This window comes from Sphingomonas benefaciens (assembly GCF_052907485.1).
In genome coordinates this window covers 1-56483 of sequence record NZ_JBREIC010000007.1, presented here as the reverse complement: position 1 = coordinate 56483, position 56483 = coordinate 1, and the positions used below count along the sequence as shown (strand labels likewise).

53 protein-coding genes (1 of these 53 running past the window's edge) are annotated in these 56483 nt (G+C 63.1%); 18 read left to right on the top strand and 35 right to left on the bottom strand.

Features of this window, described 5'->3' with window-relative positions:
* The 5 genes from ACU5AX_RS18385 to ACU5AX_RS18365 form a co-directional block, all read left to right on the top strand.
* Positions 1–1366 carry the 3' portion of a TonB-dependent receptor gene (locus ACU5AX_RS18385; RefSeq protein WP_446692012.1) on the top strand. 1355 nt of this gene lie to the left of the window's left edge, so the window shows 1366 of its 2721 coding nt (coding positions 1356–2721); its start codon lies beyond the left edge, outside the window; it ends in the stop codon at positions 1364–1366.
* On the top strand, positions 1363–2472 hold the full coding sequence (locus ACU5AX_RS18380) for a hypothetical protein (protein WP_446692011.1): 1110 nt from the start codon (positions 1363–1365) through the stop codon (positions 2470–2472). The genes ACU5AX_RS18385 and ACU5AX_RS18380 overlap by 4 nt, the downstream gene beginning before the upstream one ends.
* A 139-nt stretch (positions 2473–2611) precedes the next feature.
* Positions 2612–3805, top strand: coding sequence for a glycerophosphodiester phosphodiesterase family protein (locus ACU5AX_RS18375; protein WP_446692010.1), 1194 nt, complete (start codon positions 2612–2614; stop codon positions 3803–3805).
* A gap of 54 nt (positions 3806–3859) precedes the next feature.
* Positions 3860–4237, top strand: a complete 378-nt coding sequence (locus ACU5AX_RS18370; RefSeq protein WP_446692009.1) for a hypothetical protein — start codon at positions 3860–3862, stop codon at positions 4235–4237.
* Positions 4238–4377: 140 nt separating this feature from the next.
* On the top strand, positions 4378–4806 hold the full coding sequence (locus ACU5AX_RS18365; RefSeq protein ID WP_446692008.1) for an OsmC family protein: 429 nt from the start codon (positions 4378–4380) through the stop codon (positions 4804–4806).
* A gap of 102 nt (positions 4807–4908) precedes the next feature.
* On the opposite strand, the gene ACU5AX_RS18360 is transcribed toward ACU5AX_RS18365, so the two are convergent.
* From ACU5AX_RS18360 to ACU5AX_RS18340, 5 genes are read right to left on the bottom strand one after another with little or no spacing between them, the layout of a single operon-like run.
* Entirely contained in the window at positions 4909–6240 is a 1332-nt protein-coding gene (locus ACU5AX_RS18360) for a sensor histidine kinase (RefSeq protein ID WP_446692105.1), read from the bottom strand.
* 2 nt (positions 6241–6242) lie between these two features.
* Entirely contained in the window at positions 6243–6920 is a 678-nt protein-coding gene (locus ACU5AX_RS18355) for a response regulator transcription factor (protein WP_125994304.1), read from the bottom strand.
* Positions 6921–6927: 7 nt separating this feature from the next.
* Complete coding sequence (locus ACU5AX_RS18350) at positions 6928–8304, bottom strand: efflux transporter outer membrane subunit (protein WP_446692007.1); 1377 nt, start codon at positions 8302–8304, stop codon at positions 6928–6930.
* Positions 8301–11423, bottom strand: a complete 3123-nt coding sequence (locus ACU5AX_RS18345; protein WP_446692006.1) for an efflux RND transporter permease subunit — start codon at positions 11421–11423, stop codon at positions 8301–8303. Before ACU5AX_RS18345 ends, ACU5AX_RS18350 begins: the two co-directional genes overlap by 4 nt.
* Complete coding sequence (locus tag ACU5AX_RS18340; RefSeq protein WP_446692005.1) at positions 11423–12400, bottom strand: efflux RND transporter periplasmic adaptor subunit; 978 nt, start codon at positions 12398–12400, stop codon at positions 11423–11425. The genes ACU5AX_RS18345 and ACU5AX_RS18340 overlap by 1 nt, the downstream gene beginning before the upstream one ends.
* A 143-nt stretch (positions 12401–12543) precedes the next feature.
* Here ACU5AX_RS18340 and ACU5AX_RS18335 point away from each other — a divergent pair, with 143 nt between their 5' ends.
* Positions 12544–13320, top strand: a complete 777-nt coding sequence (locus tag ACU5AX_RS18335; RefSeq protein WP_446692004.1) for a COG4705 family protein — start codon at positions 12544–12546, stop codon at positions 13318–13320.
* A 554-nt stretch (positions 13321–13874) separates the two neighbouring features.
* Here ACU5AX_RS18335 and ACU5AX_RS18330 read toward each other — a convergent pair.
* Complete coding sequence (locus ACU5AX_RS18330) at positions 13875–15953, bottom strand: TonB-dependent receptor plug domain-containing protein (RefSeq protein ID WP_446692003.1); 2079 nt, start codon at positions 15951–15953, stop codon at positions 13875–13877.
* Between the two features lie 91 nt (positions 15954–16044).
* Between ACU5AX_RS18330 and ACU5AX_RS18325 the strand changes: the two genes are divergently transcribed.
* Both ACU5AX_RS18325 and ACU5AX_RS18320 read left to right on the top strand, forming a co-directional pair.
* On the top strand, positions 16045–16539 hold the full coding sequence (locus tag ACU5AX_RS18325) for a homogentisate 1,2-dioxygenase (RefSeq protein WP_446692002.1): 495 nt from the start codon (positions 16045–16047) through the stop codon (positions 16537–16539).
* Positions 16536–17498, top strand: coding sequence for a cytochrome-c peroxidase (locus tag ACU5AX_RS18320; protein ID WP_446692001.1), 963 nt, complete (start codon positions 16536–16538; stop codon positions 17496–17498). The genes ACU5AX_RS18325 and ACU5AX_RS18320 overlap by 4 nt, the downstream gene beginning before the upstream one ends.
* 27 nt (positions 17499–17525) lie before the next feature.
* On the opposite strand, the gene ACU5AX_RS18315 is transcribed toward ACU5AX_RS18320, so the two are convergent.
* The 3 genes from ACU5AX_RS18315 to ACU5AX_RS18305 form a co-directional block, all read right to left on the bottom strand.
* Positions 17526–19943 (bottom strand): TonB-dependent receptor, encoded by a 2418-nt coding sequence (locus tag ACU5AX_RS18315; protein WP_446692000.1) that lies wholly within the window; start codon positions 19941–19943, stop codon positions 17526–17528.
* 101 nt (positions 19944–20044) lie between these two features.
* Positions 20045–20416 carry a winged helix-turn-helix domain-containing protein gene (locus ACU5AX_RS18310; protein WP_446691999.1) on the bottom strand — a complete coding sequence of 124 codons (372 nt, stop codon included), beginning with the start codon at positions 20414–20416 and terminating at the stop codon, positions 20045–20047.
* Between the two features lies 1 nt (position 20417).
* Entirely contained in the window at positions 20418–20624 is a 207-nt protein-coding gene (locus tag ACU5AX_RS18305) for a TOBE domain-containing protein (RefSeq protein WP_446691998.1), read from the bottom strand.
* 206 nt (positions 20625–20830) lie between these two features.
* Here ACU5AX_RS18305 and ACU5AX_RS18300 point away from each other — a divergent pair, with 206 nt between their 5' ends.
* Positions 20831–21934 carry an NAD(P)-dependent alcohol dehydrogenase gene (locus ACU5AX_RS18300; protein ID WP_446691997.1) on the top strand — a complete coding sequence of 368 codons (1104 nt, stop codon included), beginning with the start codon at positions 20831–20833 and terminating at the stop codon, positions 21932–21934.
* A gap of 92 nt (positions 21935–22026) precedes the next feature.
* Here ACU5AX_RS18300 and ACU5AX_RS18295 read toward each other — a convergent pair whose 3' ends face one another.
* From ACU5AX_RS18295 to modA, 6 genes are all read right to left on the bottom strand, one after another.
* Positions 22027–22920: an SDR family oxidoreductase gene (locus ACU5AX_RS18295; RefSeq protein WP_446692104.1), complete on the bottom strand. Its 894-nt coding sequence runs from the start codon at positions 22918–22920 to the stop codon at positions 22027–22029.
* A 28-nt stretch (positions 22921–22948) separates the two neighbouring features.
* Positions 22949–24769 carry a glycoside hydrolase family 15 protein gene (locus tag ACU5AX_RS18290; protein ID WP_446691996.1) on the bottom strand — a complete coding sequence of 607 codons (1821 nt, stop codon included), beginning with the start codon at positions 24767–24769 and terminating at the stop codon, positions 22949–22951.
* Positions 24770–24774: 5 nt separating this feature from the next.
* Positions 24775–25776 carry an SDR family oxidoreductase gene (locus ACU5AX_RS18285; protein WP_446691995.1) on the bottom strand — a complete coding sequence of 334 codons (1002 nt, stop codon included), beginning with the start codon at positions 25774–25776 and terminating at the stop codon, positions 24775–24777.
* A 731-nt stretch (positions 25777–26507) separates the two neighbouring features.
* The gene (locus ACU5AX_RS18280; RefSeq protein WP_446691994.1) at positions 26508–27221 is read right to left on the bottom strand and encodes an ABC transporter ATP-binding protein; all 714 of its coding nucleotides are present in this window, start codon (positions 27219–27221) and stop codon (positions 26508–26510) included.
* A complete protein-coding gene (modB, locus tag ACU5AX_RS18275; protein ID WP_446691993.1) occupies positions 27214–27879 on the bottom strand; it encodes a molybdate ABC transporter permease subunit in 666 nt (221 codons plus the stop codon). Before modB ends, ACU5AX_RS18280 begins: the two co-directional genes overlap by 8 nt.
* A gap of 9 nt (positions 27880–27888) precedes the next feature.
* Positions 27889–28677, bottom strand: a complete 789-nt coding sequence (modA, locus tag ACU5AX_RS18270) for a molybdate ABC transporter substrate-binding protein (RefSeq protein ID WP_446691992.1) — start codon at positions 28675–28677, stop codon at positions 27889–27891.
* A 435-nt stretch (positions 28678–29112) separates the two neighbouring features.
* On the opposite strand from modA, the gene ACU5AX_RS18265 reads away from it, so the two are divergent.
* Genes ACU5AX_RS18265 through ACU5AX_RS18255 form a run of 3 tightly spaced genes read left to right on the top strand, consistent with a single transcriptional unit; the run spans position 29113 to position 30607 of the window.
* Positions 29113–29292 carry a hypothetical protein gene (locus tag ACU5AX_RS18265; RefSeq protein WP_043061464.1) on the top strand — a complete coding sequence of 60 codons (180 nt, stop codon included), beginning with the start codon at positions 29113–29115 and terminating at the stop codon, positions 29290–29292.
* Positions 29293–29304: 12 nt separating this feature from the next.
* Positions 29305–30114, top strand: a complete 810-nt coding sequence (locus ACU5AX_RS18260) for a hypothetical protein (protein ID WP_446691991.1) — start codon at positions 29305–29307, stop codon at positions 30112–30114.
* Positions 30107–30607, top strand: coding sequence for a hypothetical protein (locus ACU5AX_RS18255; protein ID WP_446691990.1), 501 nt, complete (start codon positions 30107–30109; stop codon positions 30605–30607). Before ACU5AX_RS18260 ends, ACU5AX_RS18255 begins: the two co-directional genes overlap by 8 nt.
* Before the next feature lie 49 nt (positions 30608–30656).
* On the opposite strand, the gene ACU5AX_RS18250 is transcribed toward ACU5AX_RS18255, so the two are convergent.
* From ACU5AX_RS18250 to ACU5AX_RS18240, 3 genes are all read right to left on the bottom strand, one after another.
* A complete protein-coding gene (locus ACU5AX_RS18250; RefSeq protein ID WP_446691989.1) occupies positions 30657–32672 on the bottom strand; it encodes a hypothetical protein in 2016 nt (671 codons plus the stop codon).
* Positions 32673–32742: 70 nt separating this feature from the next.
* On the bottom strand, positions 32743–33789 hold the full coding sequence (locus ACU5AX_RS18245; protein ID WP_082898426.1) for a site-specific integrase: 1047 nt from the start codon (positions 33787–33789) through the stop codon (positions 32743–32745).
* Positions 33786–35039, bottom strand: a complete 1254-nt coding sequence (locus ACU5AX_RS18240) for a hypothetical protein (protein ID WP_446691988.1) — start codon at positions 35037–35039, stop codon at positions 33786–33788. The genes ACU5AX_RS18245 and ACU5AX_RS18240 overlap by 4 nt, the downstream gene beginning before the upstream one ends.
* A gap of 179 nt (positions 35040–35218) precedes the next feature.
* On the opposite strand from ACU5AX_RS18240, the gene ACU5AX_RS18235 reads away from it, so the two are divergent.
* From ACU5AX_RS18235 to ACU5AX_RS18225, 3 genes are read left to right on the top strand one after another with little or no spacing between them, the layout of a single operon-like run.
* Positions 35219–35461: an AbrB/MazE/SpoVT family DNA-binding domain-containing protein gene (locus ACU5AX_RS18235; protein ID WP_446691987.1), complete on the top strand. Its 243-nt coding sequence runs from the start codon at positions 35219–35221 to the stop codon at positions 35459–35461.
* Positions 35458–35847 (top strand): type II toxin-antitoxin system VapC family toxin, encoded by a 390-nt coding sequence (locus ACU5AX_RS18230; protein ID WP_446691986.1) that lies wholly within the window; start codon positions 35458–35460, stop codon positions 35845–35847. Before ACU5AX_RS18235 ends, ACU5AX_RS18230 begins: the two co-directional genes overlap by 4 nt.
* A 1-nt stretch (position 35848) precedes the next feature.
* A complete protein-coding gene (locus ACU5AX_RS18225; RefSeq protein ID WP_446691985.1) occupies positions 35849–36646 on the top strand; it encodes a TIGR02391 family protein in 798 nt (265 codons plus the stop codon).
* A 17-nt stretch (positions 36647–36663) separates the two neighbouring features.
* Here the strand turns inward: ACU5AX_RS18225 and ACU5AX_RS18220 are convergent, their stop codons facing one another.
* The 3 genes from ACU5AX_RS18220 to ACU5AX_RS18210 form a co-directional block, all read right to left on the bottom strand.
* The gene (locus ACU5AX_RS18220) at positions 36664–37554 is read right to left on the bottom strand and encodes a HEPN domain-containing protein (protein ID WP_446691984.1); all 891 of its coding nucleotides are present in this window, start codon (positions 37552–37554) and stop codon (positions 36664–36666) included.
* Between the two features lie 88 nt (positions 37555–37642).
* On the bottom strand, positions 37643–38485 hold the full coding sequence (locus ACU5AX_RS18215; protein ID WP_446691983.1) for a GNAT family protein: 843 nt from the start codon (positions 38483–38485) through the stop codon (positions 37643–37645).
* A gap of 2 nt (positions 38486–38487) precedes the next feature.
* Positions 38488–39987: a caspase family protein gene (locus tag ACU5AX_RS18210; protein ID WP_446691982.1), complete on the bottom strand. Its 1500-nt coding sequence runs from the start codon at positions 39985–39987 to the stop codon at positions 38488–38490.
* Between the two features lie 339 nt (positions 39988–40326).
* Between ACU5AX_RS18210 and ACU5AX_RS18205 the strand changes: the two genes are divergently transcribed.
* Together ACU5AX_RS18205 and ACU5AX_RS18200 are read left to right on the top strand one after the other, a co-directional pair.
* Complete coding sequence (locus ACU5AX_RS18205; RefSeq protein ID WP_446691981.1) at positions 40327–40992, top strand: recombinase family protein; 666 nt, start codon at positions 40327–40329, stop codon at positions 40990–40992.
* A 229-nt stretch (positions 40993–41221) separates the two neighbouring features.
* Positions 41222–41662, top strand: coding sequence for a hypothetical protein (locus ACU5AX_RS18200; RefSeq protein ID WP_446691980.1), 441 nt, complete (start codon positions 41222–41224; stop codon positions 41660–41662).
* A gap of 30 nt (positions 41663–41692) precedes the next feature.
* On the opposite strand, the gene ACU5AX_RS18195 is transcribed toward ACU5AX_RS18200, so the two are convergent.
* The 11 genes from ACU5AX_RS18195 to ACU5AX_RS18145 all read right to left on the bottom strand — a co-directional run bounded on the left by ACU5AX_RS18195 (position 41693) and on the right by ACU5AX_RS18145 (position 53116).
* The gene (locus ACU5AX_RS18195; RefSeq protein WP_446691979.1) at positions 41693–42007 is read right to left on the bottom strand and encodes a ribbon-helix-helix domain-containing protein; all 315 of its coding nucleotides are present in this window, start codon (positions 42005–42007) and stop codon (positions 41693–41695) included.
* Positions 42004–42672, bottom strand: a complete 669-nt coding sequence (gene parA, locus ACU5AX_RS18190; RefSeq protein WP_446691978.1) for a ParA family partition ATPase — start codon at positions 42670–42672, stop codon at positions 42004–42006. The genes ACU5AX_RS18195 and parA overlap by 4 nt, the downstream gene beginning before the upstream one ends.
* A gap of 1381 nt (positions 42673–44053) precedes the next feature.
* Positions 44054–44353 carry a hypothetical protein gene (locus ACU5AX_RS18185; protein ID WP_446691977.1) on the bottom strand — a complete coding sequence of 100 codons (300 nt, stop codon included), beginning with the start codon at positions 44351–44353 and terminating at the stop codon, positions 44054–44056.
* 82 nt (positions 44354–44435) lie between these two features.
* Positions 44436–45236, bottom strand: coding sequence for a CsgG/HfaB family protein (locus tag ACU5AX_RS18180; protein ID WP_446691976.1), 801 nt, complete (start codon positions 45234–45236; stop codon positions 44436–44438).
* Positions 45237–45330: 94 nt separating this feature from the next.
* Positions 45331–45996: a hypothetical protein gene (locus ACU5AX_RS18175; protein ID WP_446691975.1), complete on the bottom strand. Its 666-nt coding sequence runs from the start codon at positions 45994–45996 to the stop codon at positions 45331–45333.
* Positions 45983–46324 carry a hypothetical protein gene (locus tag ACU5AX_RS18170; RefSeq protein ID WP_446691974.1) on the bottom strand — a complete coding sequence of 114 codons (342 nt, stop codon included), beginning with the start codon at positions 46322–46324 and terminating at the stop codon, positions 45983–45985. Before ACU5AX_RS18170 ends, ACU5AX_RS18175 begins: the two co-directional genes overlap by 14 nt.
* A 2-nt stretch (positions 46325–46326) precedes the next feature.
* Complete coding sequence (locus tag ACU5AX_RS18165) at positions 46327–46833, bottom strand: DUF2726 domain-containing protein (protein WP_446691973.1); 507 nt, start codon at positions 46831–46833, stop codon at positions 46327–46329.
* On the bottom strand, positions 46833–47237 hold the full coding sequence (locus ACU5AX_RS18160) for a hypothetical protein (RefSeq protein ID WP_446691972.1): 405 nt from the start codon (positions 47235–47237) through the stop codon (positions 46833–46835). Before ACU5AX_RS18160 ends, ACU5AX_RS18165 begins: the two co-directional genes overlap by 1 nt.
* A gap of 8 nt (positions 47238–47245) precedes the next feature.
* Entirely contained in the window at positions 47246–50506 is a 3261-nt protein-coding gene (mobF, locus tag ACU5AX_RS18155; RefSeq protein ID WP_446691971.1) for a MobF family relaxase, read from the bottom strand.
* Positions 50507–50508: 2 nt separating this feature from the next.
* Positions 50509–52839: a type IV secretion system DNA-binding domain-containing protein gene (locus ACU5AX_RS18150; protein ID WP_446691970.1), complete on the bottom strand. Its 2331-nt coding sequence runs from the start codon at positions 52837–52839 to the stop codon at positions 50509–50511.
* Entirely contained in the window at positions 52826–53116 is a 291-nt protein-coding gene (locus ACU5AX_RS18145; RefSeq protein WP_446691969.1) for a CopG family ribbon-helix-helix protein, read from the bottom strand. The genes ACU5AX_RS18150 and ACU5AX_RS18145 overlap by 14 nt, the downstream gene beginning before the upstream one ends.
* Before the next feature lie 529 nt (positions 53117–53645).
* Between ACU5AX_RS18145 and ACU5AX_RS18140 the strand changes: the two genes are divergently transcribed.
* Entirely contained in the window at positions 53646–53870 is a 225-nt protein-coding gene (locus ACU5AX_RS18140; protein ID WP_446691968.1) for a hypothetical protein, read from the top strand.
* A gap of 178 nt (positions 53871–54048) precedes the next feature.
* On the opposite strand, the gene ACU5AX_RS18135 is transcribed toward ACU5AX_RS18140, so the two are convergent.
* From ACU5AX_RS18135 to ACU5AX_RS18125, 3 genes are all read right to left on the bottom strand, one after another.
* Entirely contained in the window at positions 54049–54630 is a 582-nt protein-coding gene (locus ACU5AX_RS18135) for a hypothetical protein (protein ID WP_446691967.1), read from the bottom strand.
* Between the two features lie 322 nt (positions 54631–54952).
* Positions 54953–55207 carry a hypothetical protein gene (locus ACU5AX_RS18130; RefSeq protein ID WP_310103555.1) on the bottom strand — a complete coding sequence of 85 codons (255 nt, stop codon included), beginning with the start codon at positions 55205–55207 and terminating at the stop codon, positions 54953–54955.
* A 336-nt stretch (positions 55208–55543) separates the two neighbouring features.
* The gene (locus ACU5AX_RS18125) at positions 55544–55897 is read right to left on the bottom strand and encodes a hypothetical protein (protein WP_446691966.1); all 354 of its coding nucleotides are present in this window, start codon (positions 55895–55897) and stop codon (positions 55544–55546) included.
* Positions 55898–56483 lie beyond the last annotated feature (586 nt).

The window sequence follows — 56483 nt, the reverse complement described above, 5'->3', positions numbered from 1 at the left end:
GACGACCGACTTCGTCAAGGTGAACCTCGGCTACAATGCCGGTGCGGACGATCGCGGCCTCGGTGTCAACGTGGGCGCCGCGGTGACGCGGACCGACCTGTCCTACGATCAGCGCTATCTCGAATATGTCCCCGGCAGCGCGGCGAACCAGGCGGCGTTCGGCACGCTGAGCGGCATCCTCTATCCGCAGAGGCCCGCTACCTACGAGACGCCGGGCGCGCCCTATCTGCTGGTGAACCGCGACGCCGCCTGGCAACGGTTCGACGCCGGCCGGTCGCTGTTCATCGCGACCGACCAGCGCGCCAATAATTTCGCCGACGATTTCCACGATCTGGAAACGGTGAAGGCGGGCTATGTCCAGGGCGTGTTCCGCGCCGAGCGCTTCGACGTGCAGGCCGGCGTCCGCTACGACGATACCGGCCTGATCGTCGATACCAACCAGGCGCCGACCGCGAAGGGCGCGACGGCCTATGAACCCGTCCGGCGCAACACAGGCTATCACTTCTGGTTGCCGTCCGCGCTCGCGACCCTCGAACTCGGCGACGGCATGCGACTGCGCGCGGGCGTGTCGAAGACGATCGGCCGGCCCGATTACGGCCAGTATGCCGCCCGCACCACCTTCGGCGTCGGCACCGACGGCACGCTCACCGTCAGCACCGGCAATCCGAACCTCAAGCCGCGCGAGGCATGGAATTACGATCTGTCCTACGAATGGTATCTGGGCGGTGCGGGGCTGATTTCGGTCGCGGGCTTCGCCAAGGACATCCGCAACGAGATCTTCACGTCGACCCAGCAGGGACCGGCCACCGTTTTCCAGGGTACGACCTATCAGACGGTCTTCGTCAGCACGCCGCGCAACGCGGCGCGCGCGCGGGTCAAGGGGCTGGAGCTCAGCTACACGCTCGACAGGATCGCCTTCGTGCCCGGGCTTGGCATCAACGCCAACTTCACGCTGCTCGACGGCTCGTTCAATCAGCCGGTGAGCGCGGCGGGCGTAGCCTCCGGCCTCCCCGCGGTACGGCGCAGCAGCGGGCTGATTCAGCAGCCCGACTATATCGCCAATCTCACCACCTTCTACGTGACCGGCCCGATCGAACTACGCGCCTCCTACAACCGGATCGGTCGTGCGGTGCAGTCGGTCGATGGCGACACCCCGACGCGCGACCTGTATCAGGAACCCCGCCAGCAGCTCGACGTGCAGGCGCGCGCCACGCTGCGGCCCGGCGTCGAACTGGTTGGCCAGGTCCAGAATCTGACCAAGGAAGCGTTCATTGTCCGTCAGGGCATCGACCGCGGCCTCGTCAATTACTTCTTTCCGGTCGGGCGCACCTTCTGGCTCGGCCTGTCGTGGAAGCCGAAGCTGTGAGGGCGACGGGACTGGCCGCGGCGGTGCTCGTGATGCTCGGCGTCGCCTCGCCCGTTGCGGCGCAGAGAACCGGCGACCAGGTGCGCGTGGTGCTTAAATTCGTCAAGCACGGCGCCGGCGCGGGGGTGCGGTTCGATCCCGCGACCTGCGCCACCTGCTCGCCGGTCACGGATGCGAACTGGAATGCCGACAATGATCGCGAGACGGTCGTCGCGCTGTCGATCCCGCGGATGCGCACGCTCGAACTCGGCTTCGACCGGGGTGCCGCCAATGTCCGCCGCGTGATCCTGGAGGGCGGCGACGTCCCGTTCCGGCGGGAGGGCGAGCGACTCGTTGTTGCCCTCCCGCCGGTGGCGACCGAGGCGATCACCGCTGCGGAGGTCGCGACGCACATCGTCGAGCCGGGGATGGTGCTGCGCTTCGAGCATGCCGACCCTGCGCGCCGCGCCGGTGTCTATGCGCAGGGTCCGTTCCCTGCCGTGCCACGCGCCGCTGCCAATGCGCTCGAATTCGCGCAGCGCGAGGTGGTTCGCGAACTGGGCCTGGGTGAATGGGTGGAGCGTGAACACCTCGGCCGTATCCAGATCATGGGCTTCGACACCAACGCGCCGCACGACCACCGCGATGCCCCACCGCACATGCACATGCATCTGCGGTGGCCTGACAACACCGGAACGCAGATCGGCCATTATTACATCGGGGACGATGGCCTGCTGAGCCACAATGTCGTCGGGGTGAAGGGGTTGGGCGCACCGCAGCAGCGGTTCGACCGCGGTCAGTCGTTCACGACGATCGCACCCGACGGACGGGCGATCTACACCCATCGCATCACGCCGGAGGGGTGGCTGGAACTCGGCCGCGCCGGTGCGGCGCCGTGCCTGATCCGGCCGCTGGGCAATGGCGGCTTCGCGGCGGGCGCGAGCGTCGCCTGTCCAGGCGTCGCACCACGACGGATCACGGTGGCGGACGACCTCGCTGCGGGCATGCTGACCGTCGATACCGACGCGGTGCATGAGGTCTTCCGCTACGATCGCGACACTGGCGCTCTGCTGTCACCGTCCTCGGCACCCGTCCCGCCGCCCTCGGTCTTCATCAACGACGGCTGATCCGTTCCAGGCATTGCGCCGGCGCTCGCAATATTTTCACTCCACTTAGCGCCAGACGTGGGTGGACCGCAGGCACATGGCGGTGCCGTGCCGACATGCGGACCCTCCGACACCATCAGACCCATGAAAGGACTTATGCATGATGAGATTGCGAAGTTTCGTCGTCGCGCTGGCGGCGTTCGCGTCCGCCGTGGTGCCGACCGCGGTATCCGCCTCGGAGGTGATCGCCCATCGCGGGGTCTACCACGACACCGACACCAACCAGACGCTCGCGGAGAATTCCTTTTATGCCGTGGTTCGCGCGCATGATCTCGGGATGCGCGGAGTCGAACTCGACCTGCGGCTGAGCAGCGACAATACCGTGCTAGTCACGCACGACATGATCTCCAATCGCGCGACCGTTGCAGACAATGCCAATGGCGGGATGAATGCGGTTGATGTTGCGTTGGGTCTGCAATCGGCGCCATCGGCAATCCATTTCTCGGCGCACAACTACAATTTCTGGACCAACGTCGAGCTCAAAAACTATGGCCGCAACGCACGCCTGATTCACAATTCTACCGTTACCGGAGACGTGTCGCACCTGCAGAATCTCGACTCGCTCATCTACAATCTCAAGTCATTTCGTGCACAGGTTCTGAACGATCCCAACTTCATGATCGTCCTCGACGTTCAGGATCCGACGATCTTCAAGCTGGCGGCTGGGATCATCAAGAAGAACAATCTTGGTCATCTGTTCTATCTGAAATTCTTCGCGAGCAAGGCGTTGTACAACACGACGCAGTTTTCATACAACGGCGCCGACACATGCTACGTCTATGCGAAAGCCAATAATCTCACCGGCCTCAACATCATCCCGCAGATCAACGATGGCGAACTCGACATCGACGAGGACGATGACGCCGGCATCAATGCCTTTCAGACGCGGCTGACGCCCGACCAGTATCTGCAATGCTGGGCGGATGCGCAGGCGCAGCATGCCGATGCGGCGAAAATGCCGATCGTCAGCGCCAGCGTGCCGGCCGACAAGCCCGGCGCGAGGGCCGCGGCCGGTGATGCGATCAGCTGGGCGCACGCCCATGGTCGAAAGACGATGACCATCGTTCCCAACCCCGATGCCGGACGGCTGGTCAACGGCGTGTGCAAACTCTACTCGTTCCAGTCGACCAATGTCGCGGCGGCGCCGTTCAACATGGCAGCTAGGCAGGCGAAGGCCGATTTTGCCGCGAACTCGCTGACCAGACCGGACTATATCGTCTGGGACGTGATGGGCGACTATCTACACCGCAAGTATCACACCGACTTCAACACCTACACCGCCAACCTCTGCTGAACCCGGGGCCGGACGCGGGGGCCCCGCGTCCGGCCCGAAAGGACGATCCGTGCCATGGACATCGCTGTCGATCGACGTCGCTTCCTGATCGCAGGCGCAGCCACCGCCACCGCCGTGGCGGTCGGAAGCGCCTGGCTCTGGTGGGATTCCACGGATGCGACGCGACCGCCTGCGGACGATGCGGTCAAGGTCGTTCCCGGGGCGGATCGCTCACCCATCGTGGCACCATCACCCACAGCACCACAATCAGCGCCATCCGATGCCTCGGACGCGCCCGATCGCGACACCGAAGCACGATTGAGCCGGTTGATGGAAGACGATGCCGCAAAGAGCCAGCTACGCATGCGCGAACGGCAAGAGCGACTTTCCGAGGTGCCAGCACCCACGCCAGCACCGCCGGAAGATGCAGCGCCAGGTACATGGGCACCGTGATGCGCATACACCTGTCGCTCCCACCTTACTGGAAAGCGATCCTTATGAGAACGCGCCGGCCCTCTCGACCAATGTTCCCAGCCGAAAGCCCTGCTATTGCTCCGGCAAGGGCGATTACGTTCGACAAGGGGTGAAGCGAGTTGGCTAAGGAACACGAATATACCTGCCGCATCGGCTGGACCGGCAATCGTGGGGACGGCACCCGAACCTATCGTGGCTACGATCGCACCTGGGACGTGGTGACGCCCGGTAAGCCAACCATCCATTGTTCAAACGATCCCCTTCTGGGTGGCGATCCGACCCTGCCAAATCCGGAAGACCTTCTTCTGGCCTCGTTGTCGAGCTGTCATATGCTCTGGTATCTACACCTCGCCAGCACCGCCAAGATCGTGGTCCATCGCTACACCGATGATCCGCTTGGCGTAGGTGAGGTCCACGCTGATGGGTTAGGTACTGACATTCGACAAGCAGAGGCGATCCACCATGAGGTTCACCGTTACTGCTTCATTGCCCGCTCGGTGAACTCTCCGGTCACATACGCACCGACGTTCGAGATCGCGGTGGGCTGACGCTGCCTTTCCCGAAATTCGATGATAAAATGGGAAAGTCCGGTCGTTCCCAAAACTCGGTTCTGAAGGGGTTTCGAGAAACCTTGAGAGTCGGGATCATCCTTATCGATCGCTCGCGAGCCGAATGATGACGCCGAACCCGCCTCCGCTTTCCGACAGAAACGCATTGCCGCCATGCCCGACAGCGATCGCACGGACCAGCGCGAGGCCAAGCCCGTGCCCATCGGTGGTGCGCGACGTTTCCGCGCGGGCGAAGCGCTGGAACAGGCGCTCCGCGTCGGCGTGAGAAACGCCTGGTCCGTCGTCCTTCAGCGTCACCTCGATCGCATCTCGCGTCGTTCGGGCGGACAGCGTTGCCGTTGTGCCGGCCGGGGTATGGCGCAGCGTGTTCTCCAGCAGATTCGATAGCGCCTGCGCGAGCAGGCGACGGTCGCCTTCGATGCGAAGACCGGGAGCGACATCGGTCGCGAGGTGATGACCGGTGGCTTCGAAGTCGGGGCGGTACGTCTCCGCCATATCGTCAAGCAGCGCCGACAGGTCGATCGCGGCGAACGCGCGGCGTTCCGCCAGTCCTTCCACCTCGGCGATACGGAGCAATGCGGCGAAGATCTCCAACAGGTCGTCGGCTTGCCGGCGGGCGGCATCGATCGCCTCCGCATCGCCGGCCGCTGCGCGATCGAGCTGATTGCACAGGCGGGTGAGCGGCGTGCGCAGGTCGTGCGCAACGTCGGTCGAGACCTGCCGTAGATTGTCCATCAGCGCCGCCATGCGGTCGAGCATCCGGTTGAGCGTCGCGGCAAGGCGATCGAACTCGCTGTCGGACCTGTCGCGCGGCACTCGCTGCGTCAGGTCGCCAGCGATGATTGCCTGCGCCGTGGCATCGATCCGTGACAGGCGGCGTCGCGTCAGCCATCCGACCAGTACCGCCGCGCCAATCCCCAGCGCCAGCACCGCGCCCAGCGCTCCGGCAAACAGCGCCGCCAGCGTGCTGTCGATCGCGTTCAGGTCGCGACGATCGGCGACGACGACGAGAAGCCCACCGGCCAAGGGCGTGGCGAGGGCCTGGCCGACGCCGGTGGTATCGCCGCGGCGAAAGCCGAAATGCTCCTGGTAGCCGGGTTCGGGCGGCGCGAGCGGGGCGATGGTGGCGGCGACCGTACGCCCGTTGCGGTCGACCAGCAGATAGTCGAGACTGGCTTCGTTCCGCGCATCCTCGCGCAGGCGGATGGCTTCGGCCACCCCCGCCATTCCCGCTTCGCTCGCCTCCGCAGCGAGCGCGCGCGTTTCCACTGCGACGCGGTGGTCGAGCTGTTCCTCCAGCGCCTCGTGCGTCACCTCATAGGCGACCGCGCCGATCGCGAGCGTCGCCGCGGCGAAGGCCAGCGCGACCAGCACGACGATGCCGAAGGTGGATCGCCACAGGCGGCGGATCATCGTCACGCGTCCCGGATCATGTAGCCCGCCCCGCGCACCGTCTCGATCGCGTCCACGTCGAACCCGGCGTTGAGCTTGGAGCGCAGCCGGCTCAGATGCGTCTCGACGATGTTGGTCCTGGGATCGAAGTCGAAGTCCCAGACGCGTTCGAGCAGCATGGTCCGCGTCATCACCCGGCGGGGGTTGCGCATCAGCTCGGCCAGCAGCGCGAACTCGCGCGGTTGCAGGGTCACACGCCGTCCGGCCCGTTCCACCGTGCGACGATGCAGGTCGAGCACGATGTCGCCGACCCGGAGCAGGTGCGCGTCGCCGCCGCGCGGTGCCGGCCGGCGCGCCAGCGCATTGAGGCGTGCGGCCAGCTCGGAAAAGGCGAACGGCTTGACGAGATAATCGTCGGCGCCGCCCTCTAGTCCCTCCACGCGATCCGCGATCCCGCCCACCGCGGTCAGCATCAGGACCGGCGTCGCGTCGCCGGCCGCCCTCAGCGCCCTGACCAAGGCGAGGCCGTCGAGGCCTGGCAGCATCCGGTCGACCACGATCGCGTCGAACCCGCCCCCGGTCGCCTGGAACAGGCCATCCCGGCCATCGGCGCTGACCGCAACCTGGTGCCCGGCCTGGCCCAGCCCCTGCGCCACGAAGGCGCGGGTGTCGGCATCATCCTCGACGATCAATATCCGCATCGCCCGGTTATCGCTTGCCGGCGTCGGTTCGCCAACCGCCGCCCAGCGCACGGAACAGCGCCACCTCATTCTGCGACACCGCCAGATCGGACTGGACCTGTTGCAGCGTCGCCGACGCGGTGGCGCGCTGCGCATCGACCTGAAGCAGGCCGGGCGCGTCGCCGAGGCGGACCCGCGCACCGGCCCGCCGCGCGTATGCCTGCGCCTCACGCGAGGCGGTCGCCAGATCGAGGTTGCGGCGCGTCTCAGCATCATAGGCCGCCAGCGCCGTCTCTACCTCGCGCAGAGCACGGAGCACGGCCACGTCCCATCCGGCGAGCGCCGCGCGCTCGGTCGCGCGGGCTTGCTCCAGGCGAGCGCGGGCGGGCGCCTGATTGGGGAACGCCCAGCTGACGAGCGGCGATGCGACGGCCTTAATCCCGCCCGACAGCAATCCGATCGCTCCCCCCAGATTGACGCGCGGGTAGAGGTCCGCCCGCGCCACCCCGATTCGCGCCGCAGCTGCGGCAAGGCGTCGCTCCGCCCCGCGGACGTCAGGGCGCCGGAGCAACAGCGCGGTACCGTCGCCGATCGGTGCGGCAGTCTTAAGGCGCGGCGCGGCGGTGCAGGTGAAGGCATAAGCACGCGCTTCCGCTGGGGGGCGTCCCTGCAGCGTCGCGAGCCGATACAGCGCGTTCGCCCGCTGCGCCTCGAACGGCGCGATGGCCGCGCGAGTGGCAGCGGCAATGGTCGCGACCTGTGATACTTCCAGCGGCGACACTTCGCCCGCCCGAAACTGTTCGCGCACGAGCGCGACCGACCGGTCCTGTGCCGCCGCGACTTCGCGCGCGGTCGCGATGGCGCGGGTCGATCCGCACAGGTCGACATAGGCCAGCACCGTGTCGGCCACCACGGCAACGCGCAAGCCGTCGACGACGGCGGCCTGCGCTTCGGCATCCGCGCCCGCCGCGGTCGCGGCCGATCGCAGCCGGCCGAACAGATCGAGATCCCAGCTCGCCGTCGCGGCAATATCATAGTCCGTCGTCGGCACGTTGCCCGACGCGCTCGGTTGCGAGGCGGGGTTGTCGACCCCCAGCGCGCTTTCGATCGTCGTCTGGGGCAGCCGCACCGCCCGTGCCTGCCGCAAAGCGGCGCGCGCACCGTCCAAATTGGCGTAGGCCACGCGCAGATCGGCATTGGCGGCCAGCGCCGATCGCACCAGTCCGTCGAGGACGGGATCGTCGTAGAGCTGCCACCAGTCATCCGGCACCGGCGCGATCGACGCGACGGGAAGCCGGGCGAATTCGCCCGTCGCGCTAGGCGGGGCGATCGTCGGCGGAGGTGCGGGCACGCTCATGCACGCGGAGGCGAGCAGCGCAACGGCGGGAAGAAGGCGACGGATCATGCCAGCGCCTCCTTGCCTGCGGTGGCAGGCGGCACGGTGCGGTCCTCGCCATAGCGGGCATAGAGCGCGGGCAGCAGCAGCAGGTTGAGCGCGGTCGACGAGATAAGGCCGCCGAGGATCACGATCGCCATCGGATGCTCGATCTCGTGCCCTGGCGCGTTGCCCGCGACGATCAGCGGCACCAGTGCCAGTCCCGCGCAGGCGGCGGTCATCAGGATCGGCACCAGTCGCTCTTCCGCGCCACGCAGCACCAGCTCGCGCCCGAACGTCATGCCCTCGTGCCGTTCGAGATGCCGGTAGTGCGACAAGAGCATGATGCCGTTGCGCGCGGCGATGCCGATGACGGTGACGAAGCCGACCAGCGAGCCAAGCGACAGCACCCCGCCGGTGACGGCGACGGCGACCACCCCGCCTACCAGCGCGAACGGCAGGCTGACACCGACCAGCGCGGTGATCCGGCGCGAGCGGAACTCCATCCACACCAGCAGCAGGATGCCGACGAGGCACAGCGCACCGATGCTCCAGAGGCGGCTGCGCGACTCCTTCAATGCGGCATACTCGCCCAGTACCTGCGGATGGTAGCCGGTCGCGAAGGGCACCTTCGCAACCGCGGCATCAACCGCCTGCGCGACCGTGCCCAAGTCCGCGCCAGCGACGTTCAGCGTCACGTCGAGCCGGCGCTGGCCGTTCTCGCGCTTCACTTCGTTAGGTGCGGGCGCGATCTCGATATCGGCGATGTCGCCGAGCCGCACCGGCGCCCCGGCGGCCGCATTGCCGGGAGCGGGCACCTGGATCATCAGGTCGCGCAAGGCGTGGACGCTGTTACGCACGGCGGGCTCGCCCCAGATTGCCACGTCGAAGGCACGCTGGTCGCGGTAGATTTCACCGACCTTGGCCTGCGCGACGAGCACCTGCGCCTGCCGGCGGACCTCGCCCGCGGTCAGGCCGAACCGCGCCAGTTCGCCCGCGCGCGGCCGGATGCGGATTTGCGGCACCAGCACTTGGGATTCCAGCTTCAGGTCGGACACGCCCGGGATGCCGCCGATCGCCTCGCGGACACGGGCACCGGCCGCGCGCAGCTCCGCCTGATCCGGGCCGTAGATGCGCACGACGATCGTCGCGCCCGCGCCGGTCAGCACCTCCTTGATCCGCTCGCGCAAATAGGTGAGCACGTCGCGATAGAGGCCGGGATAGCCCTCGACCACCTCCTTGATGCGCTTCACCGACGCATCGTAATCGGCATTCTCGTCCAGGCTGATCCAGAGTTCGGTGAAGTTGGGGCCGACCACCTCGTCGGCCTGTTCGGCGCGACCGATATGCGCGCCGAAGTTGCGGACGCCGGGGATGCTGCGCAGCTCCTTCGACGCGCGGATCGTGATCCGGTCCATCGCCTCGATCGACGTCCCCGGCTTCTCGACGAAGTGCATCAGGAAATCGGTTTCGCGGAAGTCGGGCAGGAACTGGTCCTTGAAGGTCGCATAGCCGACACCCGCCAGCAGCAGCCCACCCGCGACGATCCCTACTGCCAGCGCTGGCCGTCCGACAACGCGCGGCAGAAAGCCGACATAGCGGCGCTTCAGTGCGGCCACGATGCGGGTGTCGCGCTCCTCGGTCAGCGGCGCATTCGGCAGGAGTAGCAGACACATGGCGGGCGTGACGGTCAGCGCGACCAGCAGCGACATGCCGATCGCCAGCACATAGGCAATGGCGAGTGGCTGGAAGAAGGTGCCGGCAACTCCGCCCAGGAAGAAGATGGGCACGAACACCAGCATCACGATCAGCGAGGCGAAGACGACCGCCGAGCGCACCTCCAGCGAGGCAGCCAGCACCACCGCGAAGGCCGGCTTGGGATCGGCCGCCTCGCGGTTCAGACGCAGCCGCCGTGCGATATTCTCCACGTCGATGATCGCATCGTCGACCACCTCGCCCAGCGCGATGACGAGCCCGGCAATAATCATCACGTTGATCGTCGCGCCCGACCACAGCAGCATCAGCCCCGCGCCGAGCAGCGACAGCGGGATCGCGACGAGGCTGATTGTTGCCTGCCGCCAGTCGCGGGTGAACAGGAACAGCACCGCCGCCACCAGCGCGCAGCCGATCATCAGCGCGCGGGTGAGATTGTCGATCGAACGCTCGATGAATGTCGCCGGGCGGAAGATGGTCGTGTCGACCTTGACGTTCTTGAGACCCGGCTTCAGCTCGGCGAACGCGGCCTCGACCGCGCGGGTCAGCTCCAGCGTATTGGCGGTCGGCTGCTTCTCGACGATCAGCATGATGCCTGGGCCGTCGTCGATGATGGCGTTGCCGATCGGCGCATTGAAGCCATCGACCACGCGGGCGACGTTGCCGATCCTGACCGGCGCTTCGCCTCCCTGCCTGACGACTGCCTGTGCCAGCTCGGCCGCGGTCTGGACGGTGCCCGTCTGCTGGACGGCGAGGCGCTGGTTGGGCGTGTCGACGAAGCCGCCACCCCCAACCAGCACCGCGTCCCCCGCTGCCGCGCGTACCTCCGCCAGCGTCACCCCGGCCGCGCGCAGCCGGTCGGGATCGACGAGCACCTGCAACTGCCGATCGCGCTGGCCCCAGACCGCGACGTTCGCGACGCCGGGAACGGCCATCAGCCGCGGGCGGATCGTCCAGCGCACCAGCTCGGACAATTGCATCTGGTCGAGCTTCGTCGACGATAGCCCGACCTTCATCGCGCGGCTCGTGGAGGACAAGGGCGGCATCAGGACCGGCTGCCGCGCCGCGAGCGGCAGCCGCGGCTGCACCTGCGCGATACGCTCGCCGACCATCTGCCGTGCGCGGATCACGTCGGACCCGCGCTCGAACAGGATCTGCACCGACGACAGGCCCAGCACCGACTTGGATCGCAGCGTCATCAGCCCGGGCACGCCGTTGACCGCAGTCTCGATCGGCACCGTGACCAGGCTCTCGACTTCCTCGGTCGACAGGCCCGGTGCCTCGGTCTGGATTTCCACCATCGGCGGTGCGAACTCGGGAAATACGTCGAGCGGCACGTCGCGCCCTGCGCGAACGCCGAGGATCACCAACAGCGCGGCGAGCGCGAGGACGAGGATGCGCTGCGCCAGCGCGAAATGGACGAGCCGGCCGAGCATCAGTGCGCCGCCCCGAACTCGGTGCCGAACAGCTCCGCCGCGCCATTGGTCACGACCTGCGCCCCAGTGGACAGTCCGCGCGCCAACAGCGCCCGTCCGCCGCTCTCCGATGCCACCTCCACACGCTGGCGGACGAAGGTGTCGGGCGCGGTCTTCTGATAGATCCACTCGCCGCCATGAATATCACGAAGGATCGCAGCAGACGGTACCGACAATCCCTCGGTCTGCCCGGCGAACGGCAGGTCCACCGCGACCCGCTGGCCGACGCGGAAGGCGCGGTCGCGATTGTCGACGGCGTAATAAAGGTCGACCGTGCCCGAGACGGTGTTGGCCGAAGGCGGCGCCTGAACCGGGTGGGCAGCGCGGGGAACGCCACCATCGCCGAGGGTGCGGACCGTCGCGCTGTCAGCACGGCGCATATCGCCCATGTCGCTGCCGAACACCGATGCGCGAACCCATAGGACGGGCTGCGAGCCGAGCGAAGCGACCGCCGGCCCGAGCAGCCGACGTTGCTGCCGGGCAGCGCCGAGCGCCGCCTGCGCCGCCGCCAGCGCAGCCGCAGCTTCATCGCGGGCACGCACACTGCCGGCTTCCTCGCGCACCAGGCTTTCCGCCCGGTCGAGCGCGATCCTCGCCAGCCTCGCCTGTGCCGTAGCGCGCGCCAGTTCGGCGTCGGCCGCCGCCTGCTGGCTGCCGATCTGCTGGAGGTTGGTTGTCGAATTGACCGGCACGCCATTGGCGCTGATCGGCGGCACGACGATCTCGCCGGCGACCTCGCGCGTGGCGGAGGCCGTTCCTCCGCCCACCCGCACCAGCGCGATGCCGAGACGCTGCTGAGCCTGGGATGTGAGGGTGAGTTTCAACAGTTCGCTCTCATGCGCGATCGTCTCCGCATGAGCGGGCGGCTCAGGCGGCTTCGTAGCCTTTTCGCCGCAGCCGGCGATCAGGATCGGGATCAGAAGAAGGGTCTGGCGCATCATAGCGGCCTAGCCGCCGGAGAGTGGGTGTCGCTGGAGCCGACTATACAATGTCCCAATGTTTGCCGTCATGCGTGAGTTTCGATGTGAATTGGTTCCTGGGACCTTATGCTCGCTCGAGTGGAGCCACGCGTATGGAGAGGATGAACGTGACGAAGGATCATCCCGTGCGGAAGGTCGCCGAAATCACCCTGGGCTTCTGGTTGGCCAAGGTGGTCGCCACCACGTTGGGTGAGGTCGCGGGCGACGCCATCGCGCAGACATTGAACTTGGGCTATGTTGCCGGTCTCGCCATCACGCTGGGCCTGCTTGTTGCCTTTCTCATCGCCCAGGTTCGCGCCGATCACTATCGTCCTCTCCTCTTCTGGGCGACGATCGTCGGCACGACGACAGCGGGGACGGAAATAGCCGACCTGTCGACGCACACCCTTGGGCTTGGCTATAACGCAACATCGGCCATCCTTTTCAGCGGCATGTTGCTGACCCTGGGCGTTTGGTATCTGAGGCGCGGCACCTGTGATGTGAGTGCGGTTGTCGACCGTGAGAGCGAGCTGTTCTTTTGGTTAGCCGTTCTGTTCTCGAATAGCCTTGGTACGGCGTTCGGAGATGGGCTCGTCTATGTATTCGGCCTCACGTACACTACTGGATCACTGGTTTGCATGGCAGTTATTGCTGCGGTGCTGCTCCTGCACTATGTCGCTCGGGTCAATGCGGCGGTCATTTTCTGGGCGGCATTCGTCTTTACCCGGCCATTTGGCGCTGATTTCGGCAACCTGCTGACGAAGGATGCGATCAAGGGCGGGCTCGGCCTCAACACTTTTGCAACGTCTCTGGTCTGCGTCGTGCTGCTCGCTGGCATCGTCGTGTTCTTCGAACGTCGACGACGCCGTGTGGACGCACGTCGAGGTGCCGTGGCCTGAATCGCTGAGCACACAGTTCCGAGTTAGTCTTCGAGCCGGTCCACCTTCCCGATTGGGAAGGGCAAGAGATTGGCGAGCGTCGACCGGTGAGCTTCCTTTCGTCTCAGGTACGGCGCTTTCCCAAAATCCGTTCCCAAAACCATTTTCCCGAAATTGCCCTACGGACATGGAGTTTTGGGAAAGGCAGGATGGCCACGATAGGTCTTCGCCGAGAGGTCCAGCTGACGATCCCCCCCCTGCCCGCCCCTCCCGCAGACTGCTTCCTTGGCTGACCCGATCCTGGTGCCTTTTGGGTATGCTCACAGGGCACCGAAAAACGCTGGTCCTTTTTCCGTGTGAGATAAGCTTCAGGAAACAGCGCGTAATTTCGGGCAAAGTCCTTTTAACATCTAGATATATCAAGGACCAACGAGCACCTACCCCAACAAGACCGCGCCTCTGAGGCGACCGTTACAGCGGCACTCCAGCCAGTGTGATCGCTCGGCCTCCGCTACCGTCGCTCTCGCAAACAATCGTCCGACCCCGGGCTGACAAACGTCGACCGGAATCTCCGCTCAATATCGTGCGCGCATGACCGCAAAGAAGCTGCGCCCAGCCTCCGGAAATCCGTCCGTCAGCGTGTAATCCTCGTCGAATAGATTGCGTGCGCCGACGCCAATCGACAGTCGCGCCGTGAGGGCGAAGTCCGCCCGGATGTCGGCACGGACATAGCTGCCGGTGCGGTAATAGATCGGGGGCGATGCCGTGGTGACGGTGGTGCGTTCGGAGGCGAACTCGACGCTGGGGGTCAGCTCCAGGCGCGAGAACGGACGCCAACTCGCATAGACGAACCCCTTGTCGGACGGCACGTCGGTCAGCTCGAATGCGGGGATGACGACGCCGGTCTGGGGGCTGATCGCGAAGTCGCGCTTGATATGCGTATAATTCGCGCCGACGTCGAGCGTCGGCCCCACCCGCGCAACGATCCCGATCTCGCCGCCATAATAGTCGGCCGAGCCGAGGTTCCGGCGCTGGGACGTGTTGGCCGGGAAGCCCGCCGGACGCACCGCCACGATCGCATTGTTGATGTCGCTGTAGAACAGCGCCGCGGTGACGGTCAGCGCGCCGATGGCGTGGCTGCCTCCCAGCTCGTAATTGGTTGCACGCTCGGCATTGAGGCCTGGGTTCGACGCGGCGGTGCCGAACTGCGTCGAGAAACGCTCGAACAGCGTCGGGAAGCGGGCACGCGACGAAACGCTGGCATAGAGCCGGCTGCTCTCGACCGGCTTCCACTCGATGCGCCCTTGCGCGTTCCAAGCATCGGCGTTGCGCAGCGGGTAGCTGAAGATGCGCGCCGCGCCGCCAGTGGGCGGGGTGCCGTATTCCTCCGCACGCGACAGGTCGCGCCAATCATAGCTCGCACCAAGCGTCAGCGCGACAGTCGGAGTCAGGTCGCGGGTATATTCGCCGGCGATGCTGTAGGTGTCCTCGACGCTGCGCTGGTGGGGTTCGGTGAAACCGCTTGGAAAGCTCTGCTGAAATTCGTCATGCTGGTCGCGTCGGTAATGGACGGCGAGCGACAGCCGGTCCGTATCGGTCGGTCGCAGCGCCAGTTCGGCCGAACCGCCCCAGGATTCATCCTCGTAATAGCTGTTGAAAGCACGGGCGCGCGTCTGCGTGGTCTGCGTCCGATCGTCGAAGGCGCTGAGCAGGTTGTCGAAGGTGTTGCGATAGACGCGCGTGCGCAGTGTCGCACGGTCCCCCAGCGCGGTCGTGGAAAGGAAGTAGATGCTTTCGATGTTCCAATAGGGCCAGCTCCAGTTGCGCTGGGTGCTGATCGGGTCGGTGATGTGGAGAGGCGCGTTCTTCTCGCCCTCCTGCCGGGTGTAGCTCAGCGAGTATTCGTCGGTCGCGTTGGGGGTGAAGCCGAGCTTGGCGTTCACCCGCCAATCGCGCGTCGCGGAAAAGTCGCGCGCACCCCCGTTCTCGTTCGCGGTCGGCATGAAGCTGCCTGGCAAATCCCAATGATCGGTGTCGTTGATCGCGTAGCTCGCCTGCGCATACCAGCGATCCTGCTTGGTGCCGATCAGGCCGAAGGCATTGTAGCCGGCATAGTCCACCCCGCGATCGAGATTGAGCTGGGCTCGCCCTTCGATCTCCAGCTGCTTGGTCGGCTTGCGGGTGACGAGGTTGACCGCACCGCCCATCGCGCCGGGGCCGTCCAGCACCGACGCATAGCCCTTGGCGACCTGGAGCTGCGCCACGTCAGGCGTCAGAAAGCGGCCGTAGTCGAGGCGGTTATCGGCAGGCAGATAGACGCGGATACCGTCGATCGACACCGGCACCTGGAACCGGTCGAAGCCGCGCACGAACAGCAGCCGCTCGTTCCGTGACCCGCCGCTGTTGCCGGCAGTGACGCCGGGGATCAGGCTCGCCGCCTCGTCGAGCGACTGACGATCGAACTTGTAGATCGCCTCCTGGCCAGCGGACTCGCTGCCGATCTCGACGCCCTGCGGACGCGCGCCTGTGACGATGATCTCGCCAAGGCGGAAGCTGTTGTCCTGATCGTCTCGCGACGTTTGGGATGTGTCCTGCGCCAATGCCGGTATGGCAGATGAAGCGAGCAACATGGCTGCGGTCAGCGCAAGGCGCATCTATAGTCCCCCTTTGTGACCGAGGCGGCTGTATCGTCCTTCGAACGTATATATACGTTCAGATATACACCTGTTGAAGGAGTTACCACCGATGTTCAATGCCCTGCTCGTTGCCGTGCTGTTGCAGGCGTCCGCTCCTGCACACGATGCCTGTCCTTCCGTCGTCGCGCCGCCAGCAGAGTTATCGGGCTGGGCCTCACCGCGTCCGCTTGGTGCGGGCCGTACGGCCGCGCGGGCGACGATACTGACGCCGGGCGTGGCGATTACGGCACGCCTTCCGTCCACGCGGGACGTGCGTTACGCCGTGCGGCCAGAAAAACCGGGCGGATCGGTGAGCTATGGGGGCGTATTCGCCTTCACCGTCGAAACCCCCGGTCGCTATCGGATCGCGTTGGGATCGGGGGCATGGATCGACGTGCTGGCGAACGGCAAACCCGCGACCTCGGTCGCGCATGGTCATGGTCCTGCCTGCACCGGCATCCGCAAGATGGTCGACTTCGATCTGGCCGCGGGGCGCTACGTTCTTCAGGTCGCAGGTAACGGCACCGCCGATCTGCCGCTGATGGTGACGAAGCTGCCGGCGTGATCGGACGGGCGGCGCTGGCGCTCTCGGCGCTGATCCTGACGGCTTCGATTGCCGCCCCGTGGCGATGGTCGCAGCCGGCGGGTGTCGCCGCACCGACGGTCCCCGCCGATAATCCTATGTCGGCCGCCAAAGTCGCGCTTGGCCGCCAGCTGTTCTATGACGCTGACCTGTCTATCGACGGCACCATGTCGTGCGCGAGTTGCCATGAGCAGAAGCACGCCTTTGCGGATGGCAACCCGACCAGACCGGGTGTGCACGGCGATGCCGGTCGCCGAAACGTGCCAGGTCTCGCCAATGTCGCATGGCTGCCCGTCCTGACTGCGGCCGATCCGCGCGTCACGACGCTGGAGGCGCAGGCGATGATTCCGATTTCCGGCCTCACGCCGGTTGAGATGGGGATGCACGGCAGCGAGCAGGAAATTCCCCGCCGCTTGTCGCGTGATACCTGTTACCGGCGCCAGTTTCGCGCGGCCTTCCCGGATCGCCGGGGCCGCATCGACATGACCAGCGTCGCGATGGCGTTGGCGAGCTTCGAGCGGAGCCTGATGTCGTTCGACACGCCCGCCGATCGCGGCACGCTGTCACCTGAAGCCAGGGCGGGCAAAGCGGTGTTCAGCCGCGCCTGTGCCTCCTGCCATTCTGGTATCAATTTCACCGATGGGCATTTCCATGTGATCCTGCCGGTCAACATGACGGATCGCGGTCTCGCAGAGGCGACGGGAAGAGCGGAGGACGAAGGACGCTTTCGCACACCGCCGCTACGCAACGTCGCCGTGACTGGTCCGTGGTTCCACGACGGGTCTGCGCGTACGCTCCGTGATGCCATTGTCCGCCATCCTATCGCGCTGGATGCTGCCGACACGAACCGGTTGCTCGCCTATCTGAATGCGTTGACCGATCGCGGCTTCATCGAAAATCCCGCCTTCGCCTATCCCGACGATCCCTGCGGCAGGCAATGACGGCGCTGCTGCAGGGATCGGGGTCGATCACAGGCGGAAGCGGATCGTCCCGCCGATGGTGCGCGGGTCGCTCGGCGTGCCGACGATCAGGCCGGAGTTGCCCGCCTGGATCGTGAGGTTCTGGATATAGTCGGCATCGAGCAGGTTGCGTGCCCAGACGATCAGTTCCAGCCCGTCGGCGAAGCGATAGCCGATGTTGGCATTGGTCAGGTTGTAGCCGCGGATATAGGTGAAGCGCGACAGGCTGGGGTCTCCGTTGAAGCCGCTGCGCGACGCGGTGTCGACATGGACGAAGACCTGCCCGTCACCCACCGGTCGCTGATAATCCAGGCCTGCGGTCAGCGCGAAGCGCGGCAACGAAGCAAGGCGCCGCCCCGTCAGGCTGCACCGCGTCGTCGCTGCTGTCTGTACCTCGAGCGGGCACGGACCGGCGGGATAGTTGGTGTATTCGCCATCGGAATAGGCGAAGTTCGTCCGCATACTCAGCCCCGGCAGGATGAGCGCGGTCACGTCCGCCTCGATCCCCTTCACCGTCACTTCCGGGATGTTGGACAGGTAGCCGCGCAGCTGCACCGACTGGGTGAGCGAGTTCTCGACCACCGTCGCCTGGAAGTCGCGGACCTTGGTATAGAAGCCGTCGATGTTGAAGATCAGCCGGTGGTCGAACAGCGTGTTCTTGAGGCCGATCTCATAGGTCTCGTTGCGCTCGGGCCGCACCACGGCAGTCGCCAGCACCGGGCGATTGTTGTTGTCGAGCGGCAGGCCTGACATGTTGATCCCGCCCGATTTAAACCCGCGCGCATAGCTCGCATAGGCCATGGTCGTATCGGTCACCTGCCAGGCGAGATTGCCGCGTCCGGTGAGGCTGCCGTCGCTGTCATGCGCCTCATAGCTTTGCGGACGCAGCACGCCGAGGCGGGCATTGATGAGCGCGGTGTTGGTCGTCGCAGGGCCGCCCGAGACGGTCGTGTTGTAGTAACCGTCCTTGTCCTCCTGCGTGTAGCGCAGCCCGACCGTCGCCGTCAGGCGATCGAAGAAGCGGTAATTGACCTCGCCGAACGCCGCATAGCTGAGGCTGCGGAAGTCGGTGCGGCCGTCCTGCCCGTAGCCGTCGAGCAGGTTGGACGGCACCGGCGTCGTCACCTGGTTCGGCGCGGTGCCGGTGACGACGCTGGTGCCGATCAGGTAGCGAGCGGCGGCCGGGCCATAGATGCTGATCGGCCGACCGGTCAGTCGCTGACGGAAGCCGTAGAGCCCGACGACATAGGACAGCGCTCCGGTGCCGTTCGAAGCCAGCCGGAGCTCCTGGCTGTACTGATCCTGCCGCGAGGGGATGTGCTGCGAGAGCTGGACGGGCAAGCCGGTATAGTCGCGATCGTTCTCCGCATCCCAATTCCAGAAACGCCACGCGGTGACCGAGGTCAGCGTGACCGGCCCCAGGTTCCAGTCGGTGATCGCACTCACGCCGCCCTCGTTGGTGTCGACGCCGAGCGGCCCATCGATGTCGATCTTGCGATCATAGGGGTTGGTGCTGGGCGGCGCATAGCCGAACTGCGCGGCCAGGCCGCTGGGACCGCCGAACTGGCGGTTCGCGGCGCGCAGGCTCGTGCCGGTGCGCAGATAGACCTGGGTGCAGCAATAGGCCTGGAAGTTGGTAAAGTCGGCGATGACCCGCATCTGGATCGTGTCGTCCGGCTTGAAGAGCAGCTGCCCCCGCACCGCCTGCGTGCCGAGCGTGTTGGCCGCCCGGCCGGTGCGGACATTGTCGAGCACCCCGTCGCGGCGGGTCGAGACGCCCGAAATGCGATAGGCAATGGTGTCGGTGATCGGTCCCGATGCCCAGCCCTTGGCCTGCACGAAATTATAGTCGCCATAGGACAGTTCGGCGAAGCCCTCGCGCGTGAAGGTCGGCGCGCGCGTGGTGATGTTGAGCGCGCCCGCGGTCGTGTTCTTGCCGAACAGCGTGCCCTGCGGTCCGCGCAGTTCCTCGACCTGCTCGATATCGGCAAAGTCGAACGCGGCGGTCGCCGGGCGTGCGTGATAGACCTGATCGACGTAGAAGCCGACGCCACCCTCCAGGCCGTCATTGGCCTGGCTTACCGCCACGACGCTGGAGCCAAGGCCGCGGATGGTGAAGGCGGTATTGCGCGGATTGGCCGAGCTGTAGTTCAGCGTCGGGATAAGGGTGGTCAGGCCTTGCGTGTTGACCGTGTAGCTCTGATCGAGAAGCGCGCCGCCCACCACCGACAGTGCGGCAGGCACTCGCTGTGCGTCTTCAGCACGGCGCCGGGCGGTAACGATGACGTCGGGCAGGCCTTCATCGGTGTCCGATGCGTGCTCATTTGCCTGCTCTGTGGTGGGTGGGACGGTTGTTTGAGCCGTCGCCGGTGCGGAGATGGCAGGCACGGCTACGGCACACAGCAGGACCGCGATACGCTTCGACATCGATGGAAACCCCTTTTCGCGGTCTCAGCCGCGGTTCTATGCACGGCCATATATCGTAGCGATATCCGTCCGTATATATCGGGTTTGATGCCGGTACGTTCTTAGTCCGTGGGTAGTGGTGCAGGCCGCAAGAAGCCCTGCAATCGGGCATAAGCTGGCTGATCGGCAACAGCGGATGCCTCACGCTCCATTTCGCGATAGGCTTCCAGTACCGCCTTCCCGGTAGGGCTCACCTTCGACCCGCGGTCGAGGCCGCCGCCCTTGACGGTATCCACCAGCGGAGGATCGAAGCACCGGTTCATCTCATCGACCAGCAGCCAGGCACGGCGATAGCTCATGCCGAGTGCGCGACCAGCGGCGCTGATCGACCCCTCCGACTGGATCGCCTCCAGGAGGTCGGCTTTACCCGGTCCCATCGCCAAGGCGTCGCCGCACGCAATCTGGATTTTTAGCCAGAGGGGTCCAACCTTCATCTTACTTACCGATCATCACATCGCTGGCCTTGATGATGACGGTGACCGCCTCACCTTCCGCAAGCCCAAGCTCAGCAATCGCCTCTTCGGTGATGTTGGCGGTCACGACGTTCCCGCCACCGATATCGACCTTGATCGAACCATTTACCGCGCCTGGGGTGATCGACACGATGGTGCCGGAGATTTGATTGCGCGCGCTGATCTTCATGGAAACTTCCCTGCATTCGAGTTTGCCCATCTGGGCAACCGATCGGTGTGTACCGTAACCAGTGGAAAAGTGCGACTGCGCGACCTTCCGTCAGCCGTTTGTGATACAATGTATCGACGAAAATATAGTGCTCTATCCTAGGATAACCGTGGCCGGCAGGACGTTCAGGGGCGATCACCCTTCAGCCTTACGAAAGGTCATCAATCATGGTCACCGCTACCGGCTATGCCGCCAAGCACAGTTTCTCGCGTTTGAAGCCTATCGTGATCGAGCGCGACCCGCCCAAGGACAATGAGGTGCAGATCGAGGTCCTCTATTGCGGCGTCTGCCATTCCGACATCCACCAGTGCGAGAATGACTGGGGCAACACGGTCTATCCCTGCATGCCGGGCCATGAAGTCGTCGGCCGGGTTTCGGCCAAGGGTGCGAGCGTCACCAAGCATGAGGTCGGCGATCTGGTCGGGGTCGGCTGCATGATCGATAGCTGCCATGAATGCGGCCCGTGCAAGGCGGGTGACGAGCAATATTGTGAGGGGCCGAATAGCTGGCTGGCGACCTATAACGGCCCGATGAAGCCTGCATCGCAGGCGAAGACGGGCACGAACATGTATGGCCGGGACAATACGTTTGGCGGCTACTCGGACGTTCTCGTCGTGCGCGAAGATTTCGTGCTGAAAATTCCGGCGTCGATCCCGGTCGAAGCGGCAGCCCCGATCCTGTGCGCCGGCGTCACCACCTATTCACCGATGAAGCACTGGGGCGTGAAGGCCGGCGACAAGGTCGGCGTCGTCGGCTTTGGCGGTCTGGGTGACATGGCGGTCAAGATCGCGGTTGCGATGGGCGCCGATGTGACGGTCTTCACCACCACCAAGGAGAAGGTCGCCGAGGCGGAGAAACTGGGTGCCAAGGGCGTCGTCGAAGGCGACAAGGAAGCCTCAGAAGCGCTCGAAGGTCAGTTCGATTTCATCCTCTCGACCATCCCCGAAAAGCACAAGGTCGATCCCTTCATTCCGCTGCTCAAGCACGATGCCGCCTATGTGTCGGTGGGTGCCCTCGCCCCCATGCCAGGCTGGAACCACATGAACGTGATCATGGGCCGCAAGACGATCGCAGGTTCGCTGATTGGATCGATCGCAGAGACGCAGGAAGTGCTCGATTTCTGTGCGGAGCATGGCATCGCGCCTGACGTGCAACTGATCCCGATCCAGGAGATCAACGAGGCGTACAAGAAGGTGAAGTCGGGTGACGTCCGCTTCCGCTACGTCATCGATAGCGCCAGCCTCGCGCAGGAAAAGGCCGAAGCAGCCTGATGCAATAACGGCATGGCATCCCCACTGCGGGCGATGCCATGCCATATCAGAAGCCCCCGGCCGGCACATCCGGTCGGGGGCTTTTCGTTACGTCAGGCGACGCCGGCACCACCGGTGACGCCATACACTTCGCCGCTGATGAAGCTGCCCTCCTGGCTTGCCAGCAGTACGTAGACCGGCGCGATCTCGACCGGCTGACCCGGACGGCCATACTGGCTTTCCGAGCCGAACTTCATCACCGCTTCGGGCGGCTGACCGCCGGATGCCTGGAGCGGCGTCCAGAAGGGACCGGGCGCCACGACGTTGGCGCGGATGCCTTTCTCCAGCAGCTGCTTGGCGAGCGCCTTGGTGTAGGCCACGATCCCTGCCTTGGTCGTGGCATAGTCGAGCAGGATCGCCGACGGCTCATAGGCCTGGATCGAGGCGGTAGTGATAACCGACCCGCCTGCCGGCAGATGCGGCACAGCCGCCTGCGCGATCCAGTGCATCGCGTAGAGATTGGTCTTCATGGTCTTGTCGAAATCCTCCGACGTGACCTTCGAGATGTCCTCACGGTTCTGCTGCCGACCCGCATTGATGACCAGAATGTCGAGACCGCCAAGCTTCTCGACCGCCTGCTCCACGAGCGTCTTGCACCACGCCTCGTCGGTGATGTCGCCGGGCAGGTCGACGGCTTTGCGCCCCTCCGCTTCGATGAGTTTGATCACCTCGGCCGCGTCACTCTTCTCGGACTCAAGGTATGACAGAGCGACGTCGGCACCCTCGCGTGCGAATGCGATAGCGGCCGCGCGACCGATGCCGCTGTCCGCGCCGGTGATGACCGCCTTGCGCCCGGCAAGCTTGCCTGAGCCCTTATAGCTCGTCTCGCCGTGGTCGGGCACGGGATCCATTTTCGACGCTTCGCCGGGGACAGGCTGCGGCTGCCGCGGGAAAGGCGGCTGCGGATACTGCGAGCGAGGATCCTGCATAGTCAGACGATCAGTCATGCTTATCTCCATTGGGATAGGATCAGAGTCAGTTGCAGGCCGCTGCCTCGTCGAGGACGGACAGTGCCATGACGTGGGCCAGATGGCTGAGACCTTGGGGAAGGTTGCCGAGAAACGCGCCACTCGCCGGATCGATCATCTCTGAGAGAATGCCGTGCCCGTGGGACAGTGCATCGCTCAAGGCATCGAACCGCTGACGAGCTTCAGGCCGTTGACCAAGTTCGGCACGGGCCTCCACCATCCAGAAGGAGCAGGCAAGAAAGCACCCTTCTTCCTTGTCCATGCCGGTGTAGCGATAGTGGAAAGGCCCGCTGCCTAGCTCACGATCGATCGCATCCATCGTGGCCAGCAGGCGATCATGACCATCAAAACCGAAGCGGACGGCAAGCGCCAAGGAGGCATCGAGCTTGTCGGTACCCGGGTACATGACGAAGGCCTGCTTCTTCTCCGACCAGCATTCAGCCTCGATCCAATCCTTGATGCGATCGCGTTCGCGCGACCAGCGTTCCCGGCACGTGGTCGGCAACTGACCCTGGTCTGCCAGCTCGACCGCGCGAGCCAAAGCCTGCCAGCAGCTGACCTTGGACATGGTGTAATGCTGAGCCTCTTCCAGCTCCCACATGCCGGCGTCTGGCAGGCGCCAGCGGTCGGCGCACTCATCGGCGAGATGCGACAGCAGCTCCGCGCTCGCGGGGTCGAGGATGTTGCCGCAGCCGACGAAGCAGGCGGCCGTCTCGAAGATATCCCCGTAAACGCCGTGTTGGCGCTGGTCAGTCGCCTGATTGCCGGTACGAACCGGGGTCGATCCAAGATACCCCGGCATCGCCCATTCGGACACGCCGGGTACAACCTTGCCATCAAGGGTGTAGACGACGCGCGTGCCAACGCTTCGAAGCTGATCGAGTAGCCAGCTGAACGCAGCCTTCGCCTCGGCTTCAAGCCCTGCCGTCAGGAATGCCTTGATCGTGTAGCCGGCATCCCTGATCCAGGCGTATCGATAGTCGTAATTCTTGGCTCCGCCGATGCCTTCCGGGATCGATGTCGTCGCTGCCGCAGCGATGGCGCCTGACGGCGAATAGAGCAGGAGCTTCAGCGCCAACGCACTGCGCAGGAACGCGTCGCGGTCCTCGCCCGTGTAGGAGACGTGTTCGCTCCAGTCCCGCCATTCCTGGTCTGATATGTCGATGCGTGCGTCGATCTGCTCGATCGTTGGTGCCACCAGAGGTTCATCGCGACCAGCCACGACTGCAACGGTCTGACGCTCGCCTGCAGCTACCGTTACCTCCCCCGTGATGCCTTCATCGGCCCAGTCACAATGTACCGTGTCGCTGTGGACAAAGAGACCGAGAACGCGCTCGACATGGAAGACGGTGTGGTCGCCGATCTTCGAATGGTACGGATTGACCGTGTCACCCCGCCGACCGGGCTTCATCGTCAGATTGAAGCGAACGGTGCCATCCAACCCATCAACCCGCCGCGCCAGCTCAGCCCAAGGCAAGCGCCCCGCTGTGCCGCTATTGAGAGATTCGGTCAGTTTGGCTCGCCCGCTTGGCGTCGTGAAGATCGTCTCGAGTACGTTGCTGGCGGGACGATAACAGCGCTCGACCGTGAACGGGCGATCAGGCTGGAGCGTGAAGCACCCACCATTCTCACCATCGAGCAGACGATCGAACAGGGGTGGCGAGTCCATGTTGGGCACGCACCACCAGTCAATCGATCCGTCGGCACCGGACAAGGCGACGGATCGGCCATCGCCAAGCGCACCATATTGCTCGAGCGGCAGGTAGCCGTCCTTGCGGACACCAAGTTCGGACCGCTCATGGTGCTGCGGCAGCAGCCGCTTCAGCATCCCGGTCAACGGAGGAGACGCGGCAGCGCGCGTGACGCGCCGATGCCCATCAAAGCGCCCGCACCCAGCAGACCGCCGGCCACGCCTACCTTCAGCATATCACGCTGCCGGCTCGTGAAGAACTCGCGGCGGCTTCCCTTCACTCGGTCTGTGCCGTCACCGTCAATTCGCGCAGGCCCTGGAACCGCTCCGTCGAGATTGCCGGCGCGATCGGGCATCGGATCACCTTGTTGCTTGTCAAGCATCCCGGCAGCCTCGCGATCGGAGAAGCCCGGTGCCACGGACTGTCCCAGCGCCATCATCAGCGTTGAGCGTCCGACCCAGAACTCACGCTGCGGATCGTGCGCTGCGGTCCAAATCGCCTCAGCGCACAGGCGCGGATCGAAGATTGGATCAGGAATGATCTGCTCACGGCCAGTGTGAGTGCGTGCCCAGCTCGTCTGCGGCGTATTAACGCCCGGCAGATACACGACGCTGAGCGTGATCTTTGATTTGTCCGAGATCAGCTCGGAACGCAGCGAATCCGTAAACCCACCCACCGCAGCCTTCGCGCCGCAATATGCGGCCTGCAAGGGAGCGGCCCGGATCGCGAGGCCTGACGACACCTGGATGATTGCTCCCTGATCCCGCGTACGCATGTGACGAAGCGCGGCGAGCGTTCCATAGACCTGCGACAGATAGGTCGTGACGGTGACGCGGGCATATTCTTCCGGCGTGATGTCGTGCGCGCGAGCGACCACCGTCGACATGGCGTTGTTGACCCAGGCGTCGATCGCGCCAAATTCCGCGACCACCTGATCAGCGGCATCGTCGATGGCGTTCGCATCGGCAACGTCGGCCGAGATCGCCAGGACCTTACCGCCATGCTGCTCGAGCATCGTTTTGGCTTCGTCGAGGCGTGCTGGATCCCTCGCGATGATCGCGACCTGCCATCCGCTGCGTGCAAAGCGATCTGCAGTCGCGAGGCCGATACCGGCACTCGCGCCCGTTACTACGACGGTCTTCATAAAGATGGTCTCGTTTCCGAATAAGAGGCTTGGCTGATCGCTGAACGCCCAAGTGGCGAAGTGGTCGCGGCTCTACGCTTCACCCATCCTTTAGATGCTCGGACACTCCGATCGTCGATTGGTGACCAGCGGCAATTGCCCGGCTCGAAGCCGCGCGAGGGGTCGATACGCACCAGGCCGGTGCCCGCAGGACGCTGGCCCATGTCATGCAGAAACCGCTCGAAAGAACTGACCCATGCCGAACATGGTGTAAGGCCCAGCGCGCCTATCGAGACCCAAGCTGATGACGCCGGATTTCGGGCACCATCGTTCAGCAACTGCCAGCTTCGGTAGGTCGGGCCGTGATATTTGCGGGCACGATGACCGTGAACGGTCAGGCGTTCAGCACAGATCTCGCGATGAAGGCAGCCGCAGCTCGCGGTGCTACCGGCGCGAACGTTGCAGCCATCCGCGACCACCGTGCCGCCACAGTCGCAATCGAAATGCCAATGTGCGCGCCCGCCTGGCGAGGTGTGCGAGTAGGCAATGCCGACAAGTCGCCCATACCGCCGGCCTTCCATGTCGATCCGCAACTTCCTCGGCACCTGACGCTCCACATACCGTTATATCCGGCCATATATAATGCATGGATCTACGGTTTGTTCTTTGGACGTCGCGAAAGTTCGAAGGAGGGCACGAGCCCCTGCGCAAGCGCATCGCCTGACGCTAAGTGCGGAGTTGATTGCCTGGAATCACACGTCGATCAGCCAAGCTGACAATCGGTCATCACCCTCGGCCGCTGTTCGGCTTGCCTCCACGTCGGCGGTAACCTTTCCGGCTTCGATCAGGCATAAGCGATCCGCGCTCGCCAAAGCGTCCTCGACGTCGTGCGTGATGAAGATGATCGGCAGCGGTGTTTCCGACCGGATTTCTCTCAGAAGCTGGTGAAGGGATCGGCGCGTCGGCCGATCGACCGCCGAGAAGGGTTCATCAAGCAACAGGATTTTAGGGCTTCTGGCGAGTGCGCGCGCGAGCGCGACCCGCTGCTGCTGCCCGCCCGATAGTTTAGCGGGCAAGCGATGGCCGAGCCCTTCCAAGTGGACACGCTTCAGGAGGGCGTCTGCGCAGTGCCGTCGCTCACCACGCGGCCGATCAAGCATCGCTTCCATGATATTCTGTGCAGCGGTGAGATGCGGGAACAACGCATAGGATTGAAACACCATGCCAGCATGCCGCTGGGCGGCAGCAAGATCGATCCCGGCCGCGGTATCGAGCCAGGTCTCGCCGTCTGCCCGGATTGTACCTTCTGGAACGCGGTGCAGCCCCGCGATCGTCCGTAGGATCGTGGACTTGCCTGCGCCCGATGGACCGATCAGCGCCAGTGTCTCATGCACATGGACGGAGAACGCCACGTCGATCGCGATCGGCGTGGTGGCTCTTATGCAGACATCCAGGCCGTCAGCCATGCCGTCGCTTACTCCCCGTCAGGATGAAACTGATTGTTACTGCTATGAGCGATATCCCCATCAACACCGCCGCCATGCTAGCAGCGGCCGCATTGTCGAACGCTTGCACCCGGTCGTAGATGGACAGCGCCAGCGTCCGTGTCTCGCCAGGCAGCGAGCCGCCTACCATCAGCACGACGCCGAACTCACCCAGCGTGTGGGCAAACGCCAGCACCGCTCCGGTGACGACACCAGGCCATGCCAGTGGCAGCTCGATGCGCCGGAAGGTCTGCCAACCCGAATGACCGCACGTCGCCGAGGCATCACGCAGCTCTTGGCTGATTGCCTCGAAAGCGCGCTGCGCGGGTTGGATCGCGAAGGGTAGATTGACGATCACCGATGCAACCAGGACGCCTTGGAAGCTGAATACCAACGCACCCCCGAACAGCGCCTGCCAGACACGGCCAATCGGGGAGTCAGGCCCCATGCCGACAAGAAGATAGAAGCCGATGACGGTTGGAGGCAGAACGAGGGGTAGCGTCAACGCCGCTTCGATAAGCGCACGCCCCCGTAATCGCGTGGTCGCGAGCCAACGCCCGGCGACGATCGCCACGGGCAAGAGTACAGCGATCGTCAGAAAACCGAGCCATAACGATAGGCGGAGCGCCTGCCAGTCCATCCGCCGCGATCAACGCTCGCCGGGAAGCGCGAAACCGTACCGCACCAGGATGCGGCGTGCAGCGGGTTGCTGGATATAGCTATAGAAGCGCTGTGCCGTCGGACTGGCACCCTTGATCAGCACCATGCGTTGGCGGAGCGGCTTGTGCCACGTGGCGGGCAGCAGCTTGTAGCTAGCGCGAGCCGCGAACGTGGGGTCCAGAACCAGGGCATACGAAACGATGCCGCCCTGAGCACCGCCAGCGATCGCAAATTGCAGCGCTTGGGATACGTTCTCGCCCAACACCAGTTTGCTGGCGAGCGGCTGCCACAGCTTTACGTGCTGCAGCGCCTCTCGCGCGCGTGCGCCATAGGGGGCGTGCTCCGGGTTGGCGATGGCGAACCGGGTAATCTGCCCACGCGCGAGTGCGCTGCGCAGGCCGGCAAGGTTGCTGTCGAGCGTCAGCGGCGACCCCTTTGGCGCAACCACCGCAAGACGCCCAATTGCATAGAGCGTACCCGCATTTACGGCCTTGCCGGCACGGGCAAGATTGGTCGCGTACTGCTCATCGGCCGAGAGGAAGAGCTGGAACGGCGCACCCTGCTGTATCTGCTGGAAGAACGTGCCCGATGACCCGAACGTCAGCTTCACCTCTTGTCCGGTATCCCGCCTGAACGCTGCTGCGACATCGGTCAGCGCCACGCGCAGGTCCGCCGCGGCCGCGATATTCGGTACGTCTTGTGCCGCTGCCGGTGCTGAGACGCCCAGCGTCAGCCCGACTAAAAGAAGGCGGCGGGAAATCTGAGAAAACGGCTTCATGGTCGCCTCTATCGTTATATTCTTCGGTATACATCGCCACGCCTGAGACGACCTGTCAAATGCAACATGCGTCGAGTGTTCGTGCCGTACGATCCCTTCACGTTCGCCCGCCGCCTAGAGGCGCTTAATACAACGCGACCGTTTCCCAATTGGGAGGTCGCGTGGGACGGCTGAGGGCGGGAAAGCGGGCTGGATGGCAACAAGGGCGCCGTTTTTCCAAAATGTGTTCCCGATTGGCCTTTTCCAAAGCTGCCCGGTGCAGATGGACAAACGGGACAACCTATGGCCGTCTGATCGACCTCCTGCTGGCGGTCGACGCTGCTGGCAGACAATTTGAGCAGGATGCTATGGGCCGGTGGCAGATAGCGTGAGCAGGAAATCGCGCTGTTGGGCCTACCCATAGACGCGGAGCGATCGCGTCCCTATGTTGTCTGCATGGCCACTGTTCTGACACCTCGCGAACAGCAAGAGACTGCCTCGATCGCGTGGCAGCTTGGCGGTTACGATGACATGTTACGCCTCGAGCGGGAGCTCAAGGCTATGAAGGCTGCGGGCAAGCGCCCTAAGATGGTCATTGACCAGGCGACTGGTAAGCGGAAATTGGTCGAGGCCTGAGCCTTGTTCTCATTGACGCTGGCCGTTGTCACAGGCGTTGCAATCCTCCTTCCTGGCTTCTTCGCAATCCTGCTCTGGAATACGCGCGCGCGCCGGTACGCCGTTGCGCGCCCGGATCTGCCGGTTAACGCTTTGAGCGTGCTGGCGATCGGGGTCGCCGTTTCCCTGATCGCGCACTTGCTGACCGGGCTTGCTATCGGGCTGGTGCAAACGCTTCTGATCGACGTCAGCCGCTTTTTGCCCGCAGATTACCGGACTCCCGCGGTCAATCCGATCGGCACGTTGCTGATCGTCGCGCAGGGTGGGCCAAAGGCAGCCGCGTTGAGCGCTAGTGATCTGGTGTGGGGCATTTGCGCACCGATTTTCTCGACGCTGGCAGTCGTCATGCTGATGGCCGACGATGCACTCGATGTCGCTACGGAAGGGTGGGACTTTGGCGGGCACGGCTGGGCCTACACGCATATCATCAAGCCTACGCAGCACGGCCATCGCCCGATCGCCTATGTGCTGACCGATCTCCAGCATGACGGACTTGGGGTCGGCTATCGCGGCGTGGTCGCCGACATCCGCCAGAGCAGCGATGGCCAAACGCAGAGCATCAGCCTGGCCTCCCCTGCCCGCTTTCTTTTCGAACTCAAGCCCGGCACGTCGCGACGTTGGACGCCGTCAAGCGAGCCTGCGCTGGTTCGCTACGCGGAACGTCCGGTCGGAGACGTGATCAGCCTCGACCAGAAGGTCATCCACGATATCGTGGTGTCGACGCCGGCCACCGATCTGTTGCGTGAGCTGCGCGACCTCGACACGCAGCGCCAGCATGGGTGATTTCTTGACCTTCATTGCTCCCAAGGCGCTGCTGTGGATCGGTTTCGTCGTCAGCATGGTGTTGACCGGCCTGTTGGTCGCGCTCGCGGCATGGGCAGTCGCAGGTCCGTGGTGGCCGACTACGCTGGTTCAGAACGGCTTTCGCCGTCATCGTTCCTGTTGGGCGCTGATTCAGGCATTCGCCATTGCCACGCTTCCCATCCTGCTGCTTGGCGAACACGGCGTCGGCGTGGGAGCCTTGATCTTCCTGGTTTTCGCTCCACGATACGTTAACTGGCGGGTTCGCTGGGGCGCCTGGCACGATGACAACGAGGCGACCCGCACCACCGCCCGCACGATCCGCAATCGCCTGCGGGACCGACAGGAAGAAGCTGCGGTGCCACCAGGTGCCGGCCCATGGCCGGAATATGTAAACGACGTGGTTCGCGCGACTAGGGACCAGCTTTATACTCCACCAGAGACGGTAGTGCCACCTGATGCCCTCCCTAGCTGACATAGGAATCGCCGCTATGTCATCCGCGCAAATTCGTGATTCCTAGTAACTAGTTCAGCCCGAGCTTGGCAAAGAAGGCCTCGTTTCTCAGCCGGGCATCATGAAGCAGCTTGTTGTAAGGCAGAACCTCAACGACGGCATTGTGGATAGGCGAAAAACCAAAGTACCCCTCGCCATCCGCACTTTTATTCTGAGCAATTGACATTGATACAACCTCGACCAGCTTTGGCGTAAAATCAGCGACGACGAAGCAGATAAATCTGGTGCTGGGAGGAATAGGTTTGCGGAACCTCCCGGTGCGATCCTTGAACGCTCCGCCGTTCCGCATGATGTTTACATATTCAAGCACCTGCGTGACCGGGTTGTCGCTATGACTGTAGTTGGGTCGGCCGGGTCGCTTGAATTCGACAATGATGATCGGTTCGTCAGTGCCTTCACGGTCGAACGCCAGCGATCGATCGAAAACAACGGCGACGTCCGGTTCGCGGGTACTGTCGCTGTCGGTGAGAAACGTCGTGAAGGGCTTGTCGGACTTCAAATAGGAATAGAAGGCTAGTCGATCATCCAGAATCCATAGGTTATGGTCTTCATAGTCGAGCGCTTCGCCATCCGAGCGGATCGGGATGATGAGGTCATGGACGATCTCCTCACGTAAGTAGTCTCGCTTCTCCGGATCGACGTACGCCAGCGAACTGTCGAGGAGATCGAGGATCTCCTTCCGCTTAACGACATATTCGGCGAGCGACGCTTTCTTGTCCGAGTTGATCGCACTGGCGACCTTCTGCACCCGGTCAACGACCTCACTGGCATTGCCGGCCGATAGCGCCTTTATCTCGCGCTTCGTCTCGCGTTGCTTGCGTCGACGCTGGCGCGCCAGCTCGATATAAATATCCTCCTCCGACTTTGCGTTGAGCGATAGATGCTCCTCGACGAAAGCCGGGATATTGCTGGCGACGGCCAGAAACTGCGGGTTCTCACGTACGACGCGCAAGGTAATACCGGCCTGTTTGGTGCGAACCTGTTCGATATAGGGCGCTAGGTGTCGCTTGGCAGCGTCGACCGCCGCCTGATGCAGGCTGCGATAGTCATCTTCGCGGAACGTGAAGTTGGTGCGCTCCTGATTGACGTGGCCGTTCAGGTAGTCGCCAGACACCAGGCCGATATAGACGGAGTCGCTATTTTCTCCGATGTAACCAAGCCCAAGCTGATTATCGATTTTCTCGTCGCGGACAACACGGCCATCGCCCACATACAGGTTCCAGTGCTTGCCCCCGTCGTGCAGGCGCAATCCCTTGTTGAGCAGGATGTGGTACATATCAACGTCGATCGGTTCTTCCCCGGACTCGAGGACGACCTTCAGTGTTTCGTGTGTGTCGGATTCCACGTTGCTACTGTAGAAATCGAGAAGGCTGATCCGTTCGGCGCGATCGATGAGCGAGAATGACGGCACTTCGTAGCTGGCGAAATTGCGTAAGAAGTGGCCGATGATGTGCGCGGCTATCGTCTCGGCTTTGCGCGGACAGTGCGCACTGTACGACTGCACGTAGGGCTCGAGCCGCACTTTCGTCCCGATCGTCGGGCTTGCGCCCGCAGGGCGCAACGCATGGTCGATCAGCGGACTGGCATCATTCTGGGCGACAGCGAAGTCGAACGACCGGTGCAGCGTTGAGCCGCCTTCGGTGAAGCTGCTGTTGACGTGCGTGTTCTGAAACACCTTCAGCCAGGAAAGGCGACCGACCCCCTTACCGCCGCGGCTGATCTTGCTGGCGGTATCTGCGGTGCGGAACGCGCGCCAATTGTCGGTGTTCAACCCGATCCCGTTATCTTCAATCAGGAAGCCGGCGACCGGTGGGTTCTCATCATCCGAGCTACTGCGCAGGATCGTCACCGTGATGACGCCCTTCGCCGTCGCCTCGCGATCCCAGCGCGCTTCGATGGCATGGAACGCGTTGGCGATCGCCTCGAACAGCGGGAACAGCGCGTTTAAGGGCGAGGGCGCGAAACCAAGGTTGCGCACGCGGCCTGCCAGGCTGAACTGGAAGTCATCGGATGTGTCGGTTTTCACAGCGTCCCCTCGCCCTCATGCCTATGCGACATCCTCGCCAACGCCAACCCATCCCTTCCGCGCCTGCTCATTACGCAAAGCCTTCGCCGGCGTGATTGCGGAACGCCTCCTGATCGCGAACATACTCGCTGAGCATCTCGAGCGACTTGTGACGGCTATGCTCCTTCATCTTGAACAAATTGGCACCATGCCGGCCCGCCTCGGTCAGGAAGCCAGCGCGTAGCGAATGGCCTGAAAACAGTGCCGGATCATAGCCGGCTGCGGCTGCGCGCGTCTTGACCACCAGCGCCACGGTTTGCGGGCTGAGTGGCTTGTCGGTAAGGCGGCCGTGCGGGGTGAGGCGGCGGAAGACAGCCCCGTCGGTGATACCTGCGGCCTCCAGCCAAGCGCGATAGTGACGCACCGGCTCCATGCGACGGCCGTCGAGAATAGCGACGGTCTGCCCCCTGCCCTCCTGATCGCCTTTCGAAAACGGGATCGTCACCAGCAGCCCGCGTGGATCGTCGGCCACATCGGCGACGTCGATCGCGACCAGCTCAGAGCGACGGAACGCCCCCATCATGCCGATGCTGAGCAGTGCGCGATCGCGGTAGTCGATGAGGGTGGAGCCGGTGATATGGCGCACCATGTCGCGCAGCACGTCGCTGTCGGCCGGCCGCTTCTTCGCCGGGCGATCACTGCGTTTGGCGTTGCGGATACCCCGCATCACGCGATCGAGCGCGGCAGCGCCGGCTTGTACGGTTGGCGGTTCGAGCTCAGCCGCGCGGTGGGCAAAGACGATCGCGGCCAGCCGGCGGCCGATGGACGACTTGGATAGCGGTCGACCATTCGAATGGACGCTACCGTCTCTGGCGAGCTCACTTAGGAACGCTGCTGTGACAATGGGTGAAGCCGGGAGGGAAGCGTAGCCGCGTGTGTCACACCAGGTCGTGAACAACCGCCAGTCGGACCGATAGGCGCGCAGAGTGGCATCCGCCGATGCGCGCGCCAAGAAATGGTCGACCCGGGCGCGGTCGCTCTGGCTAAGATCCGGTGACGCCAGATCCGGCACCGGCAACGATGGCTCGATCGAGACGAGCGCCCGGCGATCTGATGCACCTTCTTCGTCGCTGATCATACCGGACCATCACGATCTGGGTCGTAGACCGTCTTACCGTCGTACCAGACGAGCCCCTCATCCTCCCTAGCCCAATGACCAAGCGCGCGATCGTGAGCGGATCGCGCGGGAAAGACACCAACTTTGGTTTGGAAGATCGACACCGATTCCCAGCCCTGAAGGTGCTCCGCTGCCATGACCATCGCGGCGTACTCTTTGGCCTGGTCATCGCCAGCAAGGCGCTGTTGACGGCTGATGTAAACACCGCCCAACATCTGCAATCCCCTGCCATAAACGAACTCGTATTGATGCTCGGCACTAAGCGTAGCGTCGACCAGTTCTGAGGTTACGTCCACGCTCTCATGCTGGGAGCGCATACAGGTCAGGCAGAGATCTTCGAAAATCACGTTGCCGGGACACCTGGCGTAGCAACAGCTTTCGCGATCAACGATCGTTGTCACCGCGCAGACGACGCACCGTAGCTTCGTCTCGCCAGGGAGCTTGCTCTTAAGCTGCGCCAACTGTGGCCAGTCATCTTGCCAGTCCCGGTTCGCATCGTAATAGCATTTGGGGCAGACATAGGCATGCCGCTTGGCATCGATCCCGAAAAAGCGCTTCTTCTCGGCGGTGGTAAGAAGCGCTTGAGCATCGTTCACCTCGCGCATCACGTTGTTCTGCACGTCATCGATAAAGCCGAAGACCGTGAATTTCCCGTCGGCTTCGAAATCGAGGAGCCGTTGCGGCCAGGGCTTGTCCCCATACAGCGCCTCGACCGCCGTCAGGATCGTGCGGACCACCGCTGCCGCATCGAAATTTGGCCGCGCAGTCGAATGCATGATCCGGTTCCGATCCTGTCGAACCTGCTCCCAGAAGTCTTTGAACGGCTGATCAAGCCGCGGGGTGATGACGCTATTGTGCACCTTCACCAGATCGACGGCGTTGAGCGTGTGGAATTCGCCAAAGGATACGTCGCCGGTATCGACTCCCCTAGGCCAATCGCGCGGATCACGCCCCACCAACAGAAACGGTGAGACGGCCGCGATGCGGCCTTTCAAGGCCAGCTCCATCGACTGTTGAATAAGCCCGAAGGCATTGGCGAGCGCCGGCTGCACCCGATGCCAATATTCCGTTGGCGCACTTTTCTCACCGTCACTGGCTTCCATCGCCTCGTTGAACTCGCGCACGGTTCGCATCGCGATCTCCCACGCCAGATAAAGCTGGTTCAGTCCGGCGGTGTGAAACTCAGCGGGCGTAGGCACGTCGGTGATCATGATATGTTCCTAGCTGGCATACGATCACGACGCGAGCGATATTGCTAGCGAGAATCGGGCTTATCGCTAGTAACTATTATGACTGCTGGCCCTGATGGCGACTCGCGTTTACCCCCTCGCCTCTTTCCTAGCATTGTGGCATATTTCCGCTTAATGCCACTTCTTACGGTTTTTACCATATGACGCTACAGGTCAACATCACACCCAATGGGCGCATGAGCCTACCGATAGGTATTCGCAAGCGTCTAGGGCTAGAAGAGGGCGGCGCTGTTCTTGTCGAGGAAACGCCCGATGGTGTCATCCTTCGAACGGTGGGGCAGGCGGTGGCCAAGGCGCAGGCGATTGCCAAACGGTACGCGCAACAGCCCGGCGCGTCGGTCGATGACTTTCTGGCGGCACGGCATGAGGACAGCGGCGAATGACCCATGTCGTCCTCGATGCCTCGGCGGTCCTTGCTCTACTGAAAGGGGAGCGCGGCGCCAGCAAGGTCGCCAGCGTGATCGCGGACGCCTCGGTGTGCGCGATCAACCAGGCTGAGGTGATCAGCCACTTCGTCCATCTTGGCGCACCAATTGAAGACGTGCAGGCGATGCTGGGCGCCCTCCCCTATTCCGTCGTTGCGGCCGACGATGCGCTGGCGTGGGATGCTGGGACTTTGCGGTCGGTAACGGCGTCTGCGGGCCTGTCGCTTGGCGATCGGTTCTGCCTGGCTCTCGGCAAACGCCTCGGCGCTTCAGCCTACACGGCGGACAAGGTCTGGCGCGATATCGCTGGGGAGGTTGGCGTCAAGGTGGTGGTGATCCGCTGACATGCCGCTGTTCACGGCAGCCGAGCTCGAGGCCATCGCTGACGCGCTTGGTGATACAAACTCTGGCCTGACGGGACGAGAAATTGAGTTCCTGATCAACGCCTCCCAGATGGTCGACCCGGGCCCCGACACCAAAGCCCGTCGGCTTTACAACGCCTTTGCCGAAAGCCAGAACAGCCGCCAGGCACGCACGCACATCCTTGCCTTCATTCGTAAGGCCATGGCCCCGGCTCGATACGCGCGAGAACCGGGCCGTTACGAGCCGATACGTGCCAACCTCAACCGTGCGCTGGCGTTCGCGGGCCTCGTCGTCGAAGACAGCGGCGCCCTGTCATCAGTCGCACGAGCCGCCAACCTCCCCGAAGCGCAGCGCCGCGCCAACGAACTGCGCCGCGATCTGGAAGGCCGCGGCGTGCACCCGGATGTGTTGGCATTCTGTCGCGCTGAGCTCCTTGCCGAGGACTATTTCCACGCGGTGCAAGAGGCGGTGAAAAGCGTTGCCGCCAAGCTGCGCGTCTGCACGGGCCTGACTGATGACGGAGCCATCCTTGTCGATAGGTCTCTTGGCGGTACGCCACCAATGCTGGCGATCAACAGTCTGGCGAGTGGCAGTGAGCGGAGCGAGCAGTCCGGGTTTGCCAACCTCGTCCGCGGCACCTTCGGCATGTTTCGGAACCCTACCGCGCACGAGCCTCGGGTCCACTGGCCCATGACGATCGCAGATGCCGAGGATCTTTTGACGCTGGTCTCGATGATCCATCGCAGGCTCGATGCTGCAATCATGCCACCGCGCACGTGAATCACGCTTGGACCGGTTCATGGTTCTCCAGGAAAAAACGGGCGGCGCGGCGCAGGCCATCCGCCCGTTTCCATGTCAGCGGCAATGTCGCGATCGCCAAACCGACGTACCGTCGCTGCCGCGATGAATTGAACGGCAATCGCGAGCCGAACAGCGTGCAGCCTGGTCAATCCCGCTGGCTGATAGCGACTTTGAACGTACGGCGGCAGCTGCTCGATCACCTCCATCATCAAGGCGTCGTCGCGATGCGGTGTCTCGGCAGAAAGACGCCCCGCTAACTTCGCTAGAGAGTGACCGTCCTTGCCCTTGAAGCTGTTGGGATCGGTACCCGTCCATACCAACGCTGCCTTGATCGACAGCTCCGCCGTCATACAGATAGGCTGCAAGACAGAGTCAACACTGAAGGTCGACGGCAAGGTATTTGCTACATCAGCAAGGTTAGAGCCCGCCATATGCCACAGCGTGGCAGCGGCACCGTCGCTGCCAAGATCATCGACGCCGTAGGTAAAATCGAGGAGATCAGCGAACGCGAAGCTGGTTCGCGCTCCATCATCCTCGTCCTCGCGGCACCATTGCCACCAATCGCTCTGATTATCGAAACCGAGTGAACGCCATGGATCAAGCTGCTGTGGGCCGCCCATGATGACCGGTGCCACAATCTTGCGCACCTGGTCATTTACGGCAGCCAGACCGATCCCCATGCCGGGCCAGCTGCTGTCGACCTCCGGTACCATGGCGGCATAGGCTGCCATGATGTGCTGAACCTCGGGATTGCCTCCTACGCCCATCGAGAATGACGGTCCCAGGATCTCCATCGCGGCCCGAAACGGGCGCTGGTGCAGGTGAATCCCCTCTTGCGCGTATCGCTTGTCCAAATCGCGCAGCGTCTTCACATCCCACTCAGTCATCACGACTTGCTCCCGACCCGGGTGCGTTCAGCTGTTCAAGACAAAACGTCGAACGTAGCCATTTGGCTAAGGCTGTTGGCTAAACCCCTTAATCACCCTGCACGGGCCTTATCGAGTCCACGTAGTAATTGTAGCCTGGATCAGACAGCACGCCAGCGCGGCGAACCGTCTCTCGCTTTACTTTGTCAAAGATCAGGTCTTGGCCTCTAACAGTCAGACGCGCAAAATAGTCGACCTGCTGATCCTCCAGCGGATCCATACACACGATGCGTTCCGGAAGCTGCACCGAACCGTCCTTTATCAACTCCCCCATGCCGCTGTATGACCCAAAGGGCCGGGGCGGTGTCTCGTATCGACCTCTTTCGGAAAAGAACTCGATTCCGTAAGGGACACGCTCTCCCGAGCCGAGCTCAAACCGGCGGGGCAGTAGCTTGTACGCATAAATGCCGGCCCCGTGGTCAGGCCGCTCTTCCACCGGTGTGAAGCCCATAGCTATCCAGAACGGCTTAGCCGACGCTGGAGCGATGCCAATTTCTGCCACGGAATGCCCTTCCGCAAAAAGGCGATCCAACATGAATTGGGCTAACATACGGCCGTAACCCAACCCCCTCGAGTCGGGCTTGATTTCGAGAATGTCTGTCCCGCTCAGAAACCCGACCGCCCGCGAACCTACGGTCAACACGTCGAGACGCTCGATGCCGCGCCGCCAGCGGTCTTTGGTCACATCCCAATTGCACCGGAAACCTCGAACGGGCTGCGGCCCGGCGCAGTCATCATCGTACCAATCGTTGAGGGCTTGGCCGTAGCCAGCCTCCTCCGCGTCCAGCCACGCCTCGATCTCGTCGACTAGCGCTTCGGACGCTGCAACAACCGTATGTGACAAGGTCAATTCCAGTACAGAAAAACGGAACGCGTCGTCGCCGACGCACACAGTTAGACGAATTTGCTGCCTTCGACCTTCCGAGCACCGCCACTCGGCCCAGTGGCGCCCTTTCTTACCGTCCAACCGATCGGCACCCTTAGCTCATCTGACGTGGCCGCCCCTGCTATGGTGTACGTTATCGTTAGCGATCTGGATGGAACGACCAATTGCTCCGAAAGCCGCTGATTGAGATCGTCGGCATCGATTTGGGTATAGGCGACCGTGCCATCGCCAGGATCCCAGCCAGTTTCGTCAACACCGAGTACGTTGACCCCATCCACATAAACGGCCTCAACGAAGAACTTGTCGTCTTTTTCAAGCACCGAAACGCTGACCGCTAGCTGATGATCCTTCCCCGGTACGACATAAAGATCGGCGCGAGCTTCGGTCAGGGCCTCGGCAATGAACTCGAAGCTGGGCTTCAGTCCTTCATGGCGCTGTAGATCGAATACACGGTCGAACATGCCCGCCTTTGTTTTTCGGCGAAGCTGACCCTTCGAGTCAAAGAAAATTTCGAAGAGCATCCCGTCCAATAGAGCCTTGCGCCTTTCCGGGCTGTAACTCTGGGTCTTGCTCATGAAGGCGCCGATGAAACCGCTGGCCACGTTAGAGCTTCCACATGCAGCTTGGTAGATGTTCCGCCCTAGTACAAAGACGCTGTCTTTACCGGCTTTGTTGGCAACGTCGGCCGTCAGCTTACCCAAGGCAGGATTCTGGCTGTACCAATCATAGGTTTTTAAGCCAGAGATGATCTCGTGTGATTTCTTCTTTGGGTCGATCGGGAAGAGCTGGTCAGCAATGGCCTTACCGTCGTACTCCTCAATCAGGTTCCCAAGGCTGAGATTGAAGTAGAACTCTCCCGAGAGCGAGGTGTGCTCCCAGGACGTCTGCTTACCTGCGCTAGCTGCCGCGACCGTATTCCGGACCCGCTTGAACATCGTTTCGATCGAGCAATCGGGCGTATCGATATGCTGGAGCAGCGCCGCGGTGTAAGTGCCATTTCGACCCGCTCCGTCCAAGGCAACCTCACCCGGCGACGTGGCAAAACCGATGATCGTGCCCTTTGGCGCGTAGACGGATGCGAGGCCGCGCACGCCCGGCCCCCGGTGCCAGCGCCTCTCCCAAGGGTTGTTGCGGCAGGCATCCAGGACAATGATCTTTGTTGACGACTTTGATCGCGCCATGACGTCTACGACTTTGTCGAGCGACAAGGAGCTATGCTTGGCATCCGTCTCGGAGTCCATATCAGTATCAATAGCCAGAAGGTAGTTAGTTCCTTCGATTTGCATGCCATGGCCAGCGAAGAAAAACAGCCCCACGTCGTGAGTATCAAGCAGCATCTTAAAATTTTTAAGGAGTTTCTCCATCTCCTTGTCGTTGGAGTTCGTTCCCACGATGGTCTCGAAGCCGTAGCCCTTTAGCTTAGCAGCCAAATCGTTAGCATCGTTGACCGGGTTTTTGAGATCATTGCCATCAGGGTACGTCGCGTTCCCGATGACAAGCGCCGCCATTGTCCTGCTCAATGCCCACCTCTTCCTGCTATCATCTACAAATCGTCCGAACGTTAGGTCGGCGCGTCTCGGCCGTCTACCCACTGCATCAACAGGGCAACGCCATCTGCTTCGTACGCAAGCCGCTCTTGGATCGCTCTGAAAGGGCACGTGTTACCATGGTGAGAGCCCATTTCCCGAGCCAGTCGCCTAACATCGATCGGCCGCATAATTGATGACCCCGTGCCGATACAGTTTGGGTATACCTCTGAAAGACTGGAGCGCACTCAGTCTTTTTTCCGTCAAACGACCGTTCAAAAAGGACTGGACATAACAAGACCGTTCATAAAAGACTGAAGCATGTTCGTCCGGGCTTATCTCCGCGCGTCAACCGCTGAACAGGACGCGACCCGCGCTCGCGCGGCGCTTGATGCGTTCGCCGCCTCACATGGGTTCCGGATCGCAGCGCGCTATGTCGAACACGAGAGCGGCACTCGGCTAGCCCGACCGGAGCTGTTTCGATTACTGGACGACTGCGGCCCGGGTGACGTGCTGCTGGTCGAGCAGGTCGACCGGCTTTCCCGCCTCAGCTCGGCCGATTGGAGCAAGTTGCGATCGGAGATCGAGGCCCGCCAGGTTCGGATCGTGTCGCTCGATCTGCCAACCTCCTGGAACCTGATCGCCACGCCTGACGACTTCACATCGCGAATGTTCGCGGCAGTAAATGCGATGATGCTTGATGTCCTCGCCGCAGTCGCTCGCAAGGACTATGATGATCGTCGGCGCCGGCAGGCCGAAGGCGTCAGCCGAGCTCGAACCGCAGGCCTTTATAAAGGCCGCGTTGAGAATACCGCCCGTAACGCCGCGATCGCACGGTCACTGAAAGACGGGCAGAGCTGGCGGGAAATCATGATCGGCACCGGCTGCAGCCGGACGTTGCTCGCCAAGATCGCTCGCCGCCTGAAGACCGAACGGATGGCCGACGCGAGCGCCAGTGATCCGAGCGCTGTCGAGGACGTCGCCTGAGCGCCAGCAATTCGAGCTTCCCCTGCCCTTCCACGTGGCCAAGCCGCCCTGCCCTAGCGTCGACGCCATCGCGAGCGACGTTTTCGCAAGGGCTTATTAAAAATTCACCTAGCTAACGATCCAACAGTCGTTACGGGCGTTATCAATATCGCTGAGCTGATTTCCCAGATACGGTAGGCGGCGCAGCAGATTCTGCCTTTTGGCAGTATTTGGGAGGCGTCGGTTAACCATGACGGACAAGGAACTGCTTCGTGGTCTTGAGGAGCATCACCGAGTCATCCGGATTGGCCTCGCTTTAATTCAGAGTCATTGTGCAACTGACTGCGCCAACATTGCCGGTTTGGAGAAGGCTCGCGTAGATCTAACTCGTGCGAGCCGCGAAAGGTCGGCGTTTGTTAGCGACCGCATTATTCCGCGACTATTGGAGACGGCAGACTGCGACGATCGTGCTGCGCTGTCGGATTTCCTTGTCGCCTTCACCTCAAAGAGGCTCATTTCAGACAAACACATAGAAAGGTGGACCGACGACAAGATCGCAGCCGACGTACCAGGCTACTGTGCGGCCGCTCGCACCATCTGGTCGATGATGGAGGAGCAAATGGAACGCGAATCCCGCGTGCTCGGAGCGCGCTTGCTGCGCAACTCCGAGCTATGCAGCGCGCGACGGTGAGCCCCTCCCGTCGCCACAACTGACCGCTTTTCAAGCGGAGGCGATCGGCGACCGCCCATATTTCTCGAACAGTAGGTTCAGGGCTTCCGCCATGAGCTTGACCTGGTCGGTGTCGTGCTCGACCGCGAGCATCGCAAGCTGCTTACGAACCGCAGGATCGAAGTAGCCAGCGATGTTCACCTTGCCGTTTCGCTGAGCGCCCCGCGCCGCCCGCACAGGCGCGTCCCCCTGCCCCGCCACGGCCGCCTCGGCCGGTCGAGCGGTAGTCGACGGCGCTGGTGCAACCTTACCACCAATTTCTCCCAGCTTTCCGAGCCCTGCCGCGAAGCCAACCTTTTTCGTCATGCTGCTTCACCCTTCTTCTTGCGCTGCGCAGGTGCACGTGTGCGACTGTGCAGGTGTGCGACGACCCAGTCAAACAGGGCCGTCACCTCGGCAGCAGCTTTTCCGTTTGGCTCGACCTCCTGTGCCGCTTGGCCCGAGATCATACAGCGGCTGAAAGCGACGCGATCCCCGAATGACGGGTCTGCGACCTGAAGGCCGAAGGAAGAAGCGATCGTCTCGGCCGCCTCCTGCCCACCGGTGCCTTGGTGAGGCACGCTGTTGAGAACCGCGAACGCCGTTTTCCCAACTAGTTTTAGGAGCTCAACCGTCTTCGACATCGCCCTGAGATCCATGATCGTGGGCTGACACGGTACGAGTATTAGGTCTGCCGCCTTTGCCGCCTCAAGAGCGGTGCTCTCGCTGTGCGGGGCCGTATCGAGGATTACCACGTCGGCACCCATCGCTTGCGCTTCCTCGAGAACCTTGGTCAGCCTAGATGGCTGGATCGACAGCACTGCTGGAGTCTCGTCCGCGCGATGATCCTTCCATTCGGCTGCGCTGGCCTGTGGATCGAGATCGAGCAGCAAGGTATTCTTGCCGGTAGCGGCGAATGCTGTCGCGAGGTGGATCGCAAGCGTCGTTTTTCCGACCCCGCCCTTCTGCGCAATGAGAGCCACTGTCTTCATCTTGATATCCTCGCTTCCCCCTATGCACTGTCGCGACTGTGCACACGTGCGCGATTGCGTCAGTACGTATGCCCACAGTCGCGGTAACGCACAAGCGCGAAAACGCACGTGCGCGGGTGTGCACAGGTGCACCGTCGCACATGTGTATGATCTGCCGTTAATGGGGGCTGAAGGACCGTCCTCGTTATGGGCACACATCTGCGTGGGCCAGCCCGGCTCGAAGCACGGTGCGGCACCCGTCAGCTCACTAGTTCCTGGGGTGGGTCGCGCACGTGTCCGCCGTGCCCCGCATCGCTTAGCGGGCGGCGTCAGGCTCCACTCAGGATTTCCTCTTCCAGTTCACGGTTTGGTCCTCGCCTTCGACATCCATCGGCTGCCCACGCCGCAGACGTCTGACCACAGATTCCTCGCACCATCGCACAACCACAATGGCGCGACGATGCATGATCGCACCTGTGCACACCTGCGACAGTGCATTATCGCAATAGTGCGTTTACCCGCCGCTGCTCGTTCTCTCCTGTCGCAGAGGCCGCGCCGAGGACCTCTCGTTTATCGGCCGAGACGGTGCCGAAACTAACATTCCACGTCGATAGCGATATCGCATAATCGCAGGTGTGCAACGGTGCACAAACGCACGGGTGCACAGGTGCGTCGATAGGGTGCAGGGTGTGCAACACCGTGGTTTCGCACGATCTCTAGCGTTGAAGGGGGAGGGGTGAAAAAGGATCTGCCGATCTAGCTGGCGTTTTCGGGCGGGAGCGTCCGCGCCCTTCGGAGGCGAGGGCAAAGAATGCGCTCAATCTCGGACTAGCGCCCCGATAAATTGTGCATCATTGCACAGCTGCGAGAGTGTATAGCCGCTATATCGCGACACCGCAGGTGTGCGCGCGTGCACCTGTGCACCGGTGCATTGTCGCGCTTAGAATGCCTAGATCAGTATACCGAAGATGACCAACATCAAGGCGGCGGCAGACGCGAGGATCTTCCCGACGCCCAGCGCCCGAGCCGATCGACCATTCCTTCGGGTAGACCAGGTGCGATCGATCCCGGTACGAACTGCCAATATCCCGTCGACGGCCAGGACAGACCCTATAACGAACAGCATGAGGGTGAAGGCCTTCACAAATTCCCGTCCGGATGACGGCGATATCGCGAAGGCAGTCACGAGACAGACGGTCGCGATCCCGTAAAGCGACGCGCCAGTATTGAGGAGGCCGGATATCAGGAGACGGCGCGGTCGGCTCCATGGTATCGGCACAAACATCGTTGGCCTCCGGCAGACGCGGCACGGCTCGACCGGACTGGCGGGCGGCCACGCTCCAAGGGGATTGCCACAATATCCGCACCTTGGCGCAGTGGGGGAGGGGGCCGTTTGCATCGACTACCCGGACGGATCTGCAATAATTTCGTCAGCCGGCATGTCGTCCCGCGTGGAGGCGTTGTAGCAGGCAGGGTCGCAGAACAGCATGGGACGGCCTCTACACGTCATCTGATGCCCCTCCAGCATGACGGGCCTGTTTGCCAGTCGCTGGCATCGCTCGTTGTTCTTCGTCATGAAGCCGCATGGGATGGCGATCGGTTCGCCCCGCGGCACCTCCGTCTCGGCCGCCTCCAGCGGCTCTACGTTGATGTCGGGGGCAGGATCGAAGAAGTCCCGCTGCTGGATGCGCGCGTGTTTCATATGGGCACCTGACGACAATGGGGGAGGGGGGTCATCGAGCGATGCTCTCGCTCGCCTGCTCACTCCCTCTCCCCTCTAAAGCTTATTGCCTCGGCGCTGGTGGTGCCATCGGAGGCGCCGGGGAGGGCGCCGGTGCGGTCGAAGCTCCAGTTGGCTGGGGCAACCGCGTTTGTGCCTGATTGGTCAGCTTGACGAAGGCATCGAGCATTGCGACCGAAGTGATCTTGCCCATGTCGGTGCTGGTATATGCACCTCCTAGAGCGCCGACGCCGGCGTTGGTGAGCAGACCGCCTCCAAGGATCGATAGATCCTTCTTGCGGGCCGAGCCCGTCGCAATCGCCTGCTGGATGCCGGTTTTCACCTCAATCAAGGTAAGCATGGTCTGGCTCGACTTGACCTTCTGCTTGAAGCCAAGGCCGCCGGGGAACATCGTGCCGAGGCCGCCTCCGCTGCCACCCGCATCGGAATCGGAATAGAGCACCTTGGCCTGGAGTAGGTAATCCGCGGCCTTCAAAGTGGCTTGGTTGTTCGCGCCAGCGACGCTTCCACCGGCTGCGAGCTGACGCTCTCGCTGCAGGGCGTCGAAGCCCTCTCCACGATCGACGACCTGGAAGCAGCCTGATTGAGCAACGAGAAGCTTGAGCAGGGGGATCGGATCGACGCGCTGACTCCCGCCGTTCTGAGCTTCCGCCATCCGCATCAGCGCCGCAAGGCCCGGGGGGATGCCCTCAGCGGTCCCGCCAGCGGCGCGCTCCTCCACCAACGCGATGGTGCCGTAAGGTCGATCGCAGCGTGGAACCTGCGTATTCTCGTCGATCCCGATCCCACCCTTACCCGCCTTCTGGGCGAGCGCCGGCGAAGCCGATGCCGCGAGCAATGCCATGATTGCGATAGTTCGGTGCATTGTATCCCTCCCTCGTTCAATGATCGTGTACCATAGGTTTGTTGCTATCTCAGTGCGTTGCCACTGAGATGACCTATTCCAGAAAGCCCTTTGCACTGTCGGCTTTAACCTCGAGGGCGCGAGCAAGACCGGTCTGCAGTCGGATCGTCTTATCGGTTGATCCGGCGACCTTGACCGTCGACATCATCTCTTTCGCTGTCGTCGAACCGAATAGCCGGTCATTGCCGTGCCAGAAGGCCGTCAGCCCCTCGGCGATCCTGACCCGGTAGGTTCCGACCTGGACCGGCGTTGCCGTATTTCTCCCGCCGGCTACGTAGATCCCCAACACATCTTGGCCGGTCGCAATGTCGTTTAAGACGACCACGTAGCCATAATTGGGCCTGTCTGGAGCGCGAAACCTTAGAATGCCTTGTCGACGGTTCATGTCAGTTGCCGGCGTGGTGAACACCGTGCCGCTTTCCGGGAATGGCACTGGGATCATCCTTTGAAAGGCTGACGTCATCACGGAGGTGTACGTCTTATAAATGACGTAGAAGCCGCCGAGCGCGACGGCCGGGACTAGGATTGCTTGAAGAAGTGCGCGTCCAACGCCGGCCATTTGCCATCTTGCACCGGCCCACGACGATCCCGCGCCCATTTCGACGCGGCTGCGCTTGTCGTTCCAGATCGTCGGGCTGTCATCGATACCCTGGCGTCTCCGATACCGGGCGCGCATATAATCGCGATCATCGAGTCCCATGGCGTACCGCTCCACTTTGTAGGGTACGCTTCGTGACAGCGCGGTGATGCAGGATCTTCAGCTGCTGCGTGAAGTCGGCGAGCATAAAGGCGAACTCGTCGGCGACCTCCTTCTCGGCCGCGCATTCGGGCGCCATCGAGGCTGCGGCGAGTACCAGGTGCGCTGCCGCAATCGGATGCTCGTCCATGAGGTGAAAGGCCCTCGTCCGGAAGTCGTCGGCCAGCTCCTCTACGGTGGTATCGGCCCCGGCTTGGTCGGAAGATCCGCGCTGAGCGTCCTCGGAAACGCTGCCCTCGGCAGACGGACGTGATCGTTCGGCTGTTGCCATGGCTACATGACCTCGTGTCGGGGAAGGTGCTCGGAGGGGAGGGGCCGCAGTGACGCGACAATCGGCATGACGTCGTTGAAGTTGGGCTGCACGCGCCCTGGTACGCGGATCGTGCGATATCCGGCATAAGCTGTCATCTCGTCGCGAACGCGGTCCTTGAACGGATTATGCGACCAGTCGTCGACCTCGATCAGGGCGACGATCAGGCCCGTCGCACGGTCCTGCGCCACGAAGTCGACAATCTTCTGTGAGAAGGCGTTCCGGTCAGAAATCTTGCTCTTCCGCACAGGGCTTTGCGGCACGCGCAGAAGCGCGCCCATCGCTACCTGCGCATGGATACGACAGTGCGGCAGGGCGCGCTCGAGGACGTTGAGCATGGCCGTCTCGCGCGGTGTCAGGAAGCGTTTGGCGACCGGCCGCGGTGGACCGAAGATGTTGCGTACACCTAGCGCCTTCAGGAGCAGGACCGCTGAGACCAATGCGATCAGCAGGGGGAGGGGTTTGTCCATCACCGGACGCCGCTCAAGGGAATCGAAACAGGCGTTTTGCTGCTCTCGGCCACTGACAGCCGATTTTCGGACATGGAAAGCCACTGCACGTCCTTTGATGGTGCTGGCCTCTCGGGGATGAGTTGGGCGACGACGACGACGACCGCGAACAAGACCAAGCTCAGGGCGAGTTGGACGATCATGCGCCGATCGCTCGATCGGCGCGCGTCGTCCCTCTTTTCTAGTTCAGCCGCCCCCTGCAGGCAGGCGAGTGCTCCGTCGCTCAGAATGCGAGCATTTTGGGTTTCGTCGTCAAACAGGCTGGCGTCGCCGCTCGAAAACCGACTGGCTCGAATAGCGAGCAGGTCATGCGCAAGGCTGCGCAACTCCTCGGACGTCGGTTTGCTCTGAAATATCGGACTCATGGCGTTCCTCACATATCCAGGCTGAGGTTTTTCTGAGGGAGGCCGGGTATCTGGTCGCCATGGCCCGGCATGGCGGGGAGGGAGCTCAGATCGTCCATGTCGAGCGGGCGCATCCCCAGCTCGTCGTCCTTCCGTGTCTCTTGGCGCTTCTGCCGATCCTCATCATCCTTACGGTCCGGCGTGAGGCCGTCGCGCTCCATCTGCTTCGGATCGGAGTAGTCGTTCTCCGACTTGCCCATCGGTGGGAGATCGTCGGCCGACGTCAGGGATGCGTCGAATATGATCCGCTGCCCTTCATCGCGGTCCAGCGTCGCTGCGGCCGCGCTCAGCGCGTCGTCGGCATCCTTCGTATGTCGCCCGGGTCCGTCGATATCGAGGCGTCCGAGGGTTTCGAGGGACGCGGTCTTGTTGCCAGGGTTGATGTCGAGCTGTCGCTCCAGCTTCTGAAGGTTGTCGATGACCATCGTCAGCTCGAACCGCACGCGGGTAACGGCGACGTTGAAAAGGCGCTGGTTGGACAAGTTGCGCTCGAAGCTACGCATGGCGACGATCGCGTCGTTGCTCGTGACGCCCTGTGCCATGTGCATGTTCAGGGCGTAGGCCAGATCCATGCGGTGCATCATCCGATCACCGTTCTCGAGCGTGACCTCGCCTTTGTTGGCCAGCTGCACGGTGACCTTCCCGTCCTCGATCCGGGTAATTGTCCCGAGGGACGCGTTGAAGATACCGCGGTCCTTGTCGTTATCGGTCCACCGGATCCGGTCACCTTCATGGATGCGGATCGTCTCCAAGGTCGCGAGCGACATCCGATCCTTGGCGATCATGGGGTCCATGCGCTGGGGATCGAATTTGATGGCGCGCCCATTCTGGACCACCTCCACCCTGCCGTTGGCGAAAGTGCGTCGGACCTCCGCCACGCCGCGGCGCAGGCCGAGCTCCGGGATCACCTCCTGTATCTGAAGCTGCTGACCCTTCTCGTAGGATTGGGCGTACCGCAGCTCCTCGCGGGTCAGATTGATGTTCTGGAGGACTGTCACGAACAAGCCGTCGCCCTTGAGCGTGCCCTCGTCCCGCAAGCCCTTCTGGACCGCATCGTTGATGTCCGCTCGTGTCTCGCGCCCGGAGGCGAAAATCGCCGTTTCAGCGCGCTTCTCCGGCGACAGGTCAAGCCATAGCTCCGCCGCACGCGCGGCCGGGTCCTGGTGTTCGACCACCTTGTCCCCGAGCACCTTTAGCGCCTGGCCCGCTTTTCCGACGTTGGCGAGTGCTGCAACCGTCCGAAGCTGGTCGGTCTGCTGTCGCAGATTCTCGTCCATCCGCGCCATGCCGATGTTCGCCGCCTGCATCATCGCGAACGCCTTGCCGGCGTCGATCGGGAGCAGCTGCTGTCGGTCGCCGATGAGCGCGATACGTTCGATGCCGAGCGCCTCGGCGATCGTCAGCATCTTCAACATGTCCTGGTTGGAGACCATCGACGTCTCGTCGACGACGATCACCGTGTCCTTCAGCTCGTCCCGCCGCGCCTGAGCAGCCGGCGTGTTCGGGTTTATGGCGTGCTTTTCATTGTGCCAGATGAAGTGCGCGATCGTCTCGGCGCTGACGCCCGCGGCCTGCATCTGGTCGACCGACATCTCCCGATTGGGGATCGCATCGGGCCGGGCCATGCCCTCCTTCATGTCGGCGACCATCTTGTTCTGGAAGGCGAGCCCTAGCACCGACTTGCCTTCAGATTCCGCCACACGTGCGACAGCTTGGAGCATCGTCGACTTGCCCGCGCCGGCGATGCCCTGCACCGCCACGATCTTGTCAGGCGAGGACACGACCAGCGTTGCGGCTGCGAGCTGTCCTTCGTTCAGGGCGTGAGGGGAGGCGGCCTGTAAACGGTCTGGTGCCTCCGAAGGGGCCACCAGCGGTGTCGCAGTGCCTTTGCCGGCCTCTACTCGCTCAAGGATCCGTTCCTCGGTTCTGAGGGAGTCCGGCGTCGTTACCGCGGCCACCATCCCGGCGCTGCTCCGGATCTCGCCGGCAAGCAGCTTGCCCTTCTCAGTCAGCTGATCGATGCGCGCCTCGACGTGATCGATCGTCACGCCCTTCAAATTGAAGTCGAGCGCTTTCTTGGCGACCTGGTTCTTCTCGAACGCCGCCTCGCGTTGGCCCAAGGTGCGGATCGCCGAAGCGACGGCGAGCTGCGCGTTGGCTTGCCCGACGCTCTGAGCCATTCGCACGAAACCGCGATCGACGAGCGGGTCGGGCGAACGCATCAAGCCTGAAACCGTCTCTCTCGCCACCTTCACCGCGTCTGCGATGGCGTTGTAGCTGCGGCCGATAGCGCCGGCGTTCTCACGCTGCTCCATCTTGGCCGCAGCCTTCATCGCACCCTCAAGGAGCGCCTTCCCGTCCCATCCGGCTGCAGCTGCATCCTTCATCCAGTCGAGGACCAGGCCGTCGCGATCCTCAAGGTTCAGCTTGGGATCGCGGGTTGTGACGGTGACACCGTCTCGGCCCTTCGGCGATACGATACCGAGCTCGGCCGCCTTCTCAAGGATCTGCTCACGGCGCTGGCTGAAGGTCTCGAGGACGTTCTTCGGCACCCCGACAATCTCGAACGTGCCGTGCTTTCCGGTCGCGACCAGCTGGTAGCCGAGCTTCTCCATCTCGTTGCGGAGATACGCATGGTAGATTGCGCCGATTACGGTGTTGTTCGCCCAGATTTTGTCAGCGTGCAGCGCGTGCCATTCGCCATCCGGCCCCTTCGTCAGATTGGCCACGATCGCATGGATATGCAGCTGGGGATCTAGCGCGCGGCTCGTGTCGTGCTGGAAGAGTGCGTAGACCAGATTTCCGGTCTTCACCGCCTCCGTTTTGCCGTCCTTCGTGAGGCGCGTTTCAGCGAGGTTCTTCTCGATCCAAGACAACGTCTGCTGGACCGCCTTGGTATGAGCGCCGTCCGGGCCGAGGATACGCTTGTCCCCTGCCACATAGGCCATGAGCGAGACGGACTTGGGCGCCGAAAAGGTGAGGTCATACCCCGGCCGTCTGCCTTCGCGCTGGTCGACCTTCTCACCGGACGGGAGCTCGCCATGCAGTGCCTTCGCGAAAGCCTCTTGGCTGACGGCGCCTGTAAGGCCTGCCGTGGCGGCGCCTTCCCCGCCCCAAAGGCTGACGTCTCCAGCTTTCTCGTCGGTGTAATAGTCACCGGCGACATAGTCGTCCTTGGTGAAATATTTAGCCGCGCCGGAGGCCGATTTCACGGTAGCGATCGAGTGCATCGTTACAGCCCGATCCCGTCGTCTTCGGGGAAGGCATCGCGCGCTTCGCGGACGGACAGATCCTCCGGCCGCTCCGCGGTCGGTGCTGGATCGTCACGCGACCGATCGTCGCTGCGGGAAGGGTCGCTGCGCCCATCCATGGCGCGGGATCGATCGTCGGGCTCATCATCGCTGGTCCGGCCGCGATCGCTTGGCGATCTCGCCTCGGCGCTGCTCACCACCGTCGCTTCCGACGACAGGCCGTCGCGGGAATTATCGACCTCGCTTTCGGTGGGCTGAGAGAGGATATTCGCGGCGAGATTGTTCGCGACGTTGGCCGGTTCGACCTCCTCCTCCGACAGTGCCAGCGACTCCCCCCGCCCGCCGTCTTCACCACCACCGTTCGGCTTTCCACCACCTCCGCGACCAGACGTCGCAGGCGCATCAGGATCGCGCGGTTTTCGCGGGACGAAGCCTTCCGCGACTTTCGGGTAATGCTCCCATTCAAGCTGGATGCGCGCGGCAGGGAAGCCGTCGGGAAATTTGACGAAGCCGTGCATGGACGGGAGGTTCGTAATGTCGTCTGGGATGACCAGCGGCTCGACCTGCTTTCGCGGTGTTAGGGTCGAGGCGTCGCGGGTGTTATTGTAGCCGTAGCTATAGCCCTCATCCATCTGCCGGATTTCACGGTTGCCGATATATTTCGCGCACTGCTCCGCGGTATCGAGATCGGCTGCAGCCAGGATCAATTTGGTGCGCGCGAGCGACGACAGGTTGCGGGCATTTTCCTCGCCGTAGACCTGCACGAGCTTATCGAAGGAGTGGAGCCCGAGGATCATCGCCCCGCCGAAATTTCGGGCGGTCTGCAGGCCGCTTTCGATTGCAGGAAGGCGGTGGAGAGCACCGAGCTCGTCGAACATGAACCACGTCCGCAGCGACCGGGTTTTCGGCATCGTCATGAGCGAGTGGATGGCAAGGTTCGACCACAGCGTGAGCAGCGCCCGATTCATCTCGAGATCGGTGTAGTTCGAGGTGATGAAGAGGATCGAGCCGGGCTTCTTATCGCCGGTCATCCAGTCCTTGATCGAGTAGGTGCGCCCCTCGTCGGGGAGGAAGCGCAAGACCTGCGCATTGGTGTTGAAGACGGCACGAATAGACTCCGCCATGCGGGCGGCTTCAGGAGCCGTCAGAGGGTCAGCGATCGTCTTGGCTAGGTGCTTGTGAACCTGCTTCAGGTCGGCCGTCATGAGGTTGTCCGCCAGCGCCTGGTTCGTGGTCATTTTCTTCTCGATGAGCTTCATGCACATCTCGATGAACAGGGTCCGCGCGGCGAGCGCCCAGAAGGGCTCCGAGGAGCCCCCATCGGACGGAATTAGGGCGGCTGCCGCTGCCGTGAACTCGCTGTAGGTCCGGCAGTCATTGAAGATCGACCAGGCCGGGCAGCGCGCGTCCATCGGGTTCAGGATCGTGTCGCGCTCGGGGTCGTAGAAGGCCTCGACATAGGCCCCTGTCAGATCGAACACGACGGCGCTGTCTTGGCGCTGCCGGATCTGTGCGATGGTCTTGCGGAGGGCGGTCGTCTTACCGGCGCCGGTCGTGCCCAGAAGCAGGGAATGGGACTGCTCGAGGCGGTGCGGATAGGGGATGCCGGCGATCGTGTACGGGTGGTGGATGCCACCCGCTTTGCGGGCTCCGAACGGCAGCTTCAGGACCTGCTCGGGCGTCTTGTTCGGGAACAGGCTCTGAGCCTCTTTCACGAACTCGATTTTGTTGTGCTGAACGATCTCGGCATAGAGCACATCGCGGTCAACCAGCATGGCTCCGCGCTCGTGACGCTCCTGAACCATCGCCTTGCCGCGCCGCTTTGAAAAGTCGACGTACCAGATGGCGAGGGGCACTGTGACGCAGGACGCGATCATGGCCGATCCGATCACTCCGCGCACGGCTTTCGTCCACGCTCGGGCGACCTCCGGAACGTAGGGGACATAGCCCATGATCGTGCGGTGCAGAGTGTTGTCGGGCATCCGCAAATCGACCTGCTTCAGGTTGTCGAGAGCGACCCAATTCCAGAGGCCTGCCAGAACCCGCATGCAGATCAGCTGGACGTTGTTCTCATCGAGAGTGATGGACAGGATGATGACGTAGGCGAGGGCGAACACGCCGAGCCACATCAGGATCGGCAATTTGGCCCCCTGCAGCCACATCAACACCTGGGTGTTTAGGAGCTGCGAACCACGGGTGAAGTTGCCCGAATTGCGGGGGAGCTCGCCTCGCGATGAGTGGTGCTCCTGAGGGATAGGGCGGCCGTCGTTACGGATGTCACGCCGCACGCCCTTGGGGTCATCGCGCGCCATGATACTGCTCCATCCGAAGGTCGGTCTGGGCGATCAAATGGTCGCGCAATTCGGGGTGGTTTTCGCGGATGATCGCGTCGAGTGCGATCTGCGTGTATTCGGTCACGCGCATGTGCCGGAGCTGGCTGTCGTCAGCACGCTTCGCACCGGCAACGAATTGCTCGATTGCCAGTCGGATCACGTCCGACGTGCTGCGGTTTTGGCGCGCGGCTACTGCATCGATCTGGTCGCGCAGATCCCTCGGGATCCGGACCGTACAGTGTGTTTTGGTACTCAAGAACCAGCTCCCTAGCAGGGGGGCTGGTGGGCTCTTCGCAAAATTGTTTTTAGCGGGTCTTCGATGCTCGTTCAAGCCGTTCGTTGATTTCCGCCTCGAAATCGTGTCACGTCGTAACACGTAAAAAGCGCGGTTTTCTGCGGTTTTTTGAGTGTGTTACGTTGTGCCACAAAGCGTAACACATTGTGACCCTCAATTGCCGTTTGCTAACCCATTGAAAATGACCGGGAAAAGGCAAGCGCAGCTTGCGTAGGGTGTGCTCTACTGTAGTCTCGATTCCTTCGTATTGCTCTGGGTGTTCCAGCCCTTCGTGACGGCTCGGGACCGCCTCGGTTTTCCGCCGGGACCCCATCCGCCGCTAGGCGGAAAGCAGCTGCCTGAAAGGCGCTGCGCGCCGGCATCAAGGTCCTCTGGCAGGGTAGGAGCCGAGGGTTCGCTCCATGGTCGCGCTAGTGGCTTCCTGTGCGGCCAATCGGTCGGTATATCGGTCCCGTTCAGAGCCGATAAGCCGTACCGAAAAGGACACACTATGGCGAAGTCACTGGACGCTGAACTGGCCGCGATCGCGGCCGACGAACGCAAGCTCGCCGAGCGCCGCCAGGCGCATCAGGCGAAGGTGCGGGAGGCGGCTGTCGGAGCAGTCGAGAAGGCAGGGCTGTTCAAGGTCCCGCTCGATCGACTGGAGGGGCTGATGAAGGCGGTGAAGACGCTGGGCGTCGACGAGGTCGAGAAGCGGCTCATGGCGGAAGCCTGAGTCGGTTCGAGGCCGATGGTCACGGCGATGGCCGCATGGGGCTGCTACCTCATGCGGCCATTCTGTTTTCTGGTCAGGACGCGGCGCAGCCGGCTTGATATCCGCAGGCAAAAAAAGGGACGCGCCAGCCGATAGGCTGGGCGTCCCTGCGGGTTGCTGAGTGTGGCTCGCAGGGCCGTCAGGCCCATGCGAGGTGGTATTCTCCCTCGATCGGTTTCAGCGCCGCCATAGTGGTCAGCGCTTCGACGTATCGAGACATCTGGGGATCCTCGTCGAGCCGTCGCCGGATGCGTGGATCCATGAGCCGCTGTCGGAGCTGCGACAGCGGGATCGCGCCGCACGAGTCCTCGTCCAGACCGAGGCTGGCGAGGAGGGCGAAGGCGTTCCCGTTCGCGACCTCAAGCTCGGGGGCGCCATCGGGATTGAGGCCAAGGCCAAGCCGCAGATCGCCGGTCGGTTCCTGTTGCCAGACGCGGACGCGTCGTGCCCGAAACTGGGCCTCGTCGATGACGGCGATCACGGCCGGGTCGTGGTCGAAGCAGCGCGCGATCGAGGCGAGCGCGAGAGGGCACACCCGGACCTCGATCTCGAACGACCCGGAGGTTGGTTCGCCGTGGATCGGGATTACCATCGGAGCCCCGATCCGGTCGCTATGCTCGTCGACAAGATCGCGGAGCGCGCCGAGCTGATCGGGAGTGATGACGGCGGGTGAGGGCGACAGGATATTATGGCCGTCGTCGACGCGGAACGTGATGGTCATCTCGACCTCCTTCGTTGAAATCGCGCTCCCCTTTCCCTCTCCCCTCCAGCGATTATGCCGGCCCCCCGAATCTGGTCGCGACCGATGGGCCAGTGCGCGTGCCGGGGCATGGCTTTATGGACGCGTCAGCAGCGCCAGGGCGGGCTCGATGCCCGCACTGGCGCTCCCCCGGCCGAGGCGTAGCAAGGGCGGCCCGCAGGGGCCGCTCCGTAGCGAGCGAGCGGGGCAGGGCGCGCGCCGATCGCGGGCAGCAAAAAGGCCGCCCGGATTGCCGAGCGGCCCGTTTGATCTGCCGGCCGGAGAGCGTCGCCCCCCGACCGAGTTATTTGAGGAAGTTGCTCCAGATGGCGGCAGCGCCGAGCAGTGCGAGGAGTGCGGTCTGCACGCCGAACCAGATCGTCAGCGTCGAGCGCGTCGTCTCGATCTTGCTGTCGATACCCGTCAGCTTCGCCTCGAGTGCCTTGTTTGCCTGACCGACTGCCACGTCCACGTGCTCCTCGATCGCCGCCACTACGGCAGCCGCTTTGTCGTCATCGACATTAGCGTCCTTCAGAGCACGAAACAACAGAACCTGCATAACCGTTCCTCCTTTGTCTTCATGACGGAGATCACGCGTCGGTCGGGGCGGCGAGGGTCAAGGACCGCGAAGCGGCCGCGTCAGCGGCGGTGGGGGTCACGATTTTGCGTAGCAAAATGGTGGGGCCCCGCCGTCCTTGAGGCTCGCTGCGCCGGCCGACAGACTGGGACGACTTGAGAGAGAGAGAGTTTTAACCCGTGGCAGCAGCGCCGGGGCGGGCTCGATGCCCGCACTGGCGCTTTCCCGGCCGAGGCGTAGCAAGGGGAGGCCGAAGGGCCGGACCGATGCGAGCGAGCCGGGGCGGCGGGCACGATGAAAAAGGGGGCGCGTGCCCCCTCAGTCGTCCCAGAGCCAATGGCTGGTGCTGGTCGAGACGTCGACGCGATCGGACTCGGCCTGCGCCGCCTGCCGGCACGATAGCGAGCGCTCGATGTCGTCCAGCTCGACACCCGCCTCGCGCAACCGCCAGTCGTCGCCGCCTGCGCGGTCGATCATCTCCTCGACGGTAGCCCCTCCCAGTGCCTCGAGATCGATCCGGTCAAGGAAATCCTCGAACCGCTCGAGCCGGCGTTTCAGCGAGCCGATCTCTGCCGTGAGACACCGCGCGCGGCTGCTCAACTCGGCGTCGTCCATTTGGTCGATACCGAACGGGTCGGGGTCGTAGCCGTAGATTTCCAAAACGTTGTGCATGTGAGCCTCCTTCGTCGATGACGAAGTCCTCCCGGTGGCCGGGGTGGCAGGGGTCAAGGACCGCGAAGCGGCCGCGTCAGCGGCGGTGGGGGTCACGATTTTGCGTAGCAAAATGGTGGGGCCCCGCCGTCCTTGAGGCCTGTCGCCCCGGCCGCCACCATGGGACTACAGAGAGACAAATTATTCCGCGGCAGCAGCGCCGGGGCGGGCTCGATGCCCGCACTGGCGCTTGCCCGGCCGAGGCGTAGCAAGGGGAGGCCGAAGGGCCGGACCGATGCGAGCGAGCGGGGTGCCGGGCGGGGGTTTCAGGAACGAGGAAGCGCCGGTCGCGTGATCGCCAGCTGCCTGCTCGTCCCCCCGCGAAAATCGCGCGTTCGGCGTTGGCAAATTCCCGCCAAGCCTGACCGCCGCCAACATCGAGCTATGCCGCTTCACTCCATCCGCCCTTACCGCTCGCCGCACCGGTTTTGCGCGATCACCGGCGCTCCCGCGAGCCTGCGGCAGCGCCATACCGGAAGGGGGAAGGTGACCGGGCGCGCACTGACCAGGCGCGGCCCGACGGGGCCGTGCCAAGGCAGTGCGCGCC

Coding starts and splice junctions, on each gene's coding strand:
- ACU5AX_RS18375 (WP_446692010.1), top strand. CDS start 2,612: ATGATGAGATTGCGAAGTTTCGTCGTCGCGCTGGCGGCGTTCGCGTCC.
- ACU5AX_RS18370 (WP_446692009.1), top strand. CDS start 3,860: ATGGACATCGCTGTCGATCGACGTCGCTTCCTGATCGCAGGCGCAGCC.
- ACU5AX_RS18360 (WP_446692105.1), bottom strand. CDS start 6,240: ATGATCCGCCGCCTGTGGCGATCCACCTTCGGCATCGTCGTGCTGGTC.
- ACU5AX_RS18355 (WP_125994304.1), bottom strand. CDS start 6,920: ATGCGGATATTGATCGTCGAGGATGATGCCGACACCCGCGCCTTCGTG.
- ACU5AX_RS18350 (WP_446692007.1), bottom strand. CDS start 8,304: ATGATCCGTCGCCTTCTTCCCGCCGTTGCGCTGCTCGCCTCCGCGTGC.
- ACU5AX_RS18345 (WP_446692006.1), bottom strand. CDS start 11,423: ATGCTCGGCCGGCTCGTCCATTTCGCGCTGGCGCAGCGCATCCTCGTC.
- ACU5AX_RS18340 (WP_446692005.1), bottom strand. CDS start 12,400: ATGCGCCAGACCCTTCTTCTGATCCCGATCCTGATCGCCGGCTGCGGC.
- ACU5AX_RS18335 (WP_446692004.1), top strand. CDS start 12,544: ATGAACGTGACGAAGGATCATCCCGTGCGGAAGGTCGCCGAAATCACC.
- ACU5AX_RS18330 (WP_446692003.1), bottom strand. CDS start 15,953: ATGCGCCTTGCGCTGACCGCAGCCATGTTGCTCGCTTCATCTGCCATA.
- ACU5AX_RS18325 (WP_446692002.1), top strand. CDS start 16,045: ATGTTCAATGCCCTGCTCGTTGCCGTGCTGTTGCAGGCGTCCGCTCCT.
- ACU5AX_RS18315 (WP_446692000.1), bottom strand. CDS start 19,943: ATGTCGAAGCGTATCGCGGTCCTGCTGTGTGCCGTAGCCGTGCCTGCC.
- ACU5AX_RS18310 (WP_446691999.1), bottom strand. CDS start 20,416: ATGAAGGTTGGACCCCTCTGGCTAAAAATCCAGATTGCGTGCGGCGAC.
- ACU5AX_RS18305 (WP_446691998.1), bottom strand. CDS start 20,624: ATGAAGATCAGCGCGCGCAATCAAATCTCCGGCACCATCGTGTCGATC.
- ACU5AX_RS18300 (WP_446691997.1), top strand. CDS start 20,831: ATGGTCACCGCTACCGGCTATGCCGCCAAGCACAGTTTCTCGCGTTTG.
- ACU5AX_RS18295 (WP_446692104.1), bottom strand. CDS start 22,920: ATGACTGATCGTCTGACTATGCAGGATCCTCGCTCGCAGTATCCGCAG.
- ACU5AX_RS18290 (WP_446691996.1), bottom strand. CDS start 24,769: ATGCTGAAGCGGCTGCTGCCGCAGCACCATGAGCGGTCCGAACTTGGT.
- ACU5AX_RS18285 (WP_446691995.1), bottom strand. CDS start 25,776: ATGAAGACCGTCGTAGTAACGGGCGCGAGTGCCGGTATCGGCCTCGCG.
- ACU5AX_RS18280 (WP_446691994.1), bottom strand. CDS start 27,221: ATGGCTGACGGCCTGGATGTCTGCATAAGAGCCACCACGCCGATCGCG.
- modB (WP_446691993.1), bottom strand. CDS start 27,879: ATGGACTGGCAGGCGCTCCGCCTATCGTTATGGCTCGGTTTTCTGACG.
- modA (WP_446691992.1), bottom strand. CDS start 28,677: ATGAAGCCGTTTTCTCAGATTTCCCGCCGCCTTCTTTTAGTCGGGCTG.
- ACU5AX_RS18265 (WP_043061464.1), top strand. CDS start 29,113: ATGGCCACTGTTCTGACACCTCGCGAACAGCAAGAGACTGCCTCGATC.
- ACU5AX_RS18255 (WP_446691990.1), top strand. CDS start 30,107: ATGGGTGATTTCTTGACCTTCATTGCTCCCAAGGCGCTGCTGTGGATC.
- ACU5AX_RS18245 (WP_082898426.1), bottom strand. CDS start 33,789: ATGATCAGCGACGAAGAAGGTGCATCAGATCGCCGGGCGCTCGTCTCG.
- ACU5AX_RS18240 (WP_446691988.1), bottom strand. CDS start 35,039: ATGATCACCGACGTGCCTACGCCCGCTGAGTTTCACACCGCCGGACTG.
- ACU5AX_RS18235 (WP_446691987.1), top strand. CDS start 35,219: ATGACGCTACAGGTCAACATCACACCCAATGGGCGCATGAGCCTACCG.
- ACU5AX_RS18230 (WP_446691986.1), top strand. CDS start 35,458: ATGACCCATGTCGTCCTCGATGCCTCGGCGGTCCTTGCTCTACTGAAA.
- ACU5AX_RS18225 (WP_446691985.1), top strand. CDS start 35,849: ATGCCGCTGTTCACGGCAGCCGAGCTCGAGGCCATCGCTGACGCGCTT.
- ACU5AX_RS18220 (WP_446691984.1), bottom strand. CDS start 37,554: ATGACTGAGTGGGATGTGAAGACGCTGCGCGATTTGGACAAGCGATAC.
- ACU5AX_RS18210 (WP_446691982.1), bottom strand. CDS start 39,987: ATGGCGGCGCTTGTCATCGGGAACGCGACGTACCCTGATGGCAATGAT.
- ACU5AX_RS18205 (WP_446691981.1), top strand. CDS start 40,327: ATGTTCGTCCGGGCTTATCTCCGCGCGTCAACCGCTGAACAGGACGCG.
- ACU5AX_RS18200 (WP_446691980.1), top strand. CDS start 41,222: ATGACGGACAAGGAACTGCTTCGTGGTCTTGAGGAGCATCACCGAGTC.
- ACU5AX_RS18195 (WP_446691979.1), bottom strand. CDS start 42,007: ATGACGAAAAAGGTTGGCTTCGCGGCAGGGCTCGGAAAGCTGGGAGAA.
- parA (WP_446691978.1), bottom strand. CDS start 42,672: ATGAAGACAGTGGCTCTCATTGCGCAGAAGGGCGGGGTCGGAAAAACG.
- ACU5AX_RS18185 (WP_446691977.1), bottom strand. CDS start 44,353: ATGAAACACGCGCGCATCCAGCAGCGGGACTTCTTCGATCCTGCCCCC.
- ACU5AX_RS18180 (WP_446691976.1), bottom strand. CDS start 45,236: ATGGCATTGCTCGCGGCATCGGCTTCGCCGGCGCTCGCCCAGAAGGCG.
- ACU5AX_RS18175 (WP_446691975.1), bottom strand. CDS start 45,996: ATGGGACTCGATGATCGCGATTATATGCGCGCCCGGTATCGGAGACGC.
- ACU5AX_RS18170 (WP_446691974.1), bottom strand. CDS start 46,324: ATGGCAACAGCCGAACGATCACGTCCGTCTGCCGAGGGCAGCGTTTCC.
- ACU5AX_RS18165 (WP_446691973.1), bottom strand. CDS start 46,833: ATGGACAAACCCCTCCCCCTGCTGATCGCATTGGTCTCAGCGGTCCTG.
- ACU5AX_RS18160 (WP_446691972.1), bottom strand. CDS start 47,237: ATGAGTCCGATATTTCAGAGCAAACCGACGTCCGAGGAGTTGCGCAGC.
- mobF (WP_446691971.1), bottom strand. CDS start 50,506: ATGCACTCGATCGCTACCGTGAAATCGGCCTCCGGCGCGGCTAAATAT.
- ACU5AX_RS18150 (WP_446691970.1), bottom strand. CDS start 52,839: ATGGCGCGCGATGACCCCAAGGGCGTGCGGCGTGACATCCGTAACGAC.
- ACU5AX_RS18140 (WP_446691968.1), top strand. CDS start 53,646: ATGGCGAAGTCACTGGACGCTGAACTGGCCGCGATCGCGGCCGACGAA.
- ACU5AX_RS18135 (WP_446691967.1), bottom strand. CDS start 54,630: ATGACCATCACGTTCCGCGTCGACGACGGCCATAATATCCTGTCGCCC.
- ACU5AX_RS18130 (WP_310103555.1), bottom strand. CDS start 55,207: ATGCAGGTTCTGTTGTTTCGTGCTCTGAAGGACGCTAATGTCGATGAC.
- ACU5AX_RS18125 (WP_446691966.1), bottom strand. CDS start 55,897: ATGCACAACGTTTTGGAAATCTACGGCTACGACCCCGACCCGTTCGGT.